A 56,659-nucleotide genomic window follows, 5' to 3' on the forward strand; every position below is an offset into this window, starting at 1 on the left:
TCCTGCGTGAGCTGATCGCGAGCAAGGAGCGGACCGTCGCCCTGTACGCCTCGGCGGCCTCGGCCCGCCTGGAGCCCTTCAGGCAGCGGCACGAGGCCCACCTGGCCGAGCTCCGCCGCCGCCTCCCGCCCGCGCCGCCCGCCGCCTCCCCCACCTCGTCGCCCTCTGGAAGCCCCGTCCCGTCGCCCTCCGGGAGCGCGGCCCAGGGTGTCCCTTCGGTACGGACCCTGCGGAACATGGAGCACAGGGCCGCGGCGCTGCGCGTCCGCCAGATCGTGGGGGTCTCACCCCCGCTGGCCCAGCTGCTCGCCTCCATCGGCGCCTGCGAGGCCGCGCACGCCCTCGCCCTGTCGAGGCCGCTGTGAGGGGAACTTCGAGGGCCGGGGGCGGCGGAATCGGCGGGGGCAGGGCCGATCAGGGACTCGGCGCGGCACTGGCGGCCGAGCACGCCGCCGTTTACGCGTACGGGGTCATCGCGGCCAGGACCACCGGCAGGCTGCGCACGGCGATGACGACCGCCTACAACGCCCACCGCGCCCGGCGCGACAAGCTCCGCACCATGATCATCACCGCGGGCGGCACGCCCGCGGAGCCGAAGGCCGCCTACGAGCTCCCGGTCACGCCGTCGGGCGCGACACAGGCGGTGGAGCTGGCCGTGCTGGTCGAGCGGGGGGTGACCGGCGCCTATCTGGAGCTGGCGGCGTCCGCGGACCCGGCCCTGCGCGAGATGGCCGCCCTGGTCATGCAGGAGTGCGCCGTCCGCTCCTACGGTCTGCGCCCCGAGATCGAGGCATTCCCCGGCATGCCGCCCCGGACGGCGCCCGCGCCCGCCGCCACCCCCGCGGCGAGCCCCTCCCAGTGACGTTTCCCGATTGTTTTCCCGGGTGACCTTCTTCCGGTGAAGGGGCGGGAACCGGGCTGGTCAATGCGGAAAACGATCTTATCCGAGGGCCCCGGATCCGCGAGCCGTGATCCGAACCCGCTTTCAAACATGTTTGCACCACGTCTGCCGGGTAGCTGCATCCTCGCGAAATACGCCTAAGGAGGAAGTAATGGGCTGGGGATACCGGAAATCCATGAAGTTCGGTCCGTTCCGTCTTAACCTTTCGCGGGGTGGAGTGGGGCACAGCTGGGGAAACCGCGCATTCAGGGTCACCAAGACGGCCGACGGGCGCCGCACTCTGAGCGTCAACCTTCCCGGCGGCTTCCACTGGCGCAAGACGCTCAGCAGCAACAGCAGCCGTCGCTGATGGGAATTACCCGGGAACCGTTCGCGAACGCCGCTCGTTCTCATGACACGACGCGAGGTTTCGGGGAGTCCGGGGAGAAGGCAATGGGCTGGGGATACAGGAAGTCGATCAAAGTCGGTCCCTTCAGGATCGACCTGTCCCCGCGGGGGGTGGGCCACGGTTTCGGCAATCGCCGATTCCACGTCAGCAGGACCCCCGACGGCCGCAAATACGTGACCGTCAACCTGCCGGGCGGGTTCCACGTGGGCAAGGCGATCGGCCGGAGCTCCAGGCGACACCACCACTACCACTACTGACGGCCATATACGTGAGAGAGCGGCCCACCCCTCGGAAAAGGGGTGGGCCGCTCTCGTGCGTTCCGGGCGGGCCCGGGGCTATTCCCGGCAGGCCGCCACGACGCGCTCCACGGCCTCGGCGAGCGGGATCTCCTCCTTGACGCCGGTGGCGCGGTCGCGCAGCTCCGCGACGCCCTGGGTGAGCCCCCGGCCGACGATCAGGATCGTCGGCATGCCGAGCAGCTCCGCGTCCTTGAACTTCACCCCCGGTGAGACGCCGGGGCGGTCGTCGACCAGGACGCGCAGCCCGCGGCCCTCCAGCTCCTCGGCGATCCGGGTGGCGGCCTCGACCTGGCCGTCCTTGCCGGTGCCCACGACGTGGACGTCGGCGGGGGCGATCTCGCGGGGCCAGACCAGCCCGAGCTCGTCGTGCCGCTGCTCGGCCAGCACCGCCACGGCCCGGGAGACGCCGATGCCGTACGAGCCCATGGTGACGCGGACCGGCTTGCCGTCGGGGCCGAGGGCGTCGAGCTTCGCGGCGTCGGCGTACTTGCGGCCGAGCTGGAAGATGTGGCCGATCTCGATGCCGCGGTCGATGGACAGGCCGGAGCCGCAGACCGGGCAGGCGTCGCCCGCGCGGACCTCGGCGGCCTCGATGGTGCCGTCGGCGACGAAGTCACGGCCGGCGACGACGTCCGCGGCGTGCTTGCCGCGCTCGTTGGCGCCGGTCACCCAGGCGCTGCCGTCGACCACGCGGGGGTCGACGAGGTAGCGGATGCCGAGGTCCTTGAGGACCTGGGGGCCGATGTAGCCGCGGACCAGGCCGGGGTGCCTGGCGAAGTCCTCGGCCTCGAAGATGGCGGGCTCGCCGGGGGCGAGGGAGGCCTCCAGCCGCTTGAAGTCGACCTCGCGGTCTCCGGGGAGGCCGACGATCAGGGTCTCGGTCTTGCCTGAGCCGGGGACCGTCACCTTGATCACGATGTTCTTGAGCGTCTGGGCGGCGGCGATGCCGAGGCCGTGGTGCTCGTTGACGTGGTTGACCAGTGACTCGATGGTCGGGGTGTCGGGGGTGTCGAGCACCCGCGCGGCGGGCCGCTCGTCGGTGATCGCGGGCGGCGCGGTGGTGACGACGGCCTCCGCGTTGGCCGCGTAGCCGCAGTTGTGGCAGGCCACGAAGGTGTCCTCGCCGGTCTCCGCGGGGGCGAGGAACTCCTCGGAGGCCGAGCCGCCCATCGCTCCCGACGTGGCGAAGCAGATCTTGTACGAGATGCCGAGCCGGTCGAAGGTCTTGACGTAGGTCTCGCGGTGGCGCTCGTAGGAGCGCTTGAGGCCGTCGTCGTCGAGGTCGAAGGAGTAGGAGTCCTTCATGATGAACTCGCGCCCGCGCAGGATGCCGGCCCGGGGACGGGCCTCGTCGCGGTACTTGGTCTGGATCTGGTAGAGGGTCACCGGATAGTCCTTGTAGGAGGCGTACTCCCCCTTGACCATGTCGGTGAACATCTCCTCGTGGGTGGGACCGAGGAGATAGTCGGCCCCCTTGCGGTCCTTGAGGCGGAAGAGCGTGTCGCCGTACTCGGTCCAGCGGCCGGTCGCCTCGTAGTATTCGCGGGGCAGCAGGGCGGGGAAGAGGACCTCCTGGCCGCCCATCCGGTTCATCTCCTCGCGCACGACGCGCGTCACGTTCTCCAGGACCGTCTTGCCGAGCGGCAGCCAGGAGTAGACGCCGGGGGCGACGCGGCGGACGTAACCGGCGCGGACGAGCAGCTTGTGGCTCGGGACTTCCGCGTCTGCCGGGTCGTCCCTCAGCGTTCGAAGAAACAGCGACGACATGCGCAGCAGCACGGCTACTCCTAGCTAGCGGGGTTCGGTGCTCTACAGGCTATCGAGTCTCGCAAGCCGATTGTCTGCGGTCGACCGCTTCCGCGCCCGGCGGTGAGGCCTCAGAGGCCGGTGAGGAAGACGAAGTAGGAGGCGCCGAAGACGAGCGCGATCAGCGCGGAGCAGGCCCGGTCGCATCCGCGTCCCAGCGAGACCAGCATCCCCAGCACGATCGCGACCACCACCACGACGCCCCACGGCCAGAAACCGGCGACGTGCTCGGGCCCGCCTGGCATCGCCTTGTCGATCCCGTCGAGCAGGGCGAGCCCGGCCGCGCTCCCGGCCGCGATGTCTCCCCAGCGGTCGTAGCGCTTGGCGAGGTAGGACAGGACGCCGATGGCGACGAGGTTCGCGATCATGAGGTTCATCGAGGCGCCGTCGCCGCCGAGACTCAGGAGCCAGGCGTTCTTCTCGAAGATCGTGGCGACCAGCAACGAGAGGATCGGGCCGAACGCGGCCAGCACGCTGGAGAGGACGGCCCAGCCGATACCGGCCGCCGTCCGTCCCATGACGACGACGAAAAGGAGGTAGGCGTACGGATTGTAAAGCGCGTACAGCAGCTCGGGCCCGTAGGCCAGCAGCGCTCCGAGGCCTCCGAGGAGCATCCCCAGGAAAAGGGAGAGGACCATGTGCCGGAGAATGGCGCGATCTCGACGGTCACCGGCGACAAAGTCAAGCGTGTAATTACGTTCTACCAAAGCCACTGATCCCCCGATCACATTTGCTAGTGGCTATCAGCAGTATATCTGACCTGGGGAAACACCTCGAACGTGCCAAGTTTACAAAGCAAGCGAGCGCTTGATAACAGTAAAGTGGACGGGCGTTCGGCCGGGCTGTCGCGGCGGGTCTCTCTGTCGTTCCCCCCGGCAGGCGGCCGGATCTCCGCGACGCCGTTCGCCGGGCGTCTCTTCCCCGCCGGGTGTCCCTTTCCGCCGTTCGTCCCTTTCCCGCCGGGCGTCCCGGAACATCTCCGGGTGTCGGACGCCCGCGCCCGGTTCGCGGTCCCGTCCCGTCGGCGGGACCGTGGCCCGATACCCCGGTGTTCCGGTGTTCCGGTGCTCCGGTGCTCCGGTGCGACGCCACCGGATCGGCCGTCCCGGGGCGTCAGCCGCCGAGAAGGATCTCCCAGGGGTGGCGGGAGGTGGTCCTGCGGGTGGTGTCGAGCGCCTCGCCGAGGCGGCGCAGACCGGCCCTGCCGCGGAAGCGCTCGCGGTGCACGGGGTCGACGGCGCGCAGGACGAACGGGACGCCCATGACGTCCAGGGTGGCGTCACCCGCCGTGGCGGGGCCTGAGCGGGTGACCAGGGTGCCGGAACGACCCGGATCGCGGACGTGCCCGGCCAGGACGGCGGCGATGTCGGCCGCGCCGGGGCCGTCGCGCCACTCGATGTGCCAGCCGTGGTCGGCCCCGCGCCACCAGGTCAGGTCGCGGCAGGACTCCAGGAGCTCCGACTCTCCCGCGAGCGCGGCCATCACCCGGCCGAACGCCTCGTACCGGAGCCCGCACGAAGGCCGACCCTCACCGGAGGTATCGGATATACCTGAAATGTCGGGAGAGGCGGGAGCGTGTCCTGTTCGGTGTGTTCCTCTCGCGTCCTGAAGCGGACCGTCCTTCGGACGCCGGGCACTCGCTTTGCGACGCTTCTCCGCTCCTGAACTCACGAGAACCAACTGTGATCCGCCGGGCTTGTCCCCGCAAGTACTGATCCGGCACCTGGCCTCGCGCCATGGACTCCAGGATCCACCGCGCTCCCACGATCCCCGGCGTACGGACGCCGCATGACATTCGGATCACGCCCCCTGGTCCCCGGCGAACGAATCGATCATGTCGGCGCGTGAGTCTGGCAGGTTGCCCCTGGGTGATACAGAATCGAGCAGGGCATCGCGTTCATGACATCCAACGCCGAGGAGGCGACATGTCACTGCGAGTCGCGATCGTGGGGTCAGGACCCGCCGGGATCTACACCGCCGAGGCCCTGACGAAACAGGCCACCGTGCCGCTCCAGGTGGACGTCCTGGAGCGCCTGCCGACACCGTACGGGCTGGTGCGGTACGGGGTGGCTCCCGACCACACCTCGATCAAGTCGATAGCGGGCTACCTGCGCGGCGTGCTGGAGCTTCCCGAGGTGCGGTTCCTCGGCGGTGTCGAGCTGGGCAAGGACGTCGACGTCGCCGACCTGCTCGGCTGCTACGACGCGGTGGTCTACTGCACCGGCGCGATGGTGGACCGGCGGATGGGCATCCCCGGCGAGGACCTGCCGGGCAGCGTGGCCGCCACCGACTTCGTCAACTGGTACTGCGGCCACCCCGACATGCCCGCCGACCGCTTCGTCCTCGACAGCCCAGAGGTCGCGGTGATCGGCGTGGGCAACGTGGCGGTCGACGTGGTGCGCGTCCTGGCCAAGACGGCCGAGGAGCTGCGTGCCACGGACGTGCCAGAGGAGGTGCTGGCCCGGCTGGCCGCCAGCGAGGTGAAGACCGTCCACATGATCGGGCGCCGGGGGCCCGAGCACGCCAAGTTCACCCTGAAGGAGCTCAGGGAGCTGGGCGAGCTGGCCAACGCGGACGTGCGCGTACGGCCGGACGAGTGCGTGGCGGACGTCACGACGGCGTCCCGGCAGGTCCGGGGGAACGTCGAGGTCCTGCGGAGCTGGGCCACCCGCGCCGTCACGGGCCGTCCCCGGCGGCTGGACGTGCGGTTCTGGATGCGCCCGGTGGAGATCATCGGCGAGGAGCGGGTGGAGGCGCTCAAGCTGGAGCGCACCCGGCTGGTGGACGGCCGGGTCGTCGGCACCGGCGAGTTCGAGACCCTCCCGGTCGGCATGGTGCTGCGTTCGGTCGGCTACCAGAGCGTGCCGCTGCCCGGCGTCCCCTTCTCGGAGACCAGCATGACCGTGCCGAACGAGGCCGGCCGGGTCCGCGACCGCGAGTACGTCGCGGGCTGGCTCAAGCGGGGCCCCACCGGTGTGATCGGCACCAACAAGTCCGACGCCGCAGAGACGGTCCGCACCCTCCTCGCCGACCTGGCCGGCCGCGATCCGGTACGCCGCGCGGACCTGGACGGCCTTCTCGCGGCCCGGGGGGTGTCGCCGATCACCTACGAGCACTGGCTCGCCATCGAGGCGGCCGAGGCGGCCCTGGCCAGATCCCTCGACCGGGGCGAGCGGGTGAAGCTCCTCGGCCTCGCCGCGATGCTCACCGCCTGTGACCGGGAGCAACGGCCGGGAGGCGATGTGGGGACCGGCTGAACGGGAACCACGTCCGGGACGTGATCCGGAAACCGGCCGAACCAGCCGAACCTGTTGAACCTGTTGAACCGGCTCGACGTCGGGGACGGCCGGTGACCGGGGTGTGTCCACACCGTCACGTCCACCCGAACCCGCGCGTCCAGCACGTCCAGCACGTCCAGAAGGAGCACCAGCATGCGTGTCACGCTCGCCGACCCCTCCGTCCTGATCCCGGGTTTCGAGCGGACCCATCGCGAGCAGTCCGCGCTGTACCCGTACCGGCAGGTCGAGTGGCAGCCCGTGCACACGGTCTACGTCCCGGCGGACCGGTTCGACGACGCGACGACGCGGGAGTGGGGTGACGCCGCGCTGGAGCTGTTCCGGCGGCACCTGCCGGAGGCCGACCTGGCCGCGATCCTCGGCACGTCTCCAGGCGCGGGCGAGGACCTCGCCGGGGACGTGCACGGGAGGGTGGCCGCCAAGCTCTCCCGGGAACCCGTCGAGGACCTCAGGATCGACTTCGAGGACGGCTACGGGATACGTACCGGGGAGGAGGACGGCCACGCCTCCGCCGCCGCCAAGGCGGTCGCGGCCATGCACGCGGCCGGGACGCTCCCCCGGCGCTGGGGGCTGCGGGTGAAGTCGTTCGCCGACGGCGACCCGGTCCGTGCCGTCAGGACCCTGGACGGTTTCCTCACCGGCGTGACCGATCGGGCCGGGCTGCTGCCCGAGGGATTCGTGATCACCTTCCCCAAGGTCCTGATGAGGGACTACCTGTACCAGTTCGCCGACTGCCTCGACGCGCTGGAGGACGGATTGGGCCTCGGCCGGGGCGCGCTGAGGTTCGAGATCCAGGTGGAGGCGCCGCAGACGGTGCTGTTCCTCGACGCGGGCCTGGTGACCTCCCTGCGGGGCAGGCTGGCGGCGGCGCACTTCGGCGTCTTCGACTACACGGCGAGCTGCGCCCTCCCCCCGCACGAGCAGCGGCTGGACCATCCCGCCTGCGACCACGCCAGGCACGTCATGCAGACCGTCTTCGCCGGGACGGGGGTGGAGCTGTCGGACGGCTCGCTGGCCGCGTCCCCCGCCTCGGACGACGGGCGTGACGTGCGGGACCTGTGGCGGCGCCACGCGAGGCTGGTCGGGCACTCCCTGACCCACGGCTTCTACCAGGGCTGGGACATGCACCCCTCCCACCTGGTCAGCCGGTACGCGGCGGTCTACGCCTTCCACCTGTCCCGGTACGGGGAGTACGCCCGCCGGGTGCGCGCCTGGGAGGAGCGGCGCGACGCCGGTGAGGGCGTGATGGACGAGCCCGCCACGATCAAGACCATGGCCGCCGCCCTCCGCCGCGCCGACCTGGCGCTGGGCACCGGCCTCGGAGACCCACCGGCCTGACCCCGGCCCGGCAGGCCCGGGGCCCCGGCGAGCCCCTGCGGGCCTTGGCGGACCTTGGCGAACCTCTGTGGGGCCTCTGCGGGCCTTGGCGGGCTCGGTGGGGCGGTGGCTCGGTGGGGCTTCAGTCGATCAGGGCGCGCCACTCGCGGACCCGGCGGGCGTCGACCGGGTCCGACCAGGACGCCCGCACGGCGCTGCCGACGTGGAAGGCCCGCACGCCGTACTCCATCAGCACCCTGACGTGGCCGGGCCGCAGCCCGCCGCCGGCCATGATCAGCGGGCCGTCGCCGGCCTCGCACCGGGTCTTGAGCAGCGGCAGCCCGTCCGCCACGCCACCGGGCGCACCCGAGGTGAGCACGGTGGCGAGGTTGGGCAGGAGCCGGACGGCGCGCCAGCTCGCCTGGGTGTCGGCCGCGTGGTCCACCGCCCGGTGGAAGGTCCAGGGCAGTGGCGCGACCGCGTGGATGAGCGCCTCGGTGGCGGCCAGGTCGACCACTCCGGCCTCGTCGAGGAAACCGAACACGAACCCGGCCGCGCCCGCGTCGGCGAGGGCCCTGGCATCGCGGCTCAGGGCCTTCAGCGACTCGGGCGTGGCCAGGAACGAGGCCTCGCCGCGCAACATCACCATCTGCGGCAGCGCGCACTCCTTGGAGATAGCCGCGACCGTCTCCGCCGCCGGGGTGAGCCCGTCGGAGGCCATGTCGGCGACGACCTCCAGGCGATCGGCGCCGCCCGCTTCCGCGGCGACGGCGTCTCGCACGTCGAGCGTGATCACCTCAAGCAAGGATCCGGTCATGAATGGAGGCTATCGGATGGCTTTGTCCTGGGATCGCCGTGGTTCAGACATGCTCGGGGACGGACGACCCGCGCCGGTCCGAGAAGGGCAGCGCGAGGCCGGACGCGCGAGCGCGCAGGCCCCCCGGCCGCTGGAACAGGGCGCCGGAGGCACGATGCGGCAGGTCGACCGTGCGGAGATGCGTGAAACGCTGTCCCCGATAGTAGCCCTGCAACCCCGGGTTGTCCTTGGAGCAGTCAAGCCGGAGCCATCTTTTCCCCAAGGCCAGGACCCGCAGGCCCGCCCAGTCGAGGAGCGCCTCCCCCAGCCCCGTGCCCGCGTGGTCGCGCGCCACGGCCAGCTTGTGGACGTAGAGCGCCGAACCGGGGTCGTCCCCCGGGGTCCAGAACTCGGGGTCGGCGTGGCCGTCCAGGGCGAGGGTGGCGACGGGCCCTCCCTCCCCGTTCCGACCGCCCGGCTCGTCCTCCCTGTCCAGTACGTACAGGACACCCTCGCCGATCAGCGGGGTGATGCGCCCGGCGGGGAAACCGTCGGCGGGCCACTGCCGCACGCCGCGGCGGTTCAGCCACCCGGCGGTCTCGGCGAGGAGCGCGAGCACCCCGTCGAGGTCACCGTCCGTGGCCCCGCGCAGCGTGAACGGGCGCGTGGCGGTGGGACTGGCGGTGTTCGAGTGCATGGTTCATCCCTTCGTTGCGTTCGGTGCATGAGATGACACGGAGCGTGTCCACGTGATGGCGCACGGCGTCCATGCCGGGCTAGGCGGACCGCCTAGGGGCCTGAGGCGAGCGGGGAGACCGCGATCGGCGGGGAGACCGCCGGAGCGAAGGGCGCGGCCGGGGACAGCGGGAAAAGTCCCGCCGAAGCGAAAGGAGCCCTCGGAGGCGGCGGGAGTAGGCCCACCGGAACGGAGAACGCCGTCGAGGGCGGCGAGAGGCGACCCGCCGAGGCGGAGGGCGCCGCCGAAGACAACCGGAAGAGGCGCTCCGGGGCGAAGAACACCGCCGGGGGCGGCGGGGAGAGGCCCGGCTGGGCGGAAGGCGCGGGAAAGCGGGAGAAGCGAGGGAAGCGGGGAGAGCAGGGAGAGCGGGGAGAGCGGAGGAAGCGGGAGAAACGGGGAGAGCGGCGTCTAGCCACCCGGCGGGCGCGGCCCGGTGCTCGCCCGCGGCGCGGGCGGAACGGGGGCCGGCCCGTCAGGGCGGTCACGGAGACGTCAACGGCTTTCCAGCTCGTACCGGATCAGGTGCTTGTCGGCGGGCAGGACCGACACCGCCACGCGTACGGGAGTGTCGTCCTCGTCGTAACCGACCCGGATGTAGACGACGACCGGTGTGCCGAGCTGGAGCTGGAGCCGCTCGGTCTCGGCGCTGTTGGGCATCCGCGCCCAGATGTCGTCGACCACCCGCACCTGCCGGTGGCCGAGTTCCTCCAGGACCTTGTTGGCCCCGCGCACGATGTCGCCGGGGCGGGTGATCTCGGAGTCGGCGACCAGGGCCAGGGGGAAGTAGGAGTCGTTGGTGTTGTACGGCTGGCCGTCCACGAAGCGCAGCCTCCGGCGGACCACGGCGAGCTCCTCGTCGGAGAGCTCCAGCCTGCTGGCTATCTCCTCGGCCGGTTGCACGATCGAGACCTCGATCTCCTGGCTCGGCGCGCGTCCCTCGCGGGATACGGCCCAGGCGAAGGCCTCCAGGGTCTCCTCGCGCCGCGGCTGCAGCTCGCGCTGGGGATGCATGAGCAGCGGGCGGCGTTCCCTGACGACGGTGCCCCTGCGGGGGGTGCGGGTGACCAGGCCCTCGTTCACGAGCTCGCCGAGGGCCAGCCGTACGGTGTTGCGGCTGACCTGGTGAACGAGCATGAGTTCCGCCTCGGTCGGTAGCTGATCCCCCGGGCCGAGCGCACCGGAGTAGATGGTCCTCCGTAGGTCGGAGGCCACCTGTTGATACAGCGTTGACCGTGCCATTAAGTCCCCTTTGTGCCAACAAAACTAGACGATCTGGTTCTAGCGGGGAACAGCCCCTTGACCCAACCTCCCAAGACCCGCATCATCCAATCGTTGGTACAAATCCATCGAAAGGTCAGCGAGGGGGTGGAGGCCGGTGCTGTCGGTCCGCACGGATACGCCGTACCTGCCCTGGCGCGATCCCCGCGAGGCAACACGTTTACTGCGTTACGCGTTGCACCGCCAGGGGTTCACGCACACCTACCAGAGCAACGGGAACGGCATGTCGGTGCTCTCGGTGCTGACCGATCTGACTGTCTGGTGCAAGAACGGGTTGTTCGTCTGGAACGAGGACGGCGTCGAGTCGTCCCACCCGGCCGACGACCCGGTGGGAGCGGCCCGCCTCATCTCGCGGCACTACCGGCGGCCCGCCCCCGACGACGACCTCTCGGAGGAGGACACGGACCACCCGGTCCGCGCCTTCGCCGCCACAGACTCCGAGCGCGAATAGCAGGCCGAGGACCCCATCCCTCGCCGGGGTCCTCCGCCGCCGCGCCCGGGGCGGAACGCGTCCTGGCGGGTCCCCCACGCCCGCCAGGGCGCGTTTCCCATCGCGGGAACGCCGTCCACGGGACGGGACCCGCCAAGGCGTGACCGCTCGCCTCCCCACCCCCCGCCTCCGGCGGCGAGCGGCCCGCCGGGACAGAAGGCGTGAGGACCTGAGACAGCGCGGGGGAAGAGTCCCGCCGGGACAAGAGGCGTGAAGACGGTAGACCCCGTGACGGAAGACGTGGAGGCGTGAGACCGCGCGAGGGAAGACAATTACCCCCATGCGGTTCGGGATCCTGGGCACCACACGGGCATGGCGCGACGGCGCCGAGACCTCCAAGGGCGGCACCGGCGCCGAGACCTCCTCCGAGGGCGGCACCGACGCCGTCGCCGATGATGTCGCTGACGCCAACGGCATCGGGGACGAGGTCCGCGTCGGCGGCCCGGCCCGGCGGGCGCTGCTGGGACTGCTGCTCGCCCGCGCCGGCGAGGTGGTGACGGCCGACCTGCTGATCGACGACCTCTACGGCTCGCGGCCACCGGGAGGGGCGGCGCACGCCCTGCAGTCGCAGGTGTCCCGGCTCCGCCAGGTCCTGGGGCGCGAGGCCGAGATCGAGGCCGTCCCGTCGGGTTATCGGCTCGCGATCGATCCCGCCGACCTCGACGCACACCGCTTCGAGCGGCTCTCCGACGAGGGACGCCGGGCCCTGCTCGACGGCGACCCGGCGCGGGCGGCCGTACTGCTGCGGCGGGCCCTGGACCTGTGGCGGGGCCCCGCGCTCGCCGACGCCGCGGACGCCGCCTCCGTACAGGCCCTGGTGCTGCGGCTGGAGGAGCGCAGGCTCGGCGCGCTGGAGGACCGGATCGAGGCCGACCTCCGGCGGGGCGAGCACCGGGCCGCGGTGCCCGAGCTGCAGGAGCTGACCGCGAGGCACCCGCTGCGGGAGAGGCTCAGGAGCCTTCTCATGCGCGCGCTGCGGGCGGGCGGCAGGCAGGCGGAGGCGCTGCTCGCGTTCGAGGAGACGCGGCGGCTGCTCGCCGACGAGCTCGGCGCGGACCCCTCGGCCGAGCTCGCGGCCGTCCACCAGGAGCTGCTCAGGGGCGAGCGGCCGTACGAGCCGCCCGCGCCACCGGCGCAGCTGACCAGTTTCGTGGGCCGCGCCGAGGACCTGGCCGAGGTCACCCGGCTGCTCGGGACGGCCCGCCTGGTCACCCTGCTCGGCCCCGGCGGTGCGGGCAAGACCAGGCTCTCGATCGAGGTCGCGAGCGGGCTGCCGGACGTCTGCTTCGTCGAGCTCGCGGCGCTGCGCGACGGGCGGCAGCTACCGCAGACCCTGCTCGGCGCGCTCGGTCTGCGCGAGAGCGGGCTGCTCACCGTGCCCGAGGAGACGGAGCCCGTCTCCCGGCTGCTCGCGGCGCTGGCCGACCGGCCGCTGCTGCTCGTGCTCGACAACTGCGAACACATCGTGGAGGCGGCCTCGGACCTGGCCGCGCGGCTGCTCGCCGGATGTCCGGAGCTGCGCGTCCTGGCGACGAGCCGGGAGCCGCTCGGCATCACCGGCGAGAACCTGTGGCCGGTCCGGCCGCTCGGCCCGTCCCCCGCCGCGCGGCTCTTCGCCGACCGGGCCGCGGCGGTGCGCCCCGGTTTCGCGCTGGACGAGGCCGGGGCGGAGATCGTACGGCGGATCTGCGGCGAGCTCGACGGCCTGCCGCTCGCCATCGAGCTCGCGGCGGCCAGGGCCCGCACGTACGAGCTCCCCGAGCTCGCCGCCCGCCTGGACGACCGCTTCCGCCTGCTGTCGCGGGGCAGCCGCGCGGCCGACGCCAGGCACCGGACGCTGCGCGCGGTCGTGGCGTGGAGCTGGGACCTGCTGTCCGGGGCCGAGCAGGTGATGGCCAGGCGGCTGACGGTCTTCTCCGGCGGCGCGACCGCCGAGGCCGCGGCGCTGGTCTGCGGGGTGCCCGACGCCGAGGACGTGCTGGACTCCCTCGCCGACAAGTCCCTGGTGGAGGTGGGCGGCGGGCGCTATCGGATGCTCGACACGATCCACGCCTACTGCGCCGAGCAGCTGGAGGTGGCCGGGGAGTCCGAGGCCCTGCGGCGCGCGCACGCGGACCACTTCCTGGAGCTGGCGCGGGAGGCGGACCCCCACCTGCGGCGGGCCGAGCAGCTCCGCTGGCTGGAGATCCTCGGCGCGGAGCACGCCAACCTCCAGGCCGCGCTGCGCTGGACCGTCGAAACGGGGCAGGTCGAGCTCGCCCTCGGGCTGTTCGCCTGCCTGTCACCGTATTTCTGGATGCGCGGCATGCGGACCCTGGCGACGGCACCGGCGGTCGCGCTCCTGGACGTGATCGGTGACAGCCCACCCCCTGGGCTCGGGGACGGGTACGTGCTCTGTGCCCTGGTGGCGGCGGCCGGCGGCAGCGGCCGGGAGGCGTGGGAACGTCACCGGGCGACGGCCGAGGCGGTCGTCGTCGACCCCGGCCGGCCGCACCGCCACCCGATCATCACCTTCCTCTGGGCGATGATCAACTCCGGTGCGGAGGATTCGAGCGTCGCCCTCGCGGTGATCGAACGCGGGCGGGCGGGCGACGACCCCTGGGAGAGGGCCGTCGTCCACCTGCTGTGGGGATACCCGCACCTGGCGGCCGGGGACCTGGCGCGGGCCGAGGACGAGTTCACCTCGGCCGCCGAAGCCTTCCGCTCGCTGGGCGACCGGTGGGGGACGTCGCTCGCCCTGGACGCGCTGGCCGGTCTGGCGGCCCTGCGCGGCGACCCGGGGAAGGCGATCACCCTGACCGACGAGGCCCTCGCCCTCACCGAACGGCTCGGCGCCCTTGAGGACATCCCCGACCTGCTGTGCAACCGGGGCGACTACCGCGTCCAGGCCGCCCGGACCGGGAAGGACCCCGCGGGCACCGGTCTCCGGCGGGCGCGCGCCGACTACGAGCGGGCCGCCGAGATCGCCCGCCACGCGGGCAGCCCCACCTACCTGGCCGCGGCGCTGCGCGGCCTCGGCGACATCGCGCGGCTGGAGGGCGACCTGGCCGGGGCGCGCGCGCTGTACGAGCAGGCGCTCGACCGGTTCGAGACGCACTGGGTGCGGAGCGCGGGAAACCGGACGAGCGCGCTCCTCGGGCTCGGCAGGATCGCCGAGCTCTCCGGCGATCTCGCCGAGGCCCGCGCCCTGCACCGGCGGGCCGCCGAGGTGGCGGTGGAAACGGGGGCGGTCACCGAGAGCGCCCGCCCGGTCGAGGCCCTCGCGGGAATCGCCCTGCTCGAAGGGGACGCCCCCGGCGCCGCCCTGCTGCTCGGCGCGGCCGTCGCCCTGCGGGGAGTCGCCGACGAGGACGACCCGGACGCCTCCCGTACGGCCGCCGCCGCGCGGGCCGCGCTGGGCGAGACGCCCTACGAGGCCGCCCACCGCGAGGGCGCGCGGCTGTCCGGGACGGACGCGCTGCGCCTGGCCGGTGTCTCCGAGGCCCTCATCCGGACCTCACCGATCAGCGGCCTCACCGACCCCGAGCCGGTCCCGCCCGGCTGACCGGTACGCGGGCTCGCGGGGGCGCGGTTGTGCGGCTCACGGTTGTGCGGCTCGCGGTGAGCCTCCGGTGAGAGCGGTGAGCTCGCGGTGAGCGGGCGGTGAGCGCCCTCGGACAGGCTCGTCTCATGAACACCACACCGCGGCTCAAGAACAAGAACATCCTGATCTCGGGGGCCGGCGTCGCCGGTCCGGCGCTGGCCTACTGGCTGCACCGCCACGGTTTCACCCCCACGATCGTGGAACGGGCGCCCGGCGTCCGCGACGGCGGCTACGCGGTCGACTTCCGCGGCGAGGCACACCTCACCATGCTCGACCGGATGGGGGTCCTGGACGACATCCGGCGCGAGCGGACGAACATGGGCGCGATGACGTACGTCAACGAGGCAGGCAAGAAGCTCTCCAGCATGCCCGCCGACGTCTTCAGCGGCGACCTGGAGATCCTGCGCGGCGACCTGGGGCGCATCCTGTACGAGCACACCCGGGACCACGTCGAGTACATCTTCGACGACTCCATCACCGCGCTCACCGAGGACGCCCAGGGCGTTCAGGTCACCTTCGAGCGCGGTGGGCCGCGCCGGTTCGACCTGGTCGTGGGGGCCGACGGGCTGCACTCCAACGTCCGGGCGCTCGCGTTCGGGCCGGAGTCGCGGTTCGTGAAGGAGATGGGCCTGTACTGCGCGATCTTCACCACCGCCAACCACCTCGGCCTCGACCACACCGGGCAGATCTACAACACCCCCGGCAAGCTCGTCGGCATGTACAGCGCCCGGGGCAACACCGAGGCGAAGGCGACGTTCTACTTCGGCTCCTCGCCGCTGAGCTACGACCGCCGCGACACCGAGCGGCAGAAGAAGATCCTCGCCGAGGCGTTCGCCGGTGTCGGCTGGGAGACCCCCCGGCTGCTGGACGCGATGTGGGAGGCCCGGGACTTCTACTTCGACTCGATCAGCCAGGTCCACATGGACAGCTGGTCGGCCGGCCGGGTCACGCTGCTCGGGGACGCCGCCTACTGCGCCTCGCCGCTGTCGGGCATGGGCACCGGCCTGGCCATGATCGGTGCCTATGTCCTCGCCGGGGAACTGGCCGCCGCGGGTGGCGACCACCGCGCGGGCTTCGCCTCCTACGAGGAGGCCATGCGAGAGTACGCGGCGGGGTGCCAGAAGTCGGGCGACGGGGTGGGCAAGTGGATGGTTCCCGAGAGCCGCTTCATGGCCTGGTTCATCAACCAGAACTACAAGCTCCTGCCCTACGTGCCCTGGAAGGGCCTGATCGCCAAGGGCATCCGGCAGACGGCGAACGCCATCGCCCTGAAGGACTACGAGCGCTGACCCCGGCCGGACCTCGCACCGCCGTGAACCGTTCCGGAAGGAACCGCGCGGCGGCCGGATGGCCGGGTCGGCGGGGGGTGGCGGTGCCGACGAGATCGGCGAACCTCGAAAACCGTACGGTGTCCGGGTGGCCGCGTCAGCGGGTGGTGGCGCGGGCGGCGGTGTCGATGAGGTCGGCGACGGCGGCCGGCCGGGAGACGGTGACGGCGTGGGAGGCGTCGATCTCGACGCAGGTACTCGGCGTCCTCCCTCAGCCCGCGCAGCGGGTTGGCGACGGCGATGACCGGGTAGCCGCGGCGCTTGAGATCGGCCACCACGCCGTTCCAGCTCGCGGACTCGGCGAAGGCGCCGTGGACCAGGACGACGGTGGGGGTTCCCGCCGCGGCGGACTCGCGGGACGTGGTGCTCATGGGGCTTCCTCTCGGTAGGGAGAACGGCGTCGGCCGCCGTTTCGCCATGAAATATGCAATATATTGCTAGCACTGTCAACGCCTCGCCCCGGTTGAAGTTTCCCGCTCGGTGTGTGCAATATATTGCATGCCCATCCCGCACCACACTCCCGCCATCGACCGGCATCTCCTGCGTGACAACGTCTACCAGCGCCTGCGCGACGCCATCGTCGACGGCAGCCTCGCGCCCGGCGAGCAGTTACGCGACGTCGAGCTGGCGGCCTGGCTCGGGGTCAGCCGCACCCCGGTCCGCGAGGCACTGCTGCGTCTCGCGGAGGCCGGGCTGGTCGTGGCCCAGCCGGGACGCTCCACGACGGTGAGCTCGCTGAACCTGCGCGACATCCGTGAGGCCCGCGACGTGGTGGCGGCGATGCACGAGCTCGCCGTCCGCGAGGCGGTGGCCGACCTCACCGAAGCCGACCTCGACGCGATGCGCCAGGCCAACGACCGGTTCCGCGCGGCGATCGAGACCGGCGACGTCGAGGCGGCCCTGCGCGCCGACGACGAGCTGCACGGTGTCCCCGTGAGGGTGGCCTCGAACCGGGCGCTGACCTCGGTCCTCGACCAGTTCACGCCGGTGCTGCGCCGCGCCGAGCGGCTGCGCTTCTCGTCGCTGGGCGGACGCGCGTCCCTCGCCCGGCACGACAACCTGATCCGGCTCTGCGCCGCCGGAGACGCGGACCAGGCGGCGGCGGTCGCCTTCGACACCTGGCGCACGCTGCCCGCCACCGAGGAGTGAACATGCCCCTGTCCCGCTTCTCCGCCACCGGGAAGTGAGCACGGCCCTGTCAGACGTCCGGCTTCCCCGCCACCGAGGAGTGCGCATGGCCCTGTCCGATTTTCCCCGCCACCGGCTGACCTTCGGGCCGAGTCCCGTCCACCCGCTGCCACGGCTCACCCGGCACCTCGGCGGGGCGTCGGTCTGGGCGAAGCGCGAGGACTGCAACTCGGGGCTCGCGTATGGCGGCAACAAGACCCGCAAGCTCGAATACATCGTCCCCGACGCGCTCGCACAGGGCGCGGACACGCTGGTGTCGATCGGCGGGCACCAATCCAACCACACCCGCCAGGTCGCCGCCGTCGCCGCGTCGCTGGGGTTGAAGGCGGTGCTGGTGCAGGAGAACTGGGTCGACTGGCCCGACCCCGTCAACGACCGGGTCGGCAACATCATGCTGAGCCGGATCATGGGCGCCGAGGTCCGGCTCGACCCGGCCGGCTTCGGCATCGGTTTCAAGGACTCGTGGAACCGGGCGATCGAGGACGTGAAGGCGCGCGGCGGCACGCCGTACCCGATCCCCGCGGGCGCCTCCGACCACCGGCTCGGCGGGCTCGGGTTCGCGAACTGGGCGTACGAGGTGGCGGAGCAGGAACGCGAGCTGGGCGTCTTCTTCGACACCGTCGTGGTCTGCGCGGTCACCGGCTCGACCCAGGCCGGCATGATCGCCGGGTTCGCCGCGCTTGAGGAGGCCGGCGGACGGCCGCGCCGGGTGATCGGGATCGACGCCAGTGCGAAACTCGACGAGACCCGCGACCAGGTCGCCCGGATAGCGAGGGCCACGGCCGGGCTCGTCGGCGTCGGCCGGACCCTGCGGGACGACGAGATCACGATCCTGGACGGGTGGGCCGGCGACCTGTACGGGATCCCGGTGCGGTCGACCCTGGACGCGATCCGGCTCACCGGCGAGCTCGAAGGCGTGATCATCGACCCGGTCTACGAGGGCAAGTCGATGGCCGGCCTGATCGACCTCGTCACCGGTGGGGAGATCCCCCGCGACGCCACCGTCCTGTACGCGCACCTGGGCGGCCAGCCCGCGCTGAACGCCTACGGCGGCGTGTTCACCCACACGCGGCGGCTGACCTGACGCCGCGTGTTCATCCACACACGGCGACCGGTCTGACGACGGTCGCGGGTCAGGGGGCGCGGCTCACGGGTCGGGAGTCGCGGCCCACGGCCGGACGTCTCCGGAACCGCCCGCGCGCCATGGCCGTTGAAAACCACCGGCCACCAGCCACCGATCACCGGGAGGGCGACTCAGCTGAGACCCCCGTTGGCCTGGAGGTTCTGGCCGGTGAGCCAGCGGCCGTCGGGGCCCGCCAGGAAGGCCACGACGTCCGCGATGTCCGAGGGGTCGCCGAGGCGGGAGAGCGGGGTCAGGGCGGCGATCTGGGTCAGGAGCTCCTCCGGGTTGGTGCCGCGCAGCAGGTCGGTGTCCGTGGCGCCCGGGGAGACCGTGTTGACGGTGATGCCCCGCTCGCCGAGCTCGCGGGCCGCGACGGCGGTCAGCTGTTCGAGGGCGCCCTTGCTCGCCGCGTAGGGGGCGATGCCCGCCGCGGGGCGGACCGTGTTGAGGGTGGAGATGTTGACGATCCGGCCGCCGTCGCGCATGTGCTTGGCGGCGTACCGGATGGTGAGGAAGGCGGCCTTGGCGTTGACCGCCATGGAGCGGTCGTACATCTCCTCGGTGGTCTCCGCGATGGAGATCGGGGTGAAACTCAGCGCGGCGTTGTTGACCAGGATGTCGAGGCCGCCGAGAAGCTCCTCGGCGGTCTCCATCAGCCACTGCGCGGAGCCCCGCTTGCCGAGGTTGACCTGGACGGCGCGGGCGCTCCCGCCCGCCTCCTTGACCTTCCGCTCCACCTCGCCCGCGGACGTGGCGGCCTTCGCGTAGGTGAAGAGGACGTCCGCCCCGTCTCGGGCGAGACGCTCCACGATCGCCCGGCCGATGCCCCGCGATCCCCCGGTGACCACCGCCGTCTTGCCCTCCAGCACCGCCATAACGACCTCCGCGCCTCTCCCGTGATTTCCTCAGCCGTCCTCCGGGCCGTCGCGGGCCCTCGCCCCCGCGTCCCGCACTCCCCTTTCAAGCCCCTTTATCCCCTTTTAAGACCTCCCCTGCGAGGCGCCCCCTTTTGTGGCGCCCTATATGAAACGCCCTTCGAGGCTCTCGATCCCCCGCGGCTTCGGGCCTCGGCGTCGAACCTATGATCGACCGGCGTGGTTGTCGATGCCTGTCCGCGCCAGGTCCGGAGGCCGTGCCGGCCCCCGCGAGCCCGGCGGCGACGGGGTCGGGGAAACCGGGGGATTGGCGCGTTCCAGATCCGTGATGCTCCTGGTGTGGCGGAGTTTCGGTCCCACGACCTAATCTGCCCACCATGACCACCGATGGGCGCTCGGCGCACATTCTCGACGTCCTGATCACCGAGTTCGGTGATTCCATGAAGCGCGACCCCGCCGCCTTCCGGCGCAAGTTCCGGAAGATGGCCGCCTCGCCCTTCGCCTTCTACCGGGGCAGTGCCTGCCTCTTCTACGCGGACATGACCGGCACGTTCGCCGACGACGCCTTCCTCGACGAGCAGACGCGGCGCGTCTGGATCCACGGTGACCTGCACGCCGAGAACTTCGGCACCTACATGAACGCCTCGGGCGTCCTGGTGTTCAACGTCAACGACTTCGACGAGGCCTACGTCGGCCCGTACATCTGGGACCTGCGGCGGTTCGCGGCCAGCGTCGCGCTCATCGGGTACGCCAAGGCGCTGTCGGACGACGTCATCGGCGATCTGGTGACCGAGTTCGCCCACTCGTACCTCTCGGAGCTGCACGGCATCTCCGAAGGCGGGGACGACGCGATCGGCTCGCTCACCCTGGACACCACGAGCGGGGTGCTCCACCGGGTGCTGCAGCTCGCCCGGCTGAACACCCGGGTGGCGCTGCTGGACCTGGAGACCACCGTCGAGAACTTCGACCGCAGGTTCGCCGTCATGGACGGCCGCTATCCGGTGGACCAGGAGACCCGTGAGGCGGTGGAGGTGGCCTTCCTCGACTATCTGACGACCCTTCCCACGGTCTCCGAGGTCGAGCACAAGATCAAGGACTTCGCGCTGCGCACCGGCATCGGGATCGGCTCGGCCGGGCTGCCCTCGTACAACATGCTGCTTGAGGGGCACACCCAGGCCCTGGAGAACGACGTCATCCTCTACATGAAGCAGGCCCAGGTTCCGGCCGTGGCGCGGCACATCACCGACGAGAAGGTGCACGGCTACTTCAAGCACCAGGGTCACCGCACCGCCGAGTCGCAGCGGGCCCTGCAGGCGTACGCCGACCCGTGGCTCGGCTACACCACGCTGAACGGCGTCGGCCAGATGGTCGCCGAGGTCTCCCCCTACTCCGCCGACCTGAACTGGGGCGACGTCAACGAGCCGGACGAGCTGGCCTCGGTCGTCCGCGACCTGGGCCGGGCCGTGGCCAGGATGCACTCGGTGGCCGACGACGAGTCCAGCCACGACCTGGTCGACTTCTCCACCGAGGACGCGATCGTGGCCGTGATCGGCGGCGACACCGACGGCTTCACCGGCAACCTCGTCGGCTTCGCCCACTCCTACGGGGCGCGGGCCAGGGCCGACCACGGGCTCTTCGTCGACCTGTTCAGGAACGGCCGCCTCCCCGGCCTCTGACCGTCCGCTCCCCGGCCACTCGACCTCCGACCGCCCGGCTCCCGGCGGGTTCCCGGTCTCCGTGAAACGCCCTCCCGGTGCCGGGCACGCCTCAGCGCCGCTCCGCCTCCGCCTCGGCCCGGTCTCCGGCCTCGCGGGCCTCGGCGTGATGGCAGGCGACCTGGGCGGCGGCCAAGGACGGCAGGACGGGCAGCGTCCGTGACACGCACAGCCCGTCGACCCCCGTCTCGGCCGCCGCGCCCGAGGCCAGGACCTGGCAGCGCGGGTGGAAGCGGCAGCCCCGCGGGATCCGGGTCGGGTCCGGCGGCTCGCCGCCCAGCACCACGGGCGACGGCGACTCCGGCAGGACCGACAGCAGCGCCTGGGTGTACGGGTGCGACGGCTCGGTGAGGATCCGCTCCACGGGTCCCGACTCGACGATCCTGCCGAGATACATCACCGCGACGCGGTCGGCGATGTTCCAGGCCAGCCCGAGGTCGTGGGTGACGACCAGCGCCGACAGGCCCAGCTCGTCGCGGAGGCGGAGCAGCAGCGCGAGGATCTCGCCGCGCACCGACGCGTCCAGCGAGGCCACCGGCTCGTCGGCGACCAGCACCCTGGGGTCGAGCGCGAGGGCCCCGGCGATGACGACGCGCTGGCGCTGGCCGCCGGACAGCTCGTGCGGGTAGCGGTTGAAGAACCGTTCGGGGGGCCGCAGCCCGGCGCGCGACAGCGCCGACGCGACCCGCTCCCCCTCCGCGGGCAGGCGGTGGACGCGCGGCCCCTCGGCCACCGCCTCGTAGACGGTGTGCCGGGGGTTGAGCGACCCCGTGGGGTCCTGGAGGACGAGCTGCACCTCGCGCCGGTGGGCCCGCAGCGCGCGCGAGGAGTAGGCCAGCGGGACCCCGCCGTACAGGACCGTCCCCGAGGCGGGCCGTTCCAGGCCGAGCAGGGTGCGGGCCAGCGTCGTCTTGCCGCAGCCGGACTCGCCGACCAGCGCGACGATCTCCCCCTGTCCCACGACGAGGTTCACCCCGTCCACCGCGCGGGCACGGCGCCCGCGCGAGGCGAACTCCACCCGCAGGTCCCGCGCTTCGAGCAGGGTCATCGGGCCTCCCGGTCGACGCGGACGTGAACGCACGCGGCGGTGTGCGCCGCCTCGGTACGGCCCTCGGCACGGTCCACCGGCCAGAGCTCGACCGGTTCCGACGCGCACGAGACGAGCGACACCGGGCAGCGGGGATGGAAGGAGCACCCCGCGGGCAGGTGGGCCGGGTCGGGCGGGTCGCCGCCCAGCCCCCTGGGCGCCATCCTGGAGGCGGGGTCGCCGACGGTGGGGAAGGCCTCGGCCAGCGCCCTGCCGTAGGGGTGCCTGGCGTCCCCGAAGACCTCGTGCGAGGGGCCGGACTCGACCACGCGGCCCGCGTACATGACCGCGAGCCGGTCGCACGTCGCGGCCAGGACCGACAGGTCGTGAGAGATCATGACGAGGCCGATCCCGTGCTCGGCGACGAGCGAGCGGATCAGCGAGAGCACCTGCGCCTGGATCATCACGTCCAGCGCGGTGGTCGGCTCGTCGGCGACGATCAGGCGCGGGGAGCAGGCGAGCGCCATGGCGATCATCACGCGCTGGCGCTGCCCGCCGGACAGCTCGTGCGGGTAGCCGCGCGCCCGCCAGGCGGGCAGGCCGACCTGCTCCAGCAGCTCCGCCGTCCTGCGCCGCGCCGCCGCGCCGGTCGCCATGCCGTGCACCCGCAGCGGCTCGGCGATCTGGTCGCCGATCCCGCGCACCGGGTTCAGGGCGTGCTGGGCGCCCTGGAAGACCAGGGAGGCCGACGCCCACCGGACCGCGCGCAGCCGCCCCCAGCTCATCGTGAGAACGTCCTCACCGTCCAGCAGGATCTCCCCGGACACCAGCGTGTCCCTGGGCAGCAGCCGCAGCAGCGACATGGCCAGCGTCGACTTGCCCGACCCCGACTCCCCCGCCACGCCGAGGGCCTCGCCCTCCGCGAGGGCGAGCGAGACGCCCCGCACGGCGGGGACGTCCCCGGCCGCGCTCCGGTAGGTCACCGCCACGTCGCGCAGTTCGAGCAGGGTCACGAGGCTCCCCGAAGGCGTGGGTTGAGTACGGTCTCCAGGGCGCGTCCGCACAGGGTGAACGCCAGGACGACCAGGACGATGCACAGGCCGGGCGGCAGCACGTACCACCAGGCGCCCGAGGTGGCCGCGCCCCAGTCGTAAGAGCCGCGCAGCATGCCGCCCCACGACACCTGGCCGGAGTCGGCGCCCAGGAAGGCGAGGGTGGACTCGGTGACGATGGCGCTGGCCACCGTGAGGGTGGTGTTGGCCAGGACCAGCGGGGCGACGTTCGGCAGCACGTGCCGGGTCATGACGTGCCAGTGTCCCGCGCCCAGCGCCCTGGACCTCTCGATGTAGGGCCTGGCCTCGACCGCCAGCGTCTGGGCCCGGATCAGCCTCGCCGTGGAGGCCCAGGAGGTCACCCCGATCGCCAGGATGATCGTGGACGCGCCGCCGCCGAGCACGGCCGCGAGGACCAGGGCGAGGACCAGGGCGGGCAGCAGCAGGAACCAGTCGGTGACGCGCATCAGCACGGCCGAGACCCAGCCGCGGAAGTGCCCGGCCGCGATGCCGAAGACCGTGCCGATCACCATGCTGAGCAGCGCCGACATGAACCCGATGAGCAGCGAGACCCGCGCGCCCCACAGGAGCATGAGCAGGACCGAGCGACCGGACTCGTCGGTGCCGAGCGGGAGGTCCGCGCTCGGCGGTGCCAGCTTGGCGCCCGTCGCCCTGGTCACGTCCATCCCCGACGGGTCGGTGACCAGCGGCGTGACGAGGGCCGCCAGGACGGCGACGAGCAGGATCGCCGCGCCGTACAACCCGGCCCTGTTCCCGCCGTACGCGCGGAGGAACCGCGCGAGCGCGGCGCGGCGGCGCGCCCTGGCGATCGCGTGCGACCTCCCGGCGGCGGCACCGGTCGCGCTCGGGGCTCCCGCGGCACCGCCGGTCGCGTCCCTTCCCGCTGGGCCGTCCTTCCTCTGGACCCTCTGGACCTTATGGACCTCATGGCCTCTCTGGACGCCGTCCCTGGGGCCTTCGCCCCTCGCGTCCTCCTCCTTCGTGCTCACGCCGACCTCACCCTCGGATCCAGGACGTGGTAGACCACGTCGGCCAGCGTGTTCATGACGATCACCGCGACGCAGACGAGCATGAAGGTCCCCTGCATGACCGCGTAGTCGAGTCCTTTGATCGCCTCGACGAACAGCAGGCCGAGGCCGGGCCAGGAGTAGACGAACTCCACCGAGACCGCGCCGCCGACCACGAAGCCGATCTGCATGAAGACCAGGGTCACCGTCGGCAGCAGCGCGTTCGGCACCGCGTGGCGGCGCCGGACGTCGTCGTCGCGCAGGCCCTTGGCGCGGGCGGTGGTCACGTAGTCCTGGCCGATCTCGTCGAGCAGCGAGGAGCGCATGACCAGCAGGTACTGCGCGTAGACGACGGCGACCAGGGTGAGGCACGGCAGCGCCAGGTGGTGGGCGACGTGCAGGAGGTGGAGCGGCCCGTCCGGCGCGTCGACGTCCTCCATCCCCCGGGTGGGGAACAGGCCGGGGATCGGCCCCATCCCGGCGGCGAGGACCATGAGCAGCAGCAGTCCCAGCCAGAAGGTCGGCACCGACCACAGGGTCAGCGCGGTCCCCGTGGAGAAGCGGTCGAACCGGCCGCCGTGCCGCCAGGCGGCCCTGGTGCCCTGCCACATGCCCAGGCCGACCGCGACGGCGAGCCCGGTGCCCACCAGCAGCAGCGTCGGCCCCACCCGCTCGCCGATGAGCTCGGCGACCGGCCTGCGGTACTCGTACGAGGTGCCGAGGTCCAGCCGCAGGGTTCGCAGGACGAAGTCCAGGAACTGCCCGCCCAGCGGCCTGTCCAGGCCCATCTGCCGCCTGAGCAGGGCGAGCTGCTCCGGGGTGACCGGCACGTCGCGGGTGTAGGCGATGGTGGGGTCGCCGGGGATCAGGCGGAACAGGAAGAACGTCGCGACGATCACCAGCCCGATGCCGAGCAGCGCCCCGCCGAGCTTGGCCAGCGCGTAGCGCGCCACGCTCCGGCGGGTGCCGCCTCGTCCCTCTTGCGGCGGTGCCTTCGTCGGCTCGCCCGGCGGTGTGCTCATCGGCCGCTACTCGCGGTCGTCGGCGGTGGCGCGGCGCCGCCTGGCGAGGAGGAGGACCCCGGCTCCGGCGAGCACGACGGCGGCCACCGCCACCACGGCCCGGACGACACCGGCCGAGTCGTCCTCGGCCGGGACCGCGCGCTCCACCGCCCGCAGGGAGTAGACCGGCCAGTAGCCGCTCCCGCCGTACAGGATGCCCTTGTCCTCCGGGATCGAGGTGATGGAGGCGATCCGGTCCTTGCGGTAGCCCTCCAGGTTGTTGGGGTAGTAGAGCGCGATGACGGGGGCCTCGGTGTAGAGCCGCTCCTGCATCCGCTTGATCAGTTCGACGCGCGCCGGCCTGTCGAGCTCGGCCAGTTGCTCCTGGTAGAGCCTCTCGAACTCGTCGTCGCAGAAGAACGACTCGGTGCCGCCGCCCTCGCCGCTCGCGGTGGGCCTGCGGCTGCACAGGTGGGTGGCGAGGACCTCCTCCGGGTCCGGGTTGACCGACCAGCCGCTGATCGCGATGTCGTAGAGCGCCGTGCCGCCCGTCTCCTCGGTGAACTTGTTGGAGTCGAGCCTGCGGGTGGTGATCTGGATGCCGATCTGCCTGAGCCAGCCGGTGAGGAACTGGGCGAGCTTGTCCTCGACGGGGTCCTCGGTGTGGATGCTGAAGCGCATCTCCAGCCTGCGCCCCCCACCGGGCATGGTCCTGATCCCGTCGGCGCCCTTGGCGTACCCGGCCTCGTCGAGGACGCGGTTGGCCTCGGCCAGGTCGAAGGCGACGACCTTGTCGCCCTCGGCCCTCCAGAAGAACTCCTCGTACATCGGCGGGATGATCGAGCCGTCGGCCGGGACGGCGAGCCCGTTCTGCACCTGCGTGGCGAGGGTCTCCTTGTCGATCGCGTGGTGGATCGCCCTGCGCACCCTGACGTCCTTCAGCGCGGGGTGCCCGTCGCCGATCGGCTCGCCGCCCGCCGTCGCGGCGCCCGGGTTGAGCTGCAGGTAGCTGGCGCGGCGGCCCTGGGTGTTCCACCGCACGAGGTTCGGGTCACCCTCGAGGGCCCCGAACTGCGGGGGCGCCAGCCGCCCGATCCAGTCGACGTCGCCCTTCCTCAGCCCGGCACCGGCCGCCTCGGGGTTCTCGTAGAAGACGACGTGCAGCTCGTCGATGCCGGGAGCGCCGCGCCAGTACGACGGGTTGGCCCGCAGCTTCACGTAGTTGTTCTTGCTGTGCTCGACGGCGATGTAGGGCCCGCTGCCGACGGCGGGGTACGTCTCGTTCTCGAAGGCGCCGATGTCGGGAACGCGCTCCCACACGTGCCTGGGCACGATCGGGACCGGCAGCTCCAGCATCGAGGCCTGCGGCTTCTTCGTCCTTATGACGAGGGTCCGGTCGTCGGGCGCCGTCACGGTGTCGAAGTTCTCGACGGCGGGGCCGTTCGCCGTCTTGGCCGCGTCGTCCGTCATGATCTTGTTGAAGGTCCACGCGGCGTCCCCCGCGGTGATCGGCCTGCCGTCCGACCAGGTGGCACCGGACCGGATCGTGAAGGTCCAGGTCAGCTTGTCCGGTGACGTCTTCCACGATTCGGCGAGGTCGGGGCTCGGCTTCAGGGTCTTCGAGTCGGGCACCGTGAGGTAGCCGTACGTCCAGCGGTGGATCGACGTCGAGATCAGCCGGACCGCCAGGAACGGGTTCATCGAGTCCATGCTCTGCGTCGCGCCGAGCCGCACGATCTTCTTCTGTTGAGGTGACGCGTGTGCCATGGGGAGGGCCGTAGCCGACAGCGCCATCGACAGTCCCAGGCCCAGCACCGCCAGGCGCGCACCCGTTCTGAGCATGCCGTACCCCACCTTCGGATCGGTGACTCCCTGACAACGAAGGCACACCATATAAACGGCGCGTGTCAACGAGCGGTGGAAAATTGTTTCACTCTCGTTTTATTTAGCGACATTATTTTTCAGATTCCTTGGCACGAAGCGACATAAAAGGGATTAAGCATCATAAAGGGGACGCGCAAACCCGCAGAACCGACCGGTTGGTATGGACGAGGTCATCGGGGGTGCGGCATGCTACAGAACATGACTCTGTTCTCGGTGGAAGGCAAGACCGTCGTCGTCACGGGCGGCTCCCGGGGAATCGGCCGGATGATCGCGGCCGGGTTCGTCGACGCGGGGGCCACGGTTTACATCTCCTCGCGGAAGGCGGCCGAGGTCGGCAAGACGGCCGCCGAGCTGGGGTGCACCGCGATCCCCGCCGACCTGTCCACGGAGGACGGGGTGTCCGCGCTGTTCGAGGCCGTCGCGGAGCGGGAGTCCCGGCTCGACGTGCTGGTGAACAACGCCGGGGCGACCTGGGGCGCGCCGCTGGAGGAGTACCCCGAGCAGGCCTTCGACAAGCTCTGGGGGATCAACGTCAAGGGCGTGTTCTACCTGACCCAGCGGTTCCTGCCGCTGCTGCGAGCCGCCGCGAGCCCCGAGGACCCGGCCAGGGTGATCAACATCGGCTCGGTGGACGGCCTCCGGGTGCCGACGATGGAGAACTACGCGTACTCGGCGGCCAAGGCGGCCGTGCACATGCTCACCCGGCACCTGTCCCAGCGGCTCGCCAGGGAGTCGATCACGGTCAACGCGATCGCCCCGGGGCCGTTCGAGTCGAAGATGATGGCCTTCGCGCTCGACGACCCGGAGATGCGCGCGGCGGTCGCCTCCCACGTCCCGATGGGCAGGATCGGCAGCCCCGAGGACATGGCGGGCGCCGCGATCTACCTGTCCTCACGCGCGGGCGCCTACCTCACCGGGGCCGTGATCCCGGTCGACGGCGGCATCTCCGGTCAAGCGTGAGCCAGGCGCGGCCCTCGGAGACTCGCCGGAAAAATCGGACTCTTCCCCCAAGAGCCAACTACCAGCATCTTTAGCCCCAAAAACCCCAAAAGCACTATCCGTAACACAAGTGTAAAATTTTACCCCTTGCCGTCATTTCTTTCAGATGACAGCTTTGCTTCATGCTGAAGCGTTTCAAGGTGATGGCGCCGGTCGCACTGGCCGTCGCCATCGCCCTTCCCGCCGGAGCCGCCCAGGCGGACCCCACCCCGGCCGCACTCCCCGTGACCACCTGTGACGCTACCCAGACGCCCCCGGCGTACAACGGCAAGGTGCCGACGCCGAAGAGCGTCCTCGGCTTCGAGCTCGGTGAGCGGGAGGTCACCTCGGCCGAGTCGGACACCCTGCTCACCGCGATCGACAGGGCCAGCGACCGGGTCGTCTCCGGCACCCTGGCCACGACCGCCGAGGGACGCCCGCTGAAGTACGCGATCGTCGGCACCTCGCAGAACATCAGGAACCTGCGCGCGATCGAGACCTCGATCAAGCTGCTGCGCAACCCCCTCACCCCCGCCTCCGCGGCGAAGGTCCTCGCCAGGAACACGCCCGCGATCCTGTGGATCGCCGGGAACGTGCACGGCGGCGAGGAGAGCGGCACCGACGCGGCGCTGAGGACCCTGCACGACCTGGCCGGACGGGACGACTGCGCGGCCAGGCGCATCCTGGACAACGCCGTCGTGGTGATCCTGCCGACGCAGAACCCCGACGGCCGCGAGGCCGACACCCGGCGCAACGCCTACTCGTTCGACATGAACCGCGACTGGTTCGCGCGGACCCAGCCGGAGACCGACGGCAAGATCGAGCTGATGCGCAAGTATCCGCCGCAGCTCTTCATCGACGCCCACGAGATGGGCGGCACCGAGTTCTTCTTCCCGCCGAACGCCGACCCGTTCTACCACGACATCGCCGAGCCGACGATCGACTGGATCAACAACACCTACGGCGCCGCGATGATCGACGAGTTCACCGGGCGCGGGATCCCGTTCTTCAACCGCGACGTCTACGACATGTTCTACATGGGCTACGGCGACACGGTCCCGACGGCCGGGTTCAACGCGGCGGGCATGACGTTCGAGAAGGGAAGCTCCTCCCCGATCGCCACCCGGGCCTTCGAGCAGTGGCTCACCCAGTGGGTCTCGCTCTCGGCCGCCGCGGCCAAGAAGACCGAGATCCTCACCACCTGGCACCGCATGTACGCCGACGCGCTCAAGCAGGGCCTCGACGGCAAGCTGGAGCCGAACCAGGTCTACAACCCGGGCAACGAGGTCATCACCCAGGTCCCCGACCGCAAGGTGCGCCACTACTTCCTGCGCGCCGACGACCCGGCCAAGAAGGCGGAGACCGAGCTGATCGTCCGGCGGCTCCAGCGCATGGACGTCCAGGTGTTCAAGCTGGCCCTGCCGCTCACGGTCAAGGACTACAAGGCGTACGGCAGGCCCGAGGCGAGGACCACCCTGCCCAGGGGCACCTACTGGATCCCGATGGCCCAGGGCCAGAAGCACTGGATCCAGGCCATGCTGAACGAGGACACCTACACGCCGTTCCCGTACTTCTACGACGTGACCGCGTGGAGCATGCCGCTGCTCGGCAACGTCTCCGGCGGGTCCTCCGGCCAGGTGCTGCTGCCCCTCGCGGCGCCGGTCCAGTCTGTGGACGCCCCGTCCACCAAGGTGACCACCTCCCGCAGGATCGGGGTCCTGCAGCTGTCCGGCGGCACGGCGCAGAACGCCGCCGAGTCCTCCGGCTGGCTCCGGCACCGCCTCGACCGCGACTGGAAGCTGCCCTACACGGTGCTCACCCCGGCCGACGTCGCCGCGGGCAAGCTCACCGGGCTTGACGTGGTGCTCGTGCCAGACGGCTCGGCCAACGCGGCGAACACCGCGCTCGGCGACACCGGGCGCGCGGCACTGCGCGACTGGGTCGGCGGCGGCGGGCGGTACGTCGGCTGGGCGGGCGGCACCCAGCTCGCCGTCCTGGCCGGTGTCTCCGGCGTGACGCTGACCGAGCCGACCTCGGACATCCCCGGCTCGCTCTTCAGGACCACCGTGGCCTCCGGCCCGCTGAGCAAGGGCGTCGGGTCGAGCGTCATGCAGTTCTACGCGTACGACCTGATCATGCGCGCCGCCAGCCCGGCGCACGTGGTGTCCTCCTACCCGGCCGTGAACTCGCCCGACTGGTACCAGTCCGGTTTCGCGCTGGGCGCCGAGGAGCTCGGCGGCACGGCGGCCGCGGTCGACGAGCCGGTGGGCAACGGTCACGCGGTGCTGTTCGCCGCCGAGCCGAACTTCCGCGCCTTCACCGACGGCACGGCGAAGCTCGTGTCCAACGCGATCACCGCCGACCTGCCGTCCGCCTCCGCGAGCGCGCGGGCGCTGCCCTCCGTTCCCTCCGTTCCCTCCGTTCCCGAGGCCTCGCGGGCCGCCGCGGCCATCCCGGACCGCGGTGCGCCGATCCGCGTCACGGTTCCCGCGGCCGACCGTGACAAGGTCGTCGCGGCGCTGAAGGGCTTCGGCGCCACCTGGACCGAGCAGCCCGCCACCGGCGGAGCCGTCCGGTTCACCGTCGCCAACCCCGAGGAGCTCGACCTGCACGAACACCCCTGGGCCAGGAAGCTCCCCGGTGCCCTGCGCACCGCCGGGGTCTCCCCGCTCGCGGTGGTGATGCCGCAGTAACACCTTTCGTCAGCGGTACGGCGCGCGTCCCCCTTCCCCGGGACGCGCGCCGTCGCTTTTCTCGTACGGGACGGCTCAGAGCGCCTCGGCCAGGGCACGGGCCAGGTTGGCGGCGGCCCCGGGCGCGTACCGCAGGAACAGGTACGGCTCGGTGAGCTCGATCTCGATGAGAGCCGGGCTTCCGTCGGCGAGGCGGACCAGGTCCACCCGGGCGTAGAGCACCCCGGGGAACTCACCGAGCACCCGCTCGGCCAGGGCGAACTGGTCGGATTCGGGGACGCGCAATTCCCCGTGGTCGTTCCCCTGCCCCGGCCTGGTGGCGCTCTCCACCAGCATCGCGTTGCGCCGGACGGCGTGACTGAACCGGCCGCCGAAGTACAGCAGCGAGGTCTCCCCCTCGGTCTCGACCATGTCCAGGTACGGCTGGATCATCGCGGTCCGCCCTCCGGCGGCCAGCCGGGCCGCGTGGGCCTCGGCCTCCTCGCGATCCTTGGTCCTGATCGTGTCGCGGGCCCCCGCCGAGATCGAGGGCTTGACCACGTACTCGTCCAGGACGGGAAAGTCCACGGCCTCCCCCGGCCCGACCCAGTAGGTCGGGATGGACGGCACATCCAGCTCCCGCAGGTAGGTCTTGTCGGTGTTGCGCTCCAGCACGGCCGCCGGATTGAGCACCCGCGTGACCGACTCCGTCCGTTGGGCCCACGCGAGGAACTCCGCCCGCCGCTCCACGTAGTCCCAGGGCGTACGAATCACAACGCCGTCGAACGCGGCCCAGTCGACCTCGGGATCGTCCCACCGCACGATCTCCCCGGCGATCCCCTCCCCGGCCCACGCCGCGACGACGACCTCCTTCTCGTCGTCGCTCCCCTCCGGGTCGGCAAAGGTCACATACGCTGCGGAAACCCCCACGAAAACCTCCTACGTCAGCACCAAATCACTAGAAGGCACCTTACCTAGGGGTGTACGCCGGGCTATGAGTGGGCTGTGTGGGTGCGGACCGGCTCGCGTCGTGCTGTCTTCGCGGATGTTGGACCGTACGGACTCACGTCGTGCTGTCCGTGCGGATGTGGAACGTACGGACTCGCGTCGCGCCGTCCGTGCGCGTTCCGGTGGGCGGGTGCTCCGGCCGGCCGTCTCGGTGGCCGTCTCGTCGGTCAGGCCTCCGGCCTGGCGGGCGCGATGGTTACGGATTCCTGCAAGCCGGCCGGGACACCCACCTCCGCACCTCCCATCCCACCGCACCCCGCGCGGACCGTAGCCGCTCCCTCTCCGACGGCCCATCGATCTCACCGCCGCCGAAGCGACCGTCACGTGCCGTACGGGCTCCGCCGCCGTAGCTGACGCGTCGCTTTCGAAAGGAGCGCATGGCCGGGCGTCTCGCGTACCTCGTCCAGGTCCGGCGCGTTGCCCGTATGTTTTTAGGATACAACTGTATCCATTCGGGAGATGAGGTCACCATGCGCATGCCCGACCGACCGTCCGCCTTCACCAGCGACTCTGCCCGCGACAGGTACTACGCCGTCTATGACCGGGTGCTCGGCGAGCTGTGGCCGGTGCCGGTGGACGCCATCGACGTGGAGACCCGCATCGGCAGCGTGCGGATCCACCGGGCCGGGCCCGCCGAGGGGGATCCCGTGGTCCTCCTGGCCGGTGCGGGCGGGAACTCGCTGGCCTGGTACCGCTACATCGAGCCGCTGGCTCGCACGCGCCCGGTTCTCGCCGTCGACCCGCTCGGCGAGCCGGGCCGCTCGGTCCAGAGGCGGCCGCTCGCGACCGGCGCCGAGGTCGGCGGCTGGATCACCGACGTACTGGCCGCGGTCGGGGCCGAGCGCGCGCACCTGGCGGGTTTCTCTTCCGGCGGCTGGGCCGCGGTGGAACAGCAACTCGGCGGGGGCGGCCGGGTCGCGGCGCTGACGCTGGTGGACCCGGGCGGCTTCGCGCCGTTGCCCAGGCGATTCGTCCGGTGGGCCCTCGCCGGCGCCATCGCCTCCACGCTTCCCCGTACGTTGCGACACCGCATGGCCGGCGTCGTGGACAACGGGGTGTTGCGCGAGGACGGGCTGTTGGAGCTGATGCGGGTCGGCTGGTCCTTCCGCCGGCGTGTGCCCATCCCGCCCGCCTACACCGACGAGCGGATACGCGAGGTGTCCGTGCCCGTGCAGGTGCTGCTGGGCGAACGCAGCGCACTGCTCGACGCGCCGGCGCTGGCCGCGCGGCTGACCGGCATCGCGCCGTCCTGGCGCGTGGAGATCGTGCCCGGCACCGGACATTCGCTGCCCGTCGAGGCTCCGGACCTGGTCGCCGAGCGGATCCTCACCTTTCCCCGCCAGGCGCGGCCTGAGACCATAACGCCGAAACACAGCACGAACAACAGCTAGGAAACGGGCATGCCCCGACAGGTGGACCATGACGAGCGGCGGCGCCAGTTGACCGAGGCGCTGCTGCGCATCGCCGGCACCCGCGGCCTGCGGGCGGTGTCGATGCGTGAGATCGCCGCCGAGGCCGGGGTCTCGCTGCGCGTCGTCCAGTACTACTTCACGAACAAGCAGGCCCTGCTTGAGTCCGGCCTCACCGAGCTGGGTGCCCGCATGGACCACCGGTTGAAGCAGCGGGTCGCCGCCATGGGCGAGCTGACGTCACGAGACGTTTTCGCCGCCGTCCTCGGCACGATCCTGCCCTTCGACGAACAGAGCAAGTCGGACTCCATGGCCTGGACCGCCTACTACACCGCCGCCCTCACCGACCCGACGCTCGCCGCGGTCGGACTCACCCTGCCCAACGCACTGGAAAACCTCCTCACCGTACGGCTGACCGCCGCGCAGCAGGCCGGGGACATCGCCTCCGATCGTGACCCGCGTACCGAGGTCGCCGGTCTTCTGGCTCTCGCCAACGGACTGACCTCCAGCGTCCTCAGCCGGCAACGCAGCCATGAAGCCGCCACCAAGATCGTCGACTACCACCTGGACCGCCTGTTCGGACCGGCAACGGCTTGACCCGGCGGGACCACCGCGGTTGAGGGGCGTAAGCCGAGGCTTCGGGGACCGTTCTCAGATCGCGGACAGGTTCGTGGCGATGTCCGCCGCCGACGTGTTCCGGGCCCGGTTCCAGGAGGTGCCGGCCCACAGGTGCGGTGTCTCGGCGTCCCCGCCGGCCGCCGCGGCGCGGCGCAGTGGCGCGGTCAGGTGGTGGAGCTGCGGATAGGCCGCGGGTGCCAGGCCGGAGTACTCCGTCATGAACCGGTTGACCAGGCCGCGCGCCGGACGACCGGTGAAGGCCCTGGTGACGGCGGTACGGGTGAAGCGGGGATCGGTCAGCGCCGCACGATGGACCTCGCCGGTGCCGCTCTCCGGGCAGAGCAGGAAGGCGGTGCCCGCCGCGGCCGCGACCGCTCCCGCGGACAGGACCCGGGAGACGTCGGCGGCCGAGGCGACACCTCCGGCCGCGATCAGGGGAAGCCGTGACACCTCCCGTACCCGGGACAGCAGGCGCTCCAGGCTCATCGCCTCGGCGTCCGCGTTGGTGAACGACCCGCGGTGGCCGCCCGCCTCCTCCCCCTGGACGCACAGCACGTCGGCGGCCGAGGCCAGCCGCGCCTCGGCCGCCGAGGTGACCGTGACCATCACGGTGGTCCCCTCGCGGCGGAACGCCTGGATCAGCTCGTCCTCCGGGCAGCCGAACGTGAAGCTCACCACGGCGGGTGGATCCGCCAGCAGATCCGCGACCTTGGCCGGGAAGTCGTCGTCGCCCCCGCGCGGGACTCCCAGGGTGGCGCTCAGCCGCCGGGCCTCCCCCTCGATGACCTTCGCGTAGGCCTCGATCTCGGCCTGGTCGACGTCGTCGGCCGTGGGCATGAACACGTTCACCCCGAACGGGCGGGACGTGAGCTCGCGCGTCCGCTCGATCTCCTGGCGCGTCTGCGCGGCCGTCTTGTAACCGGCCGCGAGGAAGCCCAGCCCTCCGGCTTCGGAGACGGCCGCGGCCAGCCGGGGCGTGGACGCCCCACCGGCCATGGGAGCCTGCACGACCGGCAGCCCGAACGGCCACGACCACGGCACCGGATCGGACATCGGCTCCTCCTTCCCGGCACCCTCGTGGCCTGACCACCGGCGCCGCGACGGTGAACGGGACCGGACGGCCACACGACGGGCGGTGTCCCCGTTCGATCCCCGAAAGCCTATGCCTCCGCCCGGTGCCGCCTCGCTCCGGGTCAGGCTTCCGGTGACGCTCCGTCAGGAGCTTCGAACCCCGCGGACCGGTTCGGGGTCGGGGGTGTCGACGAGGAGCTTGGCGACGGCGTCGCCGATGTCGGCGGGGTCCCAGCGGGCGCCCCGGTCGGCGCGGGGGCCGTGCCGCCAGCCGTCGGCGAGGGAGATGGCGCCGCCCTCGACCTCGAAGACCCTGCCGGTGACGTGCCGGGATCCGGCCGAGCCGAGCCAGGCCACCAGCGGCGCGATGTTGGCCGGGTGCGTGACGTCGAAGCCCCCCTCGGGCCCGGCCTCGGCGTCGAAGCCGTCCGCCGGTCCGGCCGGTGCCGTCTCTCCGGTCATCCGGGTGCGGGCGGCCGGGACGATCGTGTTCACCGTGACGCCGTAGTGGCCGAGCTCCGCCGCGGCGACCTGGCCGAGTGCCACGACGCCCGCCGTGGCCGCGGAGTGGTTGCCCTGGCCGACGCCGCCGAACAGCCCCGCCCCTGAGGAGGTGTTGATCACCCGGGCGTCCACGGGGCCACCCGCCTCCGACCGCTCCCGCCAGTGGGCGGCCGCGTGCCGCAGCGGCAGGAAGTGGCCCTTGAGATGGACCCGGATCACGTCGTCCCACTCCTGCTCGGTCATCGAGACCAGCATCCGGTCGCGGACGAACCCGGCGTTGTTCACCAGGATGTCCAGCCGCCCGAAGGCGCTCAGCGCCGTCTTGACCAGGCGGGCCGCGCCACCCCACTCGGTGACGTCGTCGCTGCTGGCCACGGCCCGGCCACCCAGGTCGCGGATCTCCTCGACCACCTCCAGGGCTGGGCCCGCGGAACGCCCGTCGCCCTCGCGGCCGGTGCCGAGGTCGTTGACCACGACCCTCGCTCCCTGCCTGGCGAACTCCAGGGCGTGCTCCCTGCCGATGCCGCGACCGGCGCCGGTCACGATCGCCACCCGCCCGTCACAGATCCCGCCCATGCCGGGGCCCCTTTCGCCGTGATCAGGCAGAGTTTCCCGTTTGTTCACCTTTCATGTCTAGATGCGGCCTTGTATCGGTACGGCGACGCCGCGAGGGGCTTCGAGGCGTCAGATCACGGTGAGGCCCCGGCCGGCGAGGATCAGGGCGGCCTGGGTGGAGCTGACGACCGCTCCGCGCAGCGACCGGAGCCGGGTGTCGTCGACCTCACCGAGGTCGGCGCCGCGCAGGTCCGCCTTGGTGAAGACCGTCTCGACGACCCGGGCGCCGATCATGCGGCAGTCGTCGAACACGGTCTTGGTGAAGTCGCAGCCCGACAGGTTGGCGTCGTCGAAGCGGACGCCCCGCAGGTGAAGGCCCCGGAACGAGCAGCCGGTGAGGTCGGCCAGCGCCAGGTTGGAGCCCTCGAACCGGTAGCCGGTGCCCCGGCAGGCGGACAGCACCGCGCCGATCATGCGGCAGCCGGTGAAGGTGGCGTCGGTGAGCAGGGCCAGCTCGAAACGCGCGCCCGACAGGTCGACGTCGGTGAAGGTCGCGTCGACGAGCTCGGCGTTCGCGAACCTGAGCCCCGCTCCCCCGCCACCGGAGAAACGCGCCCCGTCCAGGTCCGCACGGCGGAAGTCGGCCCGCTCCAGCACGCACCTCTCGAACGAGGCCTCCACCAGCGACGCCCCGGTGAGGTCGGCGCCGGTGAGATCGCACTCCCTGAACACGTAGGGCCCGTCACCGGTCAGATGATCACCGAGCGAGAGCCCCGACAGATCGACCCCGTGGATCTCGCGCTGGTCCGCCAGCAACTGTGCCGCATCCATCCCGCGATTCAAGCAGCCCGCCCCGACAGAATCCCGGCCGCGTCCCGGCTCCCTACTCCGGAGAACCGCCGTCCCCCGGAGTACGGCGTCGCGAAGAACCTCTGCGCCCCGGAAGACCGCCGTACTCCCGGAAGACCGCCGTACGCCGGGCACCGGGCGGGGCGCGCCCGGTCAGGCGGTGCCCGTGTCCCCGGCGAGGAGCTCGGCGGCGGCCTGGCCGCAGACGCGGGCGGCCCCGTGTGTGGCGATGTGGACGGCGCCGAGGTCGGAGCGGCCGGGCAGTCCCATCTCGACCACGACGGCGTCGGCGCGGGCGGCCAGCAGGTGCCGGAGCGCGTCGGCCTGCCAGGCGTGGCGGTGCGCGTCGCGGACGACGACGACCAGGGGACGTTCGGACGCCGCGGCGAGCACGGCCTCGACGGCGCCTCCGGTGGCCGTGGAGGCGGCCAGCCGGGTGACCGTGGTGCCAGGGAGGAGCTTGCCGAGCGGCTCGCCGACGCCCCAGGGGGTGTCCTTCTCGATGGCGAGGTTCATCTCGGGGGCGAGCTCGACGACGTGCGGCGGGGCGGGCAGGGGGAACACCGCGGCCGCGGAGCGGCGGGTGACCCGCAGCGCCCGCCGGGCGGCGGCCAGGCCGATCGACGGGGTCCCTGGACCACCGGAGGCGCCGGATCCCGGGAGCGCGCCCCGGTGGGCGGTCGTGGTCCAGAGGGCGAGCTCGCAGACGCGCCGGGAGGCGTCGGCGAGCCGTTCCTCGGAGAGCCTGCCTTCGATCACGGCGTCCACGATCGCGTCGCGGATCCCGATCGCGGTCTCCTCCCCCGCGTGCTCGCCGCCCACGCAGATCGCGTCGGCCCCCGCGGCGACGGCGAGGACCGAGGCCCCGCCGATGCCGTACGGGCCGGAGACGGCGGCCATCTCGATGCCGTCGGTGACGATGACGCCCTCGAAGCCCAGCTCGACCCTGAGCAGGTCGTGCAGGACCGGGCGGCTGAGGGTGGCGGGCATCGCGGGGTCCAGGGCGGAGACGAGCAGGTGCCCGGTCATGACCGTGCGCACCCCCTGCTCGACGGCCGCTCGGAAGGGCCGTAGCGCCACGTCGCGCAGCGCGCCGGCGGGAGCGGCGACGAGCGGCACGCCGTGGTGGGAGTCGACCGAGGTGTCGCCGTGGCCGGGGAAGTGCTTGGCGCAGGCGGCCACCCCCGCCGACTGCATCCCCCGGATCCAGGCGGCGGTGTGCCGGGCGACGAGGTCGGGGTCCGCGCCGAAGGAGCGCAGGCCGATGACCGGGTTGTCGGGGTTGGAGTTCACGTCGGCCGAGGGCGCGAAGTTGAGGTTGACGCCCGCCCTGGCCAGGTCGCGGCCGAGGTCGGCGGCGAGTTCCTCGGTGAGGCCGGTGTCGTCGACCACGCCGAGGGCGAAGTTGCCGGGCCGGGTGCTCCCGCCCGCGGCCTCCAGGCGGGTGACCTCACCCGACTCCTCGTCGATGCCGACCAGGACCTGAGGGTTCTCCTCCCGGAGCGCGGCCGTGAGATCGGCCACCTGGGAGGGGGTGGCGATGTTCCTGGAGAAGAGCACCACCCCGGCCAGCCCGTCGCCGAGCCGGCGTCGGATCCAGTCGGGCGGGGACTTGCCCTCGAAGCCGGGAAAGACCACCGTCTCCGCCAGGCGGAGCAGCTCTGGGCCGCGCTTCATTCACCCCTCCTCGCCTGACGGCCGGTCGGCGTTCCTGCCGAAGACGCGCAGGCACCACGTTGTACCGGACCCCTGGGGAAAGCGCTCCCACAGCGGCTTTGCGCAAATCTAATAGGAAAGTTTCCTAATTGCTAGTGGGCTGACCATAGGCCTTTGACTAAGGATTTTGCGGATCGGGACGATGGACGAGTTCGAGGTCCGCTGATACGGAGCCGGGAACGACAGCCGTCCGCGTACGACGAGACCGGCCGCCACCCACGTGGAGAACCGAATCCCCCGACGACAGCCGGCGACATCGGCGAATCCGCCCGCACGACAAGAAGACGTCCGCGAATTCCCACACGCGATCAGAAGACGGCGGCGAATCCGTGCGCGCGACAGGAGACGCCGGTGAGTCCGGCCGTACGACACCGGACGCGGAGCCTCGTCCCCGCGCGGGCCGTCCGCCCTCCGGTACGGGCCCCGCTCCCGGCGGCCCACCGGGCACGGACCACGCCGGCGGCGCGGCCCGCCCCCTTCCGTCGTCCGTCCCGCGGTCGCGGCAAGCATTTGGCAAGGGCTCGGAACGGGAGTGAGCTGGCGCGTTCCGGTGAACAAGCGATTGCGCAAGGGCTCATAATGGGGGCGTGAACACGCGAAAGAACTCCGGCGGCGCGACCACGACCCCGGTCAAACGCCAGGGCGGGACCAGGCGCGCGGCCACATCCGGCCCCGCCTCGGAGCGCCGCGACCATCTCGTCAAACTCGCCGCCGAGCTCTTCGCCCGCAAGGGCTTCCAGGCGACCACCGTCCGGGAGATCGCGGAGGAGGCCGGAATCCTGTCCGGGAGCCTCTACCACCACTTCGACTCCAAGGAGACGATCGTCGACGAGGTGCTGACCACCTTCCTCGACGACCTCGTCGGCCGTTACCGCACCGCCCTGGACCAGAACGGCGACCCCCGCACGATCCTCTCAGAGATGGTGCGCATCGGGTTCAGCACGCTGGAGCCGCACCGCGCGGCGATCACCGTCATGCAGAACGACTGGAACTATCTGAGGTCGCTGCCCGGCGACCGCTTCGACTACCTGGTCAAGGCCGAGGACGAGGTCGAGCGCATGTGGGTCGAGCAGATCAGGCTCGGCCAGGCCGACGGCCTGTTCCGGGCCGACGTCGACCCCAAGCTCACCTACCGCATGATCCGCGACACCATCTGGGTGGCGGTGCGCTGGTTCCGTCCCGGGGGCCGTCTCAACACCACCGGCCTCGCCGAGCACTACATCACCGTCCTGTTCGACGGCCTGGCGACCGGCGAGCGGAGTAGCCAGAAAGCATGACGCCAGCGGAACCCGGCGCGGCGAGCGGCGCGGCCTGTGAGAATCAAGCGTCCGCGAAGCGAACGGGAAGTGGTGGGCGAGCATGGAGATACTGCAGAAGGCCGTGCGAATGGCGCTCACCGACGTGGCCGACCCCGCCAAGGCCCCGGTCATGCAGGCCTACATGAAGTCGTCGATGCCGTTCCTCGGCGTGCAGGCCGCGCCCCGCCGCGCCGCGCTGAAGCGGGTCTTCGCCGACTACCCCGTCGACACGGCGCCCGCGTGGCGGGAGGCGACGCTGGCCCTGTGGCGCGGGGCCGAATACCGCGAGGAGCGCTACGCGGCGATCGAGCTGACCGGCTTCCGCCTCTATCGCGTCTACCAGACGCTCGACGCGCTCCCGGCGTACGAGGAGATGATCGTCACCGGAGCCTGGTGGGACTACGTCGACGAGCTCGCCGTCCACCGCGTCGGCGGCCTGCTCGCGACCTTCCCCGACACCATGCGCCCCCTCATGCTCCGCTGGGCCCGCGGCACCGACCTGTGGAAGCGCCGCACGGCCATCCTCAGCCAGAACCGCTTCAAGTCCGCCACCGACACCGGCCTGCTGTACGCCTGCATCGAGCCGAGCCTGTCCGACAACGACTTCTTCGCCCGCAAGGCGATCGGCTGGGCCCTGCGCGAGTATGCCAAGACGAACCCCGGCGAGGTCGTCCGCTACGTCGACCACACCCGCATCAGCGGCCTGAGCCGCCGCGAGGCCCTGAAGAACCTCCCGACCCGATGACCCGGGAACCTGCCCATACCCGGGCATGCCAGCCTTGCGGCAACTCCGACGATCGTCATTCGCGGAGCGGCTTCTACGGGAAGAGGTCGAGTCGTGACACGAGACGCTCACAGAAGTCGATGATGTCGGCGGTCCATGTGGTCGCCTCGTCGAGTTCGTCGCCGGTCACCGCCTCGCTGGGCTGGCCGGAGTATTCGAGAACGTTCCTTCTGCGCCGCTTCGAGCATCGACTCGGCCATGTGATCGGCCAGAGGAACCCGCTGGAGCTCACGATTGTCGAGAAGCTTGCGGATCGTGGCTTCGCCGATGGTCCACTGCACTGCCGATCTCCCTCTCGACCTCCACGACGACCGTCGGCCCGTTCGCGATCTCGCGGAGCAGGCCTTCGCCGCCAGATTCCCACGCGGATACGCTCCGTAACACGGGATTCACGGAAACACCCAGACGGCGCTCGGCTCGCTCCGCCGCGTCGTAGACGTCCCCCCGGGATGGCGAGCCGACGACCAGGAGGTCCACGTCGTTGGGTTGCGGGCCGGGCCGGCCGTGATAGCGCGCGGCCCAGGAGCCGAAGATGACAAGCCGTTCGACCTCGGACACCGACGCGAACTCCTCCGAGATGATCGCGGGAGGACCGAAGGTGACGGCCAGCAGTTGCGCCAGCGGCCGTGAGGCGGCGGTCTCGGTGTTGGCCCTGACGAGCCGCGCCCTGCCGATCTTGCGTTCCCGAAGAAGACCGGCGCGCACGAGACGATGAACCTCACGCTGGACCGTGGGAAGAGGGGAACCGAGGGCCTCGGCCAGATCGGTGATCGTGGATTCCTCGTCGGCGGCCAGGAACAGGCGAGCCAGAAGTCGCGCCTGAAGTCGTGACCGGAAGATGGGCATGAGCTCGGGAGCCAACGCTCTCATATAGCTGACGATAACTCTCGTTATTCGAGAACATCAACGACGTCGGCAGGGAGGGCCCCGGCGGGGTGGGGTGCCGCCGGGACCCGGGAGGGTTAGCTGATCTTGAAGGGGTCCCCGTAGACCTTCCAGGACAGCGGAGTGTTGAGGTCGAGGTTGCCGTTGTTGAGGAAGACCCGCTGGGCGGTGTCGACCCGGCTGGTGTCCTCGTGGGCCTCCTCGGCCTTCATCGCGACCTTGCGGGCGTCGAGGAAGGCGTGGAGATACTTCGTCTCGTCACCGCCCTGCGCCGGGGGCTTCGCCTTCTTCAGGGCGTTCTTGCGGATCGCGCCGAAGCTCTGCGGGTCGGTGCCCCCGCCGTGCATGACGATGGCGTCGTAGTAGGCGAACTGCCCCAGGGCGCGCAGGCCGTCCTTCTTCGCCTGGCTGACCGCCGGGTTGAAGTAGACCCGGTCGCGCTCCTCGTTCTGGGCCTGCTGGAAGACCGTGTCCTTGGCCGCGGTGGCCCAGTCCTTGGTGTAATTCGGGTCGAGGCCGTTGTGGGAGGCGGTGCCGTCGACCTTGCGCAGGGCGGGAAGATACTTGGCGAGCACGTTCCCCGGCTTGAGCTGGGTGTAGCGCTCGACGAGGTCGAGCATGTCCCCGGTGCCGGAGCAGAAGCCGATGATCCCGGCGGTGTAGCCGCGGCCGTCCTTGATGTCCTCGATGTACTTGTACTGCGCCTTCCAGTCCAGCGAGGAGTTCTCGGCGCTGGACACCAGCTGCATGGCGATGTCCTTCTTGCGCGGGTCGGTGAGGTCGACCGCCGCCGAGAACGCCGAGGACGCTGAGGACGCCGAGAACGCTGAGGACGCTGAGGACGCTGAGGACGCCGAGGACACGGACAGCGCGGCGGGCGCCACCGCGGGCCCGGCCGCGGAGGAGGCGGGAGAGAGCGTGGCGGCGTGCCCGGCACCGGCGGGGGCGATCAGGGCCGGGACGGCGACCGCGGCCGAGGCCAGCAGGAGGCGCGGGGCACGGCGGCCGGAGCGGGGGTTCGGCGAGAAGGACACGTGTCTCTCCAGGGAAGGGGATGGAGGAACGCCCGGAGGCTTGCACGGAGGGGGTTCAGTGCGAGCTCTCCGGGTGACGAACAGCAGGAACCGGACAATCGGAGGAGTGATCCCGGTTGCGGGAACCCACCCTCCTCGTTAGGAAACCTTCCTAACGAACTTACCCCCCACCACTCCCCGCCCGTCAACCCGTTCGCGCCGATCGAACCTGAAGGCGGCCTTAGGAGAGGCTCAAGCGACCCCGAACGGAAACACCCGACGCGCGGGAAGGCGACCATCGGGTGCCGGAGAACTCCGCACGTCACGAGGGCTGTCGGTGTTCCGCGCCGCCGTCAGCGGGTCACGGTGACCACGATCTTGCCGAACCGGGCGCCGGACTCCATGTGCCGGTGCGCCCCCACGACGTCCTCCAGCGGGAACAGGCGGTCCACCACCGGGCGGAAAACCCCGGCGCGCAGGCCCGAGACCACGAACGCCTCGGCCCGGCGGAGCCTCCGGGGGTCCTTCGTGGTCTCCGGCACCGTGTAGGTGCGCACGTTGAGGGCGGGCATGCCCAGGTCGAATCCCGGGTACGGCGTCGGCCGCCCGCTCAGCGCCCCGTACAGGAGGAGCGTGCCGCCCGGGGCCACCGCCCGCGCCAGGTCGGTCACGCCCGGCCCGGCGACGGCGTCGAAGACGTGCCCGGCCCCCCTGCCGCCGGTCAGGGCCAGCAACCTGGCCGGTACGTCCTCCTCGTCGGAGACGACCACCTCGGCCGCGCCCTCCTCCAGCAGCCGTTCCCGCTTGGCGCGGGTACGGGTGACGGCGATCGGCGTCGCCCCCACCCGGTTCGCCGTGTGGATCGCGGCCAGGCCGACGCCGCTGGAGGCGGCGTTCAGCGCCACCACGTCACCCGCCCCCATGCCGCCCACCTCCACCAGCGCGCCGTACGCGGTGAGATAGGACATCCACACGGCGGCACCGGACACCGCGTCCACCCCGTCGGGCCGGTGCAGGAGCGCGGCCGCGGGAACGATCGCCCGCTCGGCGTAGACGCCGTAGTCGTTCTGCGAGAACGCCGGCACGCTGCTGACCGGCTGCCCCTCGGCGAACCCGCTCACCCCCGGACCGACCGCCTCGACCACCCCGGCCGCCTCGGCGCCGAGCCTGCCCGGGAGCCGCTTCACCGGCTCGATGTACTCGTCGCGGCGGAACAGCGCCTCCGCCCTGTTCACCCCGATCGCCTCGACCCTGATACGCACCTCGCCCGGTCCCGGCTCGCCCGTCTCCAGGTCCTCCAGCCGCATCACCTCGGGCCCGCCGATCTCGTGGAACCGCACGGTTCTCGCCATGCCACCGTCCTTCGCTCGTCGTGAACGAGATCAACTGTCACGCAGAAGTACGATCGCTGTCAAACTTTGATGGCGGTCGTACTATGGGTCCATGGGACGTACGCCGCCACATCCGCAGGTGTCGCAGTTCGATCTCCAGCAGGTGCTGGAGGCCCTCGTCGATCCGGTGCGCCGGAGCGTCGTCGCGCAGCTCGGCGCCGCCGCCGAGGACATCAGGTGCGGTGACTTCGACATGCCCGTCAGCAAGTCCACCGCCACCCACCACTTCAGGGTGCTGCGCGAGGCGGGCCTGATCCGGCAGTACTACGTCGGGACCTCGCGGATGAACGCCCTCCGCCGCGCCGAGATGGACGAGGCGTTCCCCGGCCTGCTCGACGCCCTCACGCGGTCCGGGAAGAACACCGTCCTCCCCGCCCGACCTACTTGAGCGCGCCCGCGGTGAGGCCCTTCTGGATCTGACTCTGGAAGAGCGTGTAGACGATCAGCATCGGCAGGATGGCCATGCTCAGCGCGGCGAACAGGGCCGACCAGTCGGCGTCGTAGCCCGCGGCCGTGGAGATGTCGGCGATGCCCTGGGTGAGCACCCATTTGTCCCGGTCGGAGTTGAGCAGCACCAGGGGCAGCTGGTACTGGTTCCACTGGCCGAGCACGTTGAAGATGGTCACGCTGACGATGCCCGGCTTCGCCATCGGGAGCATGATCTGGAAGAACACCCTGGCGTGCGAGGCCCCGTCCACGAAGGCAGCCTCGGCCACCGCCCCCGGCAGCGTCCTGAAGAAGGCCGCGAGGAAGAAGACGGTGAAGGGCAGCGAGTACGCGATGTAGACCAGCACCAGCCCGCCGTGCGTGTTCAGCCCGATGAACGGGCCGATCACCGGGACCGCCCCCATGTTCTGCACGACGAAGAACAGCGGGGTCAGCGCCAGATAGACCGGGAAGGCGAGGCCCGAGACGAACAGCAGATAGATCGACCGGTTGCCCCGGAAGCGGTAGCGGGCCAGCACGTACGCGGCCATCGAGCCGAACAGCATCGTGCCGAAGGTGCCGAAGGCCACCACGACGATGCTGTTGATCATGTACTGGCCGATGTGCGCCTGCTCCCAGGCGCGGGCCCAGTTGTCGACGCGGAGGGAGGCGGGCAGCGACCAGGCGTCGCCGAAGATCTCGTCCTCGCTCTTCACCGACGCGAGGAACGTCCAGACGATCGGCACGACCACCAGGACCGTCCAGACCAGCAGCGCGACGTGTGTCAGGACCGACAGGGGCCCCAGGCGCCTCCTGCGCTCCTCGCGGGCGAGGGCCCTGCTCCGGGGAATCACGACGTCCGCCACTAGAACTCGATCCGCTCACGCCGCGACAGGCGCAGGGCCAGCGCCGCGAACCCGATGGTGAAGAAGAACAGCACCACGCCCATCGCGGAGGCGTAGCCGAACTTGAAGTACTGGAAGGCGGTGCGGTAGATCTCCGCCGCCATCACGGTCGTGGAGTGGTCGGGGCCGCCGTGCTCGGCCGTCATCACCCACACGATGGCGAAGACGTCCAGCGCCGCGATGCCGAGATAGACCCAGCCGACCTGGATGGTGTCCCACAGCAGCGGCAGCGTGACCCGCAGGAACAGCTGCGGCCCCCCGGCGCCGTCGATCGCCGCCGCCTCGAACAGGTCGCGCGGGATGGAGGCGATGCCCGCCGAGAAGAGCACGACGTAGAAGCCGACCGCCTGCCAGACCAGTACGGCGAGGATCGACCAGAACGCGACGTCGGTGCTGGACAGGAACCCGACCGGCTCGAACCCCAGCGCGATGAGCGGCGCGTTGAGCATGCCGCTGCGGTCGGGCCTGAAGACCTGCTGGAACAGGACCGCGACCACGGCGACGGCCAGCACCTGGGGGAAGAAGAACACCACGCGGTAGAACTTCGACCCCCAGATGCCCCCGGTGCCGCCCCGCCCGCCCGCGTTGAGCAGGAAGGCGAAGAGGAGCGCGATCCCCAGCGTGAGGACCGGCATCAGGATCAGCAGGACGAGGTTGTGCCTGACCGCCTGCCAGAACACGTTGTCGGCCAGCAGCCGCTGGAAGTTCTCCAGGCCCACGAGGCGCGGGCTCGCGTTCACCCCGCGCCAGTCGGTGAACGCGATGTAGAAGGCCTGCGCGTAGGGCGCGATCACGTAGATCAGGTAGAGCGCCACCGGGATCGCGAGGAATCCCGTGACGAACCGTGTCCTGCCGTGGTTCATCGCCGCTCGCCGTTCCCTCGATGGCGTGTCCTGCCGTGGTTCATCTCGGCTTACCGTTCCCTCGGTGGCGCGCCGCCGCCCATCGGCGCCGTCCCGCCGCGCCCTGTGTACGACGTGCCCCGTGTACGACGTGCCGCCGTCACCGGCTGAACTTCTTCACCGAGGAGTCCTTCTTGATGGCGTCGGCCTTGGCCTGCGCGCGCTCCGCCCACTGGTCGACGGTGAGCTTGCCCGCCATGAGCTGCCCGGTCGCGGCGGCCACCTCGTCGTGCAGCTCGACGTACCACTTGCGGAACAGGAACCAGACGGCGTTGTCGCCCGCCGCCGCCAGCGCGGCCGAGGCGCTCTTCAGGCCGGGCTTGAGCGTGCGGCCCTCGTCGGCGCCCTTGACGACCGTGAGCGTGGAGACCAGCTCCATGAACTTGCCCGCCCCCTCCTTGGAGAGCATGGCGCGCATGTACTCCAGGCCCGCGCGGGGGTTGGCCGACTTCGCCGGGACGACGTACTCCTCCCCCGGCTGGGCGTGCAGGGTGCCGTACGGCAGGGCGTCGGAGGAGCCGAAGTCGGGGAGCGCGAACATCGCGTAGCCGAAGTCGGCCGGGGTGGAGTCCTTCTGCTCGTTCTCCAGCCAGGAGCCGCAGGGCAGCATCGCGACCTGGCCCTTGTTGTGCGCCGTCTGGGTCTGCACGTGGTCGAGCCCCGCGGTGCCCTGCAGCAGGTACTTCGACCCGATCTCGACGAAGGCCTCCGCGGCCTGCCGCACCGGCTCGGCCTTCCACGCGCCGTCCTGGAGGTTGTCGACGTCCTTCAGCACGTCCTTGCCGCCGATCTTCGCGGCGAGCGTGAGGATGGCCTCGTAGATGTAGAACGGGTGCTTGCCCGCGTAGGTGAAGGGCGCCATCTTGCCCGACTTCTTGATGGTCTCGCACAGCGCCAGGAAGTCGGCCCAGGTCTTGGGGACCTGCCAGCCCTCGGCCTCGAAGAGTTTCCGCGAGTACCAGATGCCCCAGACGGTGTTGGCGTAGTTGAGGACGTACGGCTTGCCGTCGTAGCTGCCCAGCTCGATCGCGTTCGGGTCGATCGTGTCGCGTACCTTGACGGCGGGGTCGTCCCAGCTCGGCGCGTCGTACAGCGGCGTGAGGTCGGCGAGCTGGCCGTCCTGGACCAGGGCGCCGAAGTCCATCGCGTTGGCGCCGGAGTTGTTGACGAACTCCGGCGGGTCGCCACCGGCGAAGCGCGGCTGGAGGGTCTTGGCGACCTCCTTGGTGGCGTTGTGCTTGATCTCCAGCTTGGGGTGCTTGGCCCTGAGCAGCGGCTCGTGGACGTCCGTGGCGTAGGCGTCGCCGAAACCGCCGTCGAAGATCCAGACCTCCAGGGGCCTGTCCTCGGCGAAGCCGAGCGGGTTGGCCGCGCTGGTGGCCCCGACGACGGGCGCGGAGGACGCGGCGCCGCCGTTGCCCGCCGGGGTGGCGCACGCGGACAGGACCGGCAGGGTGAGACCGGCCAGGGCCGCGCTGCGCAGGAGCTCGCGCCTGGATAGCTGGGTCATGCTTCCTCCTGGGAGTGGCCTGTGGGTGAGAGGTGGCCTGGAAGTGGAAGGCGGCCTGGGAGTGAGAGGTGGCCCGGGACCGGAGGGCGGCCTGCGGGTGGAAGGCGGTGGTCAGGCACCTCGCCGGATCCTTCCGGCGTAGCGGTTCTCAAGAGCGCGGTTGTGCTCGTCGCCGCCGGTCACGTTGGCGGAGCGGTAGATCGGCGGGGTCAGGCCCGCCTCGGTCAGGCCGCGCACCACCTCGGCCACGACCATCTGGGCCAGCAGCGCCGAGGTGATCGTGGACACCGCCCCGAACGTGCCGCCGTCCTGGAGCGGGAGGACCGCGTCACCGTACGGGGCGCGGTTGTCGAGCACCACGTCGGCGAGGTCGAGCAGCTTGCGGCCGGAGGGGTGGCGGGAGGTCATCGCGGTGCTGTGCCGCACCGACGTGAGGGCGATCAGGTCGTGCCCGCGCTCCTTGACGATCGAGGCCAGCTCGACCACCGACCCGTTCACCCCGGAACTGGAGATCAGCACGAACACGTCCCCCGGCCGGACGGGAGCCAGGTCGTAGATCCGCCGGGCGACCGAGGGGTCGCGCTCCAGCTCTCCGGCCGGGCCGAGGAGGATCTCGGCCGGGGCGCCCCCGTACAGGACGATGTCGCGCAGGGCGAGGCGGTTGCCGGGCACCAGGCCGCCCGCGCGCCCGGCGATCTCCATCGCGATCGCCTCGGAGTGGCCGGAGCCGAACGCCTGGATCACGCCGCCGCCGCTCAGGGACTCGACGATCAGCGCCGCCGCCTCCCCCACCGCGGCCGCCTGGGTCCTGGACACCTCGTCCACCAGGGCCTTGACCTCGTGAACGTACTCGGAAGCCCCGATCTCCACGGTCAGCTCCTCTCCACGCGATGGCTCTCCAGAGCCCGGATCGTCAGCTCGAAGGCCTCGTTGGTCTGCTCGTAGGTGCGCTGCGCGACCGCGACGTAGACGGTGTCGAGGACGAAGAGCTGGGAGTGGACGGCGGCCAGGCCGCCCAGCCTGAAGGTGGTCTCGCGGCTCGCGGTGGTCAGCACCAGGTCGGACAGCTCGGCCAGCGGGGAGCGGGCGAAGGAGGTGACCGCGACGGTGAGCGCGCCCCGGTCCCCGGCCTCGCCGAGGGACTCCAGCACCTCGCGGGTGCGCCCCTGGTGGGAGATGCCGATCGCGACGTCGCCCTCGCCGAGCAGCGCGGCGTCGGCGAGCGCCTCGTGCGCGTCGGCGTGGCTCCAGCAGGGGACCCGGATCCGGCGCAGCCGCCCGCCCATCATCACGGCCACCGCCCCGCTGGTGGAGACCCCGAAGATGAGGACGCGGCGGGCCGCGACGACGGCCTCGGCGACCGTGGTGACGGTGCCCGCGTCCAGCTGGGCCGCCGTCTCCTGGATGAGCCGGGAGTCGGCGGCGGCCATCACGCCGATCGCCGCGTCGAGCGGATCGGTGGGGCCGATCTCGTGGCCCACCCCCGCGTCCCAGTTGGCCTGCGCGGCGCGCCCGTTCTCGGTGGCCAGCGCGACCCGCAGCCCGGCGTACCCGGCGAAGCCGAACACCCGGCAGAAGCGGGTCACCGTGGCGGGTGAGCTGCCGCTCCGCTCGGCCAGCGTGATGATCGTGGAGCGCGCCGCCTCCGCGGGGTCGGCCAGGATCGCCTCCCCCACCCGGCGCAGGGCCTCGGGCAGCGCGGGCGTCTCGGTCTGTATGCGTCCGAGCGCGCCTGCGGCCACAAGTATTCCTTTCATCGGGAGCCATCTGGGTGAAAATTATTCTCAAGTCAAGCTCGCGTCAAGGCGGTCCAGGGCACAATTGAGGGCACAACGCCTACGGCGTCGGGGCTTCGGGAAAAAATTCCGACAACCTTCGGCGCCGTTCGAGCGTCGTTTCTAACAGAGGTTCCAGAAAAGGAGCCGCCCGACGGAGGCGAACCCCACGATGACTCCACGTCCGGCCGACACGCCGCACCAGGTTTCCGGCGCGCACGTCCACGACGAGCTGGCCGCCAGGCGCGCCCGGCGCGCCAGGGACCAGAGACTGCGCAACGACCCGCACATCCGGCTGCTGGAGCGCGAGCACGGCGTCCGCTTCACCGTCGAGGAGCTCCAGGCGGCGGACCGGCAGGCCCAGGAGCTGCTGGCGCCGCTCCGCCAGGAGCAGCCCCTCGACGAGGAGACCCGCTCCCTGCAGCTGCTCGTCTGGCGCCGCCTGGGCCCGAGGGGGTTCCAGGGGTTCATGCAGGAGCTGGAGGAGATGGAGGCCGAGCTGGCCAGGGCCAGGCACGACGGCTGGGGCGACATCGGCTAGACCTCCCCCGCTCCGGCGGGCCCCCGTACGTTCTCCACCCCGGCAGGCCCTCGTGCCCGCGCGCACGCCGTCGCGGTCTCACCCGATCACGGTGACGCGGCCATCCCCCAGGCGAGCGATCGATCGCTTTCGTGCGCGGTAAAGTGGAGGGAGATCCACTTTCACGCGTTAGGCCACCATGCTCCATCAGCGACTCCAGCCCTCCATGCCGTACGCCGCCCTGGTCTTCGACTGCGACGGGACCCTCGCCGACACCGCCGCCGCCAACGAGAGCGCCTGGCGGACCGCGCTGGCCGGATGGCAGGTGGACCTAGACCCCGCCTGGTACCGATCCCGCACCGGCCTGTCCGCCGACCGCCTGCTGGCCGAGCTGGAGACCGAGACCGGGGCCGAGCTCGACTACCGGGCCGTACAGGCGGCGGCACTGGACGCCTACCAGTGGCTGATCCCCACCATCACCCCGCACGAGACGGTGAGCGCGGTCGCCGAGGCGCACCGGGGGCGGGTGCCGATGGCCGTGGCCTCGGGAGGCGCCCGCCAGGCCGTGGAGGAGACCCTGCGCGTCACCGGCCTGCTCCCCCTCTTCGACACCGTGGTCACCAGGGACGACGTCCGCTACGGCAAGCCGGCCCCCGACGTCTACCTCCTCGCGGCGCGCCGCCTCGGCGTCGCCCCGCACGCGTGCGTCGCCTACGAGGACACCGACGAGGGGGTGGCGTCCGCCCTCGCCGCCGGGATGACCGTCATCGACGTCCGCCCCTCACTCCGCTAGAGCCCCTCTCCGGAACGTTCTCGGCGGCGGCCCGGGGGCGGCCCGCGCATTGGCTACCTGTACTATCCAATGATGCGGATATCCGAGCTCAGCGCCGCATCGGGCGTGCCCATCCCGACGATCAAGTACTACCTGCGCGAGGGCATGCTCCCCGCCGGGGAGCAGACCTCGGCCACCAGGGCGCGGTACGGCGAGGACCACCTGCGCAGGCTGCGGCTGATCCGGGCGCTGCTGGAGGTCGGGCGGCTGTCCATCGCCGCCATCGGCAAGGTGATGGCGGCCATCGACGACGAGAGCCTGAACCTGCACCACGTGCTCGGCACCGCGCAGTACGCCATGGCCCCCGCGGTCGAGCCGCACGCGTCCGGCGACGAGTGGGCCCGCGCCCGCGCCGAGGCCGACGCCATGATCGCCGATCTCGGCTGGCGGGTGGATCCCGGCGCCCCGGCCCGCGACGAGCTGGCCCAGGCCGTCCTCACCCTCGGCCGGCTCGGCATGCCCGCCGACAGCGCGGCCCTGCGGCCCTACGCCGACGCCGCCCTGCGGCTCGTGACCGAACACGAGATCGGCACCATCCCGCTCGACGGCCCCCGCGAGGCGGCGGTCGAGGCCATGGTCCTCGGCACCGTCGTGCACGGCAGGGTGCTCGACGTCATGCGGAGGCTCGCCCACGAGTCGGTCTCGGCCCGTGTCTTCGGCACTCCCTAACCAACATGGGACGAATGGGATTAAAGCACCCCAGAGCAATAATCGGTTTCCTCTGTGACGGATGTCTCAATCGTTCCAATCGTCCCGTGAAATGGCAGCTCACAGCCATGAAACGAGGGTGTGCGGATTTCAATACGGCCACTGCCTGCCCATATAGGGCTGGGTAACACTCTGTTCACACACGGGCAACAGTTGCGAAATCGCGACTTGCGAATCTTTGAGAGCAGCAGATCCCTCCATCCTCAAGGACTCCGCCGATGACCTTCAAGGCTGAATACATCTGGATCGACGGCACCCAGCCGACCGCCAAGCTTCGTTCCAAGACCAGGGTGATGGCGGACGGCGCGGAGCTCCCGATCTGGGGCTTCGACGGGTCCAGCACGAACCAGGCCGACGGCTCCTCCTCTGACCGGGTGCTCAAGCCGGTGTTCACCTGCCCGGACCCGATCCGCGGCGGCAGCAACGTGCTGGTGCTGTGCGAGGTGCTCAACATCGACATGAGCCCGCACGACAGCAACACCCGCGCCGCCCTCGTCGAGGTCGCCGAGAAGTACGCCGACCAGGAGTCCTGGTTCGGCATCGAGCAGGAGTACACCTTCTTCAAGGAGGGCCGCCCGCTCGGCTTCCCGATCGGCGGCTTCCCGGCCCCGCAGGGTGGCTACTACTGCGGCGTCGGCGCCGACGAGGTCTTCGGCCGCGAGATCGTCGAGAAGCACCTCGACTACTGCATCGAGGCGGGCCTGGCCATCTCCGGCATCAACGCCGAGGTCATGCCGGGTCAGTGGGAGTTCCAGATCGGCCCGGCCGGTCCCATCGAGGCCTCCGACCACATGTGGATCGCCCGCTGGCTGCTCTACCGCACCGCGGAGGACTTCAACGTCGGCGCCACCCTGGACGCCAAGCCGGTGAAGGGCGACTGGAACGGCGCGGGCGCGCACACCAACTTCTCCACCAAGGCGATGCGCGAGAAGTACGACCCGATCATCACCGCCTGCGAGGCCCTCGCCGCGAACGCCCTGGAGCACGTCAAGTACTACGGCGCCGGCATCGAGGACCGCCTCACCGGCCTGCACGAGACCGCCCCCTGGAACGAGTTCAGCTACGGCGTCTCCGACCGCGGCGCCTCGGTCCGCATCCCGTGGCAGGTCGAGGTGGAGAAGAAGGGGTACATCGAGGACCGGCGTCCGAACGCCAACGTCGACCCCTACCTGGTCACCCGCCTCATCGTGAACACCTGCTGCTCCGCTCTGGAGAAGGCCGACCAGGTCTGATCCGGACCGACAGACTCGAAGGCCGCGAACGCCCTGCCGGGGGCGTCCGCGGCCTTCGGCGTTCCGCCCTCCCCTTCCGGCCGCATGAGACCCATCCATCGAACAAGACGAGACGTTGCGACTCGCGGATGGTACATTCGGGCACGTGAAGACACCGAACCCGGCCCGGCGCAGCGAGCAGTCGCGCCAGGCCATCCTGAGCGCCGCCTTCGACCTGGTCGTCGAGTCCGGATACGCCAAGCTGACGGTGGAGGCGATCGCCGCCCGCGCGGGGGTGGGCAAGCAGACGATCTACCGCTGGTGGCCTTCCAAGGGCGCCGTGTTCGTCGACGCCGTCCTCGCCGTGACCGGGGACGAGAAGGGGCACTTCGCGCTGCCCGACACCGGCGACCTCGGGGCCGACCTGCGCGTCGTGCTGCGGGCCATCGTCGACGAGTACAACGACCCCAGGCTCGACACGATGAGCCGGGCGATGACCGTCGAGGCGCTGAACGACCCCGGGATCAACACCGAGATCACCGGACGGATCATGGGGCCACACCTGGAGGCGACCAGGGACCGGCTGCGCGGCGCCCAGCGGGCGGGCCAGGTGGCCGGGGACGCGGATCTGGACGTGGCCGTCGAGCTGCTGTACGGGCCCATCTACCACCGCTGGATGCTCCGCACCGCCCCCCTCACCCACGAGTACGCCGACATGGTCGTGGAGTTCGCCCTCAGGGCCCTGAGAGGGGTGTAGCGGCGACCGGGCGTCAGCCAGGCGCGGACCGGACATCGGTAAGTACGGACCCGGACGCCGGAAGCGCGGAGCGGACCGAAATTACCGGGCACGCCGTCCGCGCGGGACGGCCTCCGGCCGCCCGGCACGTCCCGGCAGGGGACCCCCGCCGGTCCGGGTGGGGCCCGTCCCGATCCGCCTCCGGCGCCGACTCGTCACCGGGCGTCTGAGCACGCACGATGAATCCGACGGACCAGAACAAAAGTAAAATGTTTCCACAGGGAGCGTTCCCTCGTTCCGTTCCCCCAGTTCCACGGGCCCGAACAAGTTCACGTCACGAAAATCCTACAAAACAGGTGCTTTAGGACAGCGCTAAACGGGTACCTCGCGCCGTACCATAACTGCGATGCGGGACGTAGTGGAGCAATTACAGCGCCTGGGCATGTCGGGCTACGAGGCCAAGGCTTACGTCACCCTGGTCGGTGCCGGACAGCCCCTCAACGGCTACGAGGTCGCCAAGCGTTCAGGCGTGCCGCGCAGCACGGTCTACGAGACGCTCGGCAAGCTGGTGGCCAAGGGGGCGGCCTACGAGCTGCGCGGCTCCGACGACGCCACCGACTACCTGCCGCTGCCGCCGCGATCCCTGCTGGAGCGGATGCGCAGGGAGTTCACCGACTCGATCGAGTCGCTGGAGGTCTCGCTGCCCGCGATCGTGGCGCCGCCCAAGGCGTACCTGATCCACAACCTCAAGGACGCCGGGGCGCTGCTCGCCCGCGCCGAGGACGTGGTGGCCGGGGCGCGGGGCGACCTGTTCCTGTCGATCTGGCCCGAGGAGATGGGGCTGCTCTCCCCGTTGGTCAGGCGGGCGGTCGAGCGCGGGGTAGAGACCTCCGTGATGCACTTCGGTGCGGCGCGGGAGCCGGTCGGCAACCTGTACGAGCACCGCTTCCCCGCCCCCGGCGCCCTTCCCGAGGGCGAGGGGGCCGCGAAGGAGAACCCGGACCACCGGCTGCTGGTCGTCGCGGGCGACCGGCGGGAGGCGCTGGTCGGCGGCTTCGCCGGGGGCACCGCGTGGGGCGTCTACACCGAGGACCCGGCCGTCGTCGCGATGGCGGTCGAGTACGTCAGGCAGGACATCGCCCTGCAGATCGTCGCCGGACGGGTCGGGCACGAGGCGATGCGCGAGATCTGGGCCACCGACCCCGACCTCAGGCGCTTCCTCGCCGACCGGGACCGCCCGGCCGCCCTGCTGCGCGCCGCCGGGGCACCCGGCCACCGCCCCTACGGTTCTCCCCCGTCCCCTGGGACCCCCGCACCCCACGACCACACCTGACAGATGCTTGGTTTAACACCGGTGTGACATCCTTCGTAGAGATTGTCTCCATATCGGATGTCTCCATCTCGGGGGAAGGCAGGACATGGAAAAACCGGTCATCATGACGGTCGACGACGATCCCGGCGTGTCCCGTTCCGTCGCCCGCGACCTGCGGCGGCGCTACGGCCACTCCTACCGCGTCGTCCGGGCCGACACAGCGGCCGACGGCATGGCCAGCGTCCGCGAGCTGCGGCTGCGGGGCGACGACGTGGCGGCGATCCTCGCCGACTACCGGATGCCCCAGATGAACGGCGTGGAGTTCCTGGAACAGGCCATGGACCTGTATCCGTACGCGCGCCGCGTGCTGCTGACCGCCTACGCCGACACCGAGGCCGCGATCCAGGCGATCAACGTGGTCGACCTCGACCACTACCTGCTCAAGCCGTGGGACCCGCCGGAGGAGAAGTTCTACCCGGTGCTGGACGCCCAGCTCGACGCCTGGCAGCGGACTGACCGGCGCGAATCCGACGAGCTGCGGGTGGTGGGCGCGCGCTGGTCGGCCCCTTCGTACGAGGTCAGGGACTTCCTGTCGCGCAACCAGGTGCCCTACCGCTGGATGCTGGCCGACTCCCCCGAGGGCGTCGAGCTGCTCGCGGCGGCCGGGGAGAAGGCGACCGGGGAGAAGGCGGCCGTCAGCCCGGCCAGGCTGCCGCTGGTCGTCACCGGCGACGGCACGAAGCTCGTCGCGCCGAACCCCTCGGAACTGGCCCAGGCCGTGGGGCTGTCCACCGCCCCGGCCACCGACTTCTACGACCTGATCGTGATCGGCGGCGGCCCCGGCGGGCTGGGCGCGGCGGTCTACGGCGCCTCCGAGGGGCTGCGCACCGTGATGGTCGAGCAGCACGCCTCCGGCGGGCAGGCGGGCCAGAGCTCCAGGATCGAGAACTACCTGGGCTTCCCCGACGGCGTCTCCGGCGCCCAGCTCGCCGACCGGGCGCGGCGCCAGGCCACCAAGTTCGGCGCCGAACTGCTCACCGCCCGCACGGTCACCAGCCTGGAGGTCAAGGGCCGGGCCCGGGTGGTCGGCTTCGCCGACGGCGGCACGATCGCCGCGCACACCGTCATCCTGGCCACCGGCGTCTCCTACCGGCGGCTGAACGCCCCCGGCCTCGACGACTTCATCGGCTCCGGCTGCTACTACGGCGCGGCCCTGACCGAGGCGCCCGAGTGCGCGAACCGCGACGTCTACATCGTCGGCGCCGCCAACTCGGCCGGCCAGAGCGCGGTCTACCTGTCGGGGTACGCCAGCAAGGTCCACCTGATCGTCAGGAGTGACGGGCTGGAGCGGACCATGTCGCACTACCTGATCGAGCAGATCTCGCGGATCCCGAACATCGAGGTGCACACCGAGACCGAGGTGGTCGGCGCCGAGGGCGAGGGCCACATGGAGCGGATCACGCTGAAGGGCCCCGAGGGCGAGCGCACGGTCGAGGCCGAGTGGCTGTTCGTCTTCATCGGCGCCCAGCCGATCACCGACTGGCTCGGCGAGGCCATCGAGCGCGACGAGAGAGGCTTCGTCCTCACCGGTCCCGACCTGACCGCCGACGAGAACAGGCCGCGCAACTGGCCGCTCCGGCGGGAGCCGTACCACCTGGAGACGAACGTGCCGGGGGTGTTCGCCGCGGGCGACGTCCGGGCCGACTCGATCAAGCGGGTCGCCTCGGCGGTCGGCGAGGGCGCGATGGCCGTGGCGCTCGTCCACCGCTACCTGGAGAAGACATGACCACTCCTGACGAGGTCCCTCGCGAAGCTCGCGAGGGAGGCCGCAAGACCGACATCGACGCGCTCCGCGGGCTGTTCCTCTTCGAGAAGCTCGACGACGACAAGCTCCGGTGGCTCGCGAAGCACGGGGACGAGGAGGAGTACGACGCGGGCGAGGCGATCATCAAGCAGG

The 56,659-nt window shown here is 71.2% G+C and carries 52 protein-coding genes (2 of these 52 only partly in view); 27 read left to right on the top strand and 25 right to left on the bottom strand.

The genetic code is table 11. The features are described from left to right. The 4 genes from ACSC1Q_RS23120 to ACSC1Q_RS23135 form a co-directional block, all read left to right on the top strand. Window positions 1–365 carry the 3' portion of a hypothetical protein gene (locus tag ACSC1Q_RS23120; protein WP_436760781.1) on the top strand. Its footprint begins 130 nt before the window's first position, so 365 of the gene's 495 nt are visible here — the last part of the coding sequence; the start codon falls outside the window, past its left edge; its stop codon occupies window positions 363–365. Next, on the top strand, window positions 362–862 hold the full coding sequence (locus tag ACSC1Q_RS23125; RefSeq protein ID WP_436760782.1) for a ferritin-like domain-containing protein: 501 nt from the start codon (window positions 362–364) through the stop codon (window positions 860–862). Before ACSC1Q_RS23120 ends, ACSC1Q_RS23125 begins: the two co-directional genes overlap by 4 nt. 190 nt (window positions 863–1,052) lie before the next feature. Then, complete coding sequence (locus ACSC1Q_RS23130; RefSeq protein ID WP_350972795.1) at window positions 1,053–1,250, top strand: DUF4236 domain-containing protein; 198 nt, start codon at window positions 1,053–1,055, stop codon at window positions 1,248–1,250. Between the two features lie 83 nt (window positions 1,251–1,333). After that, window positions 1,334–1,546 carry a DUF4236 domain-containing protein gene (locus tag ACSC1Q_RS23135; RefSeq protein WP_436760783.1) on the top strand — a complete coding sequence of 71 codons (213 nt, stop codon included), beginning with the start codon at window positions 1,334–1,336 and terminating at the stop codon, window positions 1,544–1,546. A gap of 78 nt (window positions 1,547–1,624) precedes the next feature. Here ACSC1Q_RS23135 and ACSC1Q_RS23140 read toward each other — a convergent pair whose 3' ends face one another. From ACSC1Q_RS23140 to ACSC1Q_RS23150, 3 genes are all read right to left on the bottom strand, one after another. Beyond that, complete coding sequence (locus ACSC1Q_RS23140; protein ID WP_436760784.1) at window positions 1,625–3,367, bottom strand: proline--tRNA ligase; 1,743 nt, start codon at window positions 3,365–3,367, stop codon at window positions 1,625–1,627. A 98-nt stretch (window positions 3,368–3,465) separates the two neighbouring features. Then, a complete protein-coding gene (locus tag ACSC1Q_RS23145) occupies window positions 3,466–4,032 on the bottom strand; it encodes a hypothetical protein (RefSeq protein WP_436760785.1) in 567 nt (188 codons plus the stop codon). Between the two features lie 475 nt (window positions 4,033–4,507). Further along, window positions 4,508–4,876, bottom strand: coding sequence for a hypothetical protein (locus ACSC1Q_RS23150; RefSeq protein WP_436760786.1), 369 nt, complete (start codon window positions 4,874–4,876; stop codon window positions 4,508–4,510). Between the two features lie 443 nt (window positions 4,877–5,319). Between ACSC1Q_RS23150 and ACSC1Q_RS23155 the strand changes: the two genes are divergently transcribed. Both ACSC1Q_RS23155 and ACSC1Q_RS23160 read left to right on the top strand, forming a co-directional pair. Continuing rightward, window positions 5,320–6,651, top strand: coding sequence for an FAD-dependent oxidoreductase (locus ACSC1Q_RS23155; RefSeq protein WP_436760787.1), 1,332 nt, complete (start codon window positions 5,320–5,322; stop codon window positions 6,649–6,651). A gap of 174 nt (window positions 6,652–6,825) precedes the next feature. After that, complete coding sequence (locus ACSC1Q_RS23160) at window positions 6,826–8,028, top strand: DUF6986 family protein (protein ID WP_436760788.1); 1,203 nt, start codon at window positions 6,826–6,828, stop codon at window positions 8,026–8,028. Window positions 8,029–8,149: 121 nt separating this feature from the next. Here the strand turns inward: ACSC1Q_RS23160 and ACSC1Q_RS23165 are convergent, their stop codons facing one another. From ACSC1Q_RS23165 to ACSC1Q_RS23175, 3 genes are all read right to left on the bottom strand, one after another. Then, a complete protein-coding gene (locus tag ACSC1Q_RS23165; RefSeq protein WP_436760789.1) occupies window positions 8,150–8,824 on the bottom strand; it encodes a copper homeostasis protein CutC in 675 nt (224 codons plus the stop codon). Window positions 8,825–8,867: 43 nt separating this feature from the next. Continuing rightward, entirely contained in the window at window positions 8,868–9,500 is a 633-nt protein-coding gene (locus ACSC1Q_RS23170) for a GNAT family N-acetyltransferase (protein WP_436760790.1), read from the bottom strand. 534 nt (window positions 9,501–10,034) lie between these two features. Further along, window positions 10,035–10,781, bottom strand: coding sequence for a GntR family transcriptional regulator (locus ACSC1Q_RS23175; RefSeq protein ID WP_350972816.1), 747 nt, complete (start codon window positions 10,779–10,781; stop codon window positions 10,035–10,037). Between the two features lie 136 nt (window positions 10,782–10,917). Between ACSC1Q_RS23175 and ACSC1Q_RS23180 the strand changes: the two genes are divergently transcribed. From ACSC1Q_RS23180 to ACSC1Q_RS23200, 5 genes are all read left to right on the top strand, one after another. After that, window positions 10,918–11,271 carry a hypothetical protein gene (locus ACSC1Q_RS23180; RefSeq protein ID WP_436760791.1) on the top strand — a complete coding sequence of 118 codons (354 nt, stop codon included), beginning with the start codon at window positions 10,918–10,920 and terminating at the stop codon, window positions 11,269–11,271. 319 nt (window positions 11,272–11,590) lie between these two features. Beyond that, window positions 11,591–14,854, top strand: coding sequence for an AfsR/SARP family transcriptional regulator (locus tag ACSC1Q_RS23185; RefSeq protein WP_436760792.1), 3,264 nt, complete (start codon window positions 11,591–11,593; stop codon window positions 14,852–14,854). Window positions 14,855–14,979: 125 nt separating this feature from the next. Continuing rightward, window positions 14,980–16,182 (top strand): FAD-dependent monooxygenase, encoded by a 1,203-nt coding sequence (locus ACSC1Q_RS23190; protein WP_436760793.1) that lies wholly within the window; start codon window positions 14,980–14,982, stop codon window positions 16,180–16,182. Between the two features lie 537 nt (window positions 16,183–16,719). Beyond that, entirely contained in the window at window positions 16,720–17,370 is a 651-nt protein-coding gene (locus ACSC1Q_RS23195; RefSeq protein ID WP_436760794.1) for a GntR family transcriptional regulator, read from the top strand. Window positions 17,371–17,455: 85 nt separating this feature from the next. Continuing rightward, window positions 17,456–18,493, top strand: coding sequence for a 1-aminocyclopropane-1-carboxylate deaminase (locus ACSC1Q_RS23200; protein WP_436760795.1), 1,038 nt, complete (start codon window positions 17,456–17,458; stop codon window positions 18,491–18,493). 170 nt (window positions 18,494–18,663) lie between these two features. Here the strand turns inward: ACSC1Q_RS23200 and ACSC1Q_RS23205 are convergent, their stop codons facing one another. Further along, window positions 18,664–19,407: an SDR family NAD(P)-dependent oxidoreductase gene (locus ACSC1Q_RS23205; protein ID WP_436760796.1), complete on the bottom strand. Its 744-nt coding sequence runs from the start codon at window positions 19,405–19,407 to the stop codon at window positions 18,664–18,666. Between the two features lie 377 nt (window positions 19,408–19,784). Between ACSC1Q_RS23205 and ACSC1Q_RS23210 the strand changes: the two genes are divergently transcribed. Beyond that, window positions 19,785–21,083 (top strand): DUF2252 domain-containing protein, encoded by a 1,299-nt coding sequence (locus ACSC1Q_RS23210; protein WP_436760797.1) that lies wholly within the window; start codon window positions 19,785–19,787, stop codon window positions 21,081–21,083. Window positions 21,084–21,174: 91 nt separating this feature from the next. Here the strand turns inward: ACSC1Q_RS23210 and ACSC1Q_RS23215 are convergent, their stop codons facing one another. The 5 genes from ACSC1Q_RS23215 to ACSC1Q_RS23235 all read right to left on the bottom strand — a co-directional run bounded on the left by ACSC1Q_RS23215 (window position 21,175) and on the right by ACSC1Q_RS23235 (window position 27,072). Beyond that, entirely contained in the window at window positions 21,175–22,170 is a 996-nt protein-coding gene (locus tag ACSC1Q_RS23215; protein WP_436760798.1) for an ABC transporter ATP-binding protein, read from the bottom strand. After that, complete coding sequence (locus tag ACSC1Q_RS23220; protein WP_436760799.1) at window positions 22,167–23,162, bottom strand: ABC transporter ATP-binding protein; 996 nt, start codon at window positions 23,160–23,162, stop codon at window positions 22,167–22,169. Before ACSC1Q_RS23220 ends, ACSC1Q_RS23215 begins: the two co-directional genes overlap by 4 nt. Further along, window positions 23,159–24,031 (bottom strand): ABC transporter permease, encoded by an 873-nt coding sequence (locus ACSC1Q_RS23225; RefSeq protein WP_436760857.1) that lies wholly within the window; start codon window positions 24,029–24,031, stop codon window positions 23,159–23,161. The genes ACSC1Q_RS23220 and ACSC1Q_RS23225 overlap by 4 nt, the downstream gene beginning before the upstream one ends. 176 nt (window positions 24,032–24,207) lie before the next feature. Next, window positions 24,208–25,251, bottom strand: coding sequence for an ABC transporter permease (locus ACSC1Q_RS23230; RefSeq protein WP_436760800.1), 1,044 nt, complete (start codon window positions 25,249–25,251; stop codon window positions 24,208–24,210). A 6-nt stretch (window positions 25,252–25,257) separates the two neighbouring features. After that, complete coding sequence (locus ACSC1Q_RS23235) at window positions 25,258–27,072, bottom strand: ABC transporter substrate-binding protein (RefSeq protein WP_436760801.1); 1,815 nt, start codon at window positions 27,070–27,072, stop codon at window positions 25,258–25,260. A 240-nt stretch (window positions 27,073–27,312) separates the two neighbouring features. Between ACSC1Q_RS23235 and ACSC1Q_RS23240 the strand changes: the two genes are divergently transcribed. After that, a complete protein-coding gene (locus tag ACSC1Q_RS23240; protein WP_436760802.1) occupies window positions 27,313–28,074 on the top strand; it encodes an SDR family oxidoreductase in 762 nt (253 codons plus the stop codon). A 161-nt stretch (window positions 28,075–28,235) separates the two neighbouring features. Then, window positions 28,236–30,785, top strand: coding sequence for a M14 family zinc carboxypeptidase (locus tag ACSC1Q_RS23245; RefSeq protein ID WP_436760803.1), 2,550 nt, complete (start codon window positions 28,236–28,238; stop codon window positions 30,783–30,785). Between the two features lie 75 nt (window positions 30,786–30,860). Here ACSC1Q_RS23245 and ACSC1Q_RS23250 read toward each other — a convergent pair whose 3' ends face one another. Then, on the bottom strand, window positions 30,861–31,694 hold the full coding sequence (locus ACSC1Q_RS23250; protein WP_436760804.1) for an ATP-grasp domain-containing protein: 834 nt from the start codon (window positions 31,692–31,694) through the stop codon (window positions 30,861–30,863). Window positions 31,695–32,242: 548 nt separating this feature from the next. On the opposite strand from ACSC1Q_RS23250, the gene ACSC1Q_RS23255 reads away from it, so the two are divergent. Both ACSC1Q_RS23255 and ACSC1Q_RS23260 read left to right on the top strand, forming a co-directional pair. Continuing rightward, window positions 32,243–33,163, top strand: a complete 921-nt coding sequence (locus ACSC1Q_RS23255; protein ID WP_436760805.1) for an alpha/beta fold hydrolase — start codon at window positions 32,243–32,245, stop codon at window positions 33,161–33,163. 9 nt (window positions 33,164–33,172) lie between these two features. Next, entirely contained in the window at window positions 33,173–33,778 is a 606-nt protein-coding gene (locus tag ACSC1Q_RS23260; protein ID WP_436760806.1) for a TetR/AcrR family transcriptional regulator, read from the top strand. Between the two features lie 54 nt (window positions 33,779–33,832). On the opposite strand, the gene ACSC1Q_RS23265 is transcribed toward ACSC1Q_RS23260, so the two are convergent. From ACSC1Q_RS23265 to ACSC1Q_RS23280, 4 genes are all read right to left on the bottom strand, one after another. Continuing rightward, window positions 33,833–34,852 carry a nitronate monooxygenase gene (locus ACSC1Q_RS23265; protein WP_436760807.1) on the bottom strand — a complete coding sequence of 340 codons (1,020 nt, stop codon included), beginning with the start codon at window positions 34,850–34,852 and terminating at the stop codon, window positions 33,833–33,835. 162 nt (window positions 34,853–35,014) lie between these two features. Then, window positions 35,015–35,950 (bottom strand): SDR family oxidoreductase, encoded by a 936-nt coding sequence (locus tag ACSC1Q_RS23270; protein WP_436760808.1) that lies wholly within the window; start codon window positions 35,948–35,950, stop codon window positions 35,015–35,017. 108 nt (window positions 35,951–36,058) lie between these two features. After that, a complete protein-coding gene (locus ACSC1Q_RS23275) occupies window positions 36,059–36,760 on the bottom strand; it encodes a pentapeptide repeat-containing protein (RefSeq protein ID WP_436760809.1) in 702 nt (233 codons plus the stop codon). A gap of 171 nt (window positions 36,761–36,931) precedes the next feature. After that, window positions 36,932–38,455: a glycoside hydrolase family 3 protein gene (locus ACSC1Q_RS23280; protein WP_436760810.1), complete on the bottom strand. Its 1,524-nt coding sequence runs from the start codon at window positions 38,453–38,455 to the stop codon at window positions 36,932–36,934. A gap of 626 nt (window positions 38,456–39,081) precedes the next feature. Here ACSC1Q_RS23280 and ACSC1Q_RS23285 point away from each other — a divergent pair. Further along, complete coding sequence (locus ACSC1Q_RS23285) at window positions 39,082–39,771, top strand: TetR/AcrR family transcriptional regulator (protein ID WP_436760811.1); 690 nt, start codon at window positions 39,082–39,084, stop codon at window positions 39,769–39,771. Window positions 39,772–39,853: 82 nt separating this feature from the next. Next, the gene (locus ACSC1Q_RS23290) at window positions 39,854–40,537 is read left to right on the top strand and encodes a DNA alkylation repair protein (protein ID WP_436760812.1); all 684 of its coding nucleotides are present in this window, start codon (window positions 39,854–39,856) and stop codon (window positions 40,535–40,537) included. Window positions 40,538–40,804: 267 nt separating this feature from the next. On the opposite strand, the gene ACSC1Q_RS23295 is transcribed toward ACSC1Q_RS23290, so the two are convergent. The 3 genes from ACSC1Q_RS23295 to ACSC1Q_RS23305 form a co-directional block, all read right to left on the bottom strand. Next, the gene (locus ACSC1Q_RS23295; RefSeq protein ID WP_436760813.1) at window positions 40,805–41,446 is read right to left on the bottom strand and encodes a helix-turn-helix domain-containing protein; all 642 of its coding nucleotides are present in this window, start codon (window positions 41,444–41,446) and stop codon (window positions 40,805–40,807) included. A gap of 92 nt (window positions 41,447–41,538) precedes the next feature. Next, complete coding sequence (locus ACSC1Q_RS23300) at window positions 41,539–42,495, bottom strand: chitosanase (RefSeq protein WP_436760814.1); 957 nt, start codon at window positions 42,493–42,495, stop codon at window positions 41,539–41,541. A 332-nt stretch (window positions 42,496–42,827) separates the two neighbouring features. Then, the gene (locus tag ACSC1Q_RS23305) at window positions 42,828–43,826 is read right to left on the bottom strand and encodes a zinc-dependent alcohol dehydrogenase family protein (RefSeq protein WP_436760815.1); all 999 of its coding nucleotides are present in this window, start codon (window positions 43,824–43,826) and stop codon (window positions 42,828–42,830) included. A gap of 91 nt (window positions 43,827–43,917) precedes the next feature. Between ACSC1Q_RS23305 and ACSC1Q_RS23310 the strand changes: the two genes are divergently transcribed. Beyond that, window positions 43,918–44,253, top strand: coding sequence for an ArsR/SmtB family transcription factor (locus ACSC1Q_RS23310; protein WP_436760816.1), 336 nt, complete (start codon window positions 43,918–43,920; stop codon window positions 44,251–44,253). Here the strand turns inward: ACSC1Q_RS23310 and ACSC1Q_RS23315 are convergent. From ACSC1Q_RS23315 to ACSC1Q_RS23335, 5 genes are all read right to left on the bottom strand, one after another. Continuing rightward, on the bottom strand, window positions 44,246–45,157 hold the full coding sequence (locus ACSC1Q_RS23315) for a carbohydrate ABC transporter permease (protein ID WP_436760817.1): 912 nt from the start codon (window positions 45,155–45,157) through the stop codon (window positions 44,246–44,248). The two genes, ACSC1Q_RS23310 and ACSC1Q_RS23315, sit on opposite strands and share 8 nt — an antisense overlap. Further along, window positions 45,157–46,059, bottom strand: coding sequence for a carbohydrate ABC transporter permease (locus ACSC1Q_RS23320; protein ID WP_436760818.1), 903 nt, complete (start codon window positions 46,057–46,059; stop codon window positions 45,157–45,159). The genes ACSC1Q_RS23315 and ACSC1Q_RS23320 overlap by 1 nt, the downstream gene beginning before the upstream one ends. Before the next feature lie 139 nt (window positions 46,060–46,198). Further along, the gene (ngcE, locus tag ACSC1Q_RS23325; protein WP_436760819.1) at window positions 46,199–47,608 is read right to left on the bottom strand and encodes an N-acetylglucosamine/diacetylchitobiose ABC transporter substrate-binding protein; all 1,410 of its coding nucleotides are present in this window, start codon (window positions 47,606–47,608) and stop codon (window positions 46,199–46,201) included. A 111-nt stretch (window positions 47,609–47,719) separates the two neighbouring features. Next, complete coding sequence (locus ACSC1Q_RS23330) at window positions 47,720–48,478, bottom strand: sugar isomerase domain-containing protein (protein WP_436760820.1); 759 nt, start codon at window positions 48,476–48,478, stop codon at window positions 47,720–47,722. A 2-nt stretch (window positions 48,479–48,480) separates the two neighbouring features. Continuing rightward, complete coding sequence (locus ACSC1Q_RS23335; protein ID WP_436760821.1) at window positions 48,481–49,350, bottom strand: MurR/RpiR family transcriptional regulator; 870 nt, start codon at window positions 49,348–49,350, stop codon at window positions 48,481–48,483. Between the two features lie 205 nt (window positions 49,351–49,555). Here ACSC1Q_RS23335 and ACSC1Q_RS23340 point away from each other — a divergent pair, with 205 nt between their 5' ends. The 8 genes from ACSC1Q_RS23340 to ACSC1Q_RS23375 all read left to right on the top strand — a co-directional run. Continuing rightward, window positions 49,556–49,924: a hypothetical protein gene (locus tag ACSC1Q_RS23340; RefSeq protein ID WP_436760822.1), complete on the top strand. Its 369-nt coding sequence runs from the start codon at window positions 49,556–49,558 to the stop codon at window positions 49,922–49,924. Window positions 49,925–50,102: 178 nt separating this feature from the next. Continuing rightward, the gene (locus ACSC1Q_RS23345; protein WP_436760823.1) at window positions 50,103–50,696 is read left to right on the top strand and encodes an HAD family hydrolase; all 594 of its coding nucleotides are present in this window, start codon (window positions 50,103–50,105) and stop codon (window positions 50,694–50,696) included. 72 nt (window positions 50,697–50,768) lie between these two features. Next, the gene (locus ACSC1Q_RS23350) at window positions 50,769–51,404 is read left to right on the top strand and encodes a MerR family transcriptional regulator (RefSeq protein WP_436760824.1); all 636 of its coding nucleotides are present in this window, start codon (window positions 50,769–50,771) and stop codon (window positions 51,402–51,404) included. A 257-nt stretch (window positions 51,405–51,661) separates the two neighbouring features. Continuing rightward, a complete protein-coding gene (glnII, locus tag ACSC1Q_RS23355; protein ID WP_436760825.1) occupies window positions 51,662–52,675 on the top strand; it encodes a glutamine synthetase in 1,014 nt (337 codons plus the stop codon). A gap of 145 nt (window positions 52,676–52,820) precedes the next feature. Beyond that, entirely contained in the window at window positions 52,821–53,411 is a 591-nt protein-coding gene (locus ACSC1Q_RS23360; protein ID WP_436760826.1) for a TetR/AcrR family transcriptional regulator, read from the top strand. Between the two features lie 385 nt (window positions 53,412–53,796). Continuing rightward, complete coding sequence (locus tag ACSC1Q_RS23365; RefSeq protein WP_436760827.1) at window positions 53,797–54,723, top strand: TrmB family transcriptional regulator; 927 nt, start codon at window positions 53,797–53,799, stop codon at window positions 54,721–54,723. An 85-nt stretch (window positions 54,724–54,808) separates the two neighbouring features. Further along, window positions 54,809–56,488 carry an NAD(P)/FAD-dependent oxidoreductase gene (locus ACSC1Q_RS23370; protein WP_436760828.1) on the top strand — a complete coding sequence of 560 codons (1,680 nt, stop codon included), beginning with the start codon at window positions 54,809–54,811 and terminating at the stop codon, window positions 56,486–56,488. After that, a protein-coding gene (locus ACSC1Q_RS23375) for an ATP-binding protein (protein WP_436760829.1) crosses the window boundary here: on the top strand, window positions 56,485–56,659 show its 5' end (the start). The gene runs 1,295 nt beyond the window's last position; 175 of the gene's 1,470 nt are visible here — the first part of the coding sequence; its start codon is at window positions 56,485–56,487; the stop codon falls past the right edge of the window. Before ACSC1Q_RS23370 ends, ACSC1Q_RS23375 begins: the two co-directional genes overlap by 4 nt.

The sequence above is a fragment of the Streptosporangium heterodermiicola genome (genome assembly GCF_051390675.1).
In the GTDB taxonomy this organism is placed as follows: domain Bacteria; phylum Actinomycetota; class Actinomycetes; order Streptosporangiales; family Streptosporangiaceae; genus Streptosporangium.

Coding starts and splice junctions, on each gene's coding strand:
- ACSC1Q_RS23280 (WP_436760810.1), bottom strand. CDS start 38,455: ATGAAGCGCGGCCCAGAGCTGCTCCGCCTGGCGGAGACGGTGGTCTTT.
- ACSC1Q_RS23185 (WP_436760792.1), top strand. CDS start 11,591: ATGCGGTTCGGGATCCTGGGCACCACACGGGCATGGCGCGACGGCGCC.
- ACSC1Q_RS23260 (WP_436760806.1), top strand. CDS start 33,173: ATGCCCCGACAGGTGGACCATGACGAGCGGCGGCGCCAGTTGACCGAG.
- ACSC1Q_RS23310 (WP_436760816.1), top strand. CDS start 43,918: ATGGGACGTACGCCGCCACATCCGCAGGTGTCGCAGTTCGATCTCCAG.
- ACSC1Q_RS23370 (WP_436760828.1), top strand. CDS start 54,809: ATGGAAAAACCGGTCATCATGACGGTCGACGACGATCCCGGCGTGTCC.
- glnII (WP_436760825.1), top strand. CDS start 51,662: ATGACCTTCAAGGCTGAATACATCTGGATCGACGGCACCCAGCCGACC.
- ACSC1Q_RS23170 (WP_436760790.1), bottom strand. CDS start 9,500: ATGCACTCGAACACCGCCAGTCCCACCGCCACGCGCCCGTTCACGCTG.
- ACSC1Q_RS23240 (WP_436760802.1), top strand. CDS start 27,313: ATGACTCTGTTCTCGGTGGAAGGCAAGACCGTCGTCGTCACGGGCGGC.
- ngcE (WP_436760819.1), bottom strand. CDS start 47,608: ATGACCCAGCTATCCAGGCGCGAGCTCCTGCGCAGCGCGGCCCTGGCC.
- ACSC1Q_RS23210 (WP_436760797.1), top strand. CDS start 19,785: ATGACCACCGATGGGCGCTCGGCGCACATTCTCGACGTCCTGATCACC.
- ACSC1Q_RS23305 (WP_436760815.1), bottom strand. CDS start 43,826: ATGGCGAGAACCGTGCGGTTCCACGAGATCGGCGGGCCCGAGGTGATG.
- ACSC1Q_RS23135 (WP_436760783.1), top strand. CDS start 1,334: ATGGGCTGGGGATACAGGAAGTCGATCAAAGTCGGTCCCTTCAGGATC.
- ACSC1Q_RS23200 (WP_436760795.1), top strand. CDS start 17,456: ATGGCCCTGTCCGATTTTCCCCGCCACCGGCTGACCTTCGGGCCGAGT.
- ACSC1Q_RS23235 (WP_436760801.1), bottom strand. CDS start 27,072: ATGCTCAGAACGGGTGCGCGCCTGGCGGTGCTGGGCCTGGGACTGTCG.
- ACSC1Q_RS23130 (WP_350972795.1), top strand. CDS start 1,053: ATGGGCTGGGGATACCGGAAATCCATGAAGTTCGGTCCGTTCCGTCTT.
- ACSC1Q_RS23320 (WP_436760818.1), bottom strand. CDS start 46,059: ATGAACCACGGCAGGACACGGTTCGTCACGGGATTCCTCGCGATCCCG.
- ACSC1Q_RS23190 (WP_436760793.1), top strand. CDS start 14,980: ATGAACACCACACCGCGGCTCAAGAACAAGAACATCCTGATCTCGGGG.
- ACSC1Q_RS23215 (WP_436760798.1), bottom strand. CDS start 22,170: ATGACCCTGCTCGAAGCGCGGGACCTGCGGGTGGAGTTCGCCTCGCGC.
- ACSC1Q_RS23350 (WP_436760824.1), top strand. CDS start 50,769: ATGCGGATATCCGAGCTCAGCGCCGCATCGGGCGTGCCCATCCCGACG.
- ACSC1Q_RS23275 (WP_436760809.1), bottom strand. CDS start 36,760: ATGGATGCGGCACAGTTGCTGGCGGACCAGCGCGAGATCCACGGGGTC.
- ACSC1Q_RS23340 (WP_436760822.1), top strand. CDS start 49,556: ATGACTCCACGTCCGGCCGACACGCCGCACCAGGTTTCCGGCGCGCAC.
- ACSC1Q_RS23365 (WP_436760827.1), top strand. CDS start 53,797: ATGCGGGACGTAGTGGAGCAATTACAGCGCCTGGGCATGTCGGGCTAC.
- ACSC1Q_RS23155 (WP_436760787.1), top strand. CDS start 5,320: ATGTCACTGCGAGTCGCGATCGTGGGGTCAGGACCCGCCGGGATCTAC.
- ACSC1Q_RS23145 (WP_436760785.1), bottom strand. CDS start 4,032: ATGGTCCTCTCCCTTTTCCTGGGGATGCTCCTCGGAGGCCTCGGAGCG.
- ACSC1Q_RS23345 (WP_436760823.1), top strand. CDS start 50,103: ATGCTCCATCAGCGACTCCAGCCCTCCATGCCGTACGCCGCCCTGGTC.
- ACSC1Q_RS23175 (WP_350972816.1), bottom strand. CDS start 10,781: ATGGCACGGTCAACGCTGTATCAACAGGTGGCCTCCGACCTACGGAGG.
- ACSC1Q_RS23195 (WP_436760794.1), top strand. CDS start 16,720: ATGCCCATCCCGCACCACACTCCCGCCATCGACCGGCATCTCCTGCGT.
- ACSC1Q_RS23290 (WP_436760812.1), top strand. CDS start 39,854: ATGGAGATACTGCAGAAGGCCGTGCGAATGGCGCTCACCGACGTGGCC.
- ACSC1Q_RS23270 (WP_436760808.1), bottom strand. CDS start 35,950: ATGGGCGGGATCTGTGACGGGCGGGTGGCGATCGTGACCGGCGCCGGT.
- ACSC1Q_RS23245 (WP_436760803.1), top strand. CDS start 28,236: ATGCTGAAGCGTTTCAAGGTGATGGCGCCGGTCGCACTGGCCGTCGCC.
- ACSC1Q_RS23205 (WP_436760796.1), bottom strand. CDS start 19,407: ATGGCGGTGCTGGAGGGCAAGACGGCGGTGGTCACCGGGGGATCGCGG.
- ACSC1Q_RS23255 (WP_436760805.1), top strand. CDS start 32,243: ATGCGCATGCCCGACCGACCGTCCGCCTTCACCAGCGACTCTGCCCGC.
- ACSC1Q_RS23150 (WP_436760786.1), bottom strand. CDS start 4,876: ATGGCCGCGCTCGCGGGAGAGTCGGAGCTCCTGGAGTCCTGCCGCGAC.
- ACSC1Q_RS23165 (WP_436760789.1), bottom strand. CDS start 8,824: ATGACCGGATCCTTGCTTGAGGTGATCACGCTCGACGTGCGAGACGCC.
- ACSC1Q_RS23230 (WP_436760800.1), bottom strand. CDS start 25,251: ATGAGCACACCGCCGGGCGAGCCGACGAAGGCACCGCCGCAAGAGGGA.
- ACSC1Q_RS23265 (WP_436760807.1), bottom strand. CDS start 34,852: ATGTCCGATCCGGTGCCGTGGTCGTGGCCGTTCGGGCTGCCGGTCGTG.
- ACSC1Q_RS23160 (WP_436760788.1), top strand. CDS start 6,826: ATGCGTGTCACGCTCGCCGACCCCTCCGTCCTGATCCCGGGTTTCGAG.
- ACSC1Q_RS23295 (WP_436760813.1), bottom strand. CDS start 41,446: ATGAGAGCGTTGGCTCCCGAGCTCATGCCCATCTTCCGGTCACGACTT.